The sequence below is a fragment of the Thermomonas fusca DSM 15424 genome (assembly GCF_000423885.1).
Classification (GTDB): Bacteria; Pseudomonadota; Gammaproteobacteria; order Xanthomonadales; family Xanthomonadaceae; genus Thermomonas; species Thermomonas fusca.
This window is the reverse complement of sequence record NZ_KE384101.1, coordinates 55,438-112,829: the sequence shown is the minus strand read 5'-3', so window position 1 is coordinate 112,829 and position 57,392 is coordinate 55,438. Positions and strand designations below refer to the sequence as shown.

Annotated in this window: 44 protein-coding genes, 1 tRNA gene and 1 riboswitch (2 of these 46 only partly in view); of the genes, 19 read left to right on the top strand and 26 right to left on the bottom strand. The window is 69.8% G+C overall.

Translation table 11 applies throughout. The annotated features are described in order from the left end of the window. From G582_RS0113835 to pilG, 3 genes are all read right to left on the bottom strand, one after another. On the bottom strand, positions 1-448 hold the 5' portion of the coding sequence (locus G582_RS0113835) for a chemotaxis protein CheW (protein ID WP_028840319.1). 107 nt of this gene lie to the left of the window's left edge; the window shows 448 of its 555 coding nt (coding positions 1-448); its start codon is at positions 446-448; its stop codon lies off the left edge, out of view. Positions 449-673: 225 nt separating this feature from the next. Next, complete coding sequence (locus G582_RS0113830; RefSeq protein ID WP_028840318.1) at positions 674-1,039, bottom strand: response regulator transcription factor; 366 nt, start codon at positions 1,037-1,039, stop codon at positions 674-676. 19 nt (positions 1,040-1,058) lie between these two features. Continuing rightward, positions 1,059-1,460, bottom strand: a complete 402-nt coding sequence (gene pilG / locus G582_RS0113825; RefSeq protein ID WP_028840317.1) for a twitching motility response regulator PilG — start codon at positions 1,458-1,460, stop codon at positions 1,059-1,061. A 158-nt stretch (positions 1,461-1,618) separates the two neighbouring features. Between pilG and gshB the strand changes: the two genes are divergently transcribed. After that, positions 1,619-2,581, top strand: coding sequence for a glutathione synthase (gshB, locus tag G582_RS0113820; RefSeq protein ID WP_038054369.1), 963 nt, complete (start codon positions 1,619-1,621; stop codon positions 2,579-2,581). Beyond that, complete coding sequence (locus G582_RS0113815; protein WP_028840315.1) at positions 2,581-3,468, top strand: energy transducer TonB; 888 nt, start codon at positions 2,581-2,583, stop codon at positions 3,466-3,468. The genes gshB and G582_RS0113815 overlap by 1 nt, the downstream gene beginning before the upstream one ends. A 7-nt stretch (positions 3,469-3,475) precedes the next feature. Here G582_RS0113815 and G582_RS0113810 read toward each other — a convergent pair whose 3' ends face one another. From G582_RS0113810 to mrcB, 4 genes are all read right to left on the bottom strand, one after another. Next, on the bottom strand, positions 3,476-3,967 hold the full coding sequence (locus G582_RS0113810; protein ID WP_156880571.1) for a hypothetical protein: 492 nt from the start codon (positions 3,965-3,967) through the stop codon (positions 3,476-3,478). Between the two features lie 91 nt (positions 3,968-4,058). Next, positions 4,059-4,754 (bottom strand): tRNA (adenosine(37)-N6)-threonylcarbamoyltransferase complex dimerization subunit type 1 TsaB, encoded by a 696-nt coding sequence (tsaB, locus tag G582_RS0113805; protein WP_028840313.1) that lies wholly within the window; start codon positions 4,752-4,754, stop codon positions 4,059-4,061. Positions 4,755-4,757: 3 nt separating this feature from the next. Then, entirely contained in the window at positions 4,758-6,794 is a 2,037-nt protein-coding gene (gene yoaA / locus G582_RS0113800) for a DNA repair helicase YoaA (protein WP_038054366.1), read from the bottom strand. Between the two features lie 5 nt (positions 6,795-6,799). Next, on the bottom strand, positions 6,800-9,265 hold the full coding sequence (gene mrcB, locus G582_RS0113795; RefSeq protein WP_028840311.1) for a penicillin-binding protein 1B: 2,466 nt from the start codon (positions 9,263-9,265) through the stop codon (positions 6,800-6,802). Positions 9,266-9,376: 111 nt separating this feature from the next. Here mrcB and G582_RS0113790 point away from each other — a divergent pair, with 111 nt between their 5' ends. After that, a complete protein-coding gene (locus tag G582_RS0113790) occupies positions 9,377-11,467 on the top strand; it encodes a glycosyltransferase (RefSeq protein ID WP_028840310.1) in 2,091 nt (696 codons plus the stop codon). 42 nt (positions 11,468-11,509) lie between these two features. Here the strand turns inward: G582_RS0113790 and G582_RS16855 are convergent, their stop codons facing one another. From G582_RS16855 to hrpA, 3 genes are read right to left on the bottom strand one after another with little or no spacing between them, the layout of a single operon-like run. After that, positions 11,510-13,018, bottom strand: a complete 1,509-nt coding sequence (locus tag G582_RS16855) for a hypothetical protein (protein ID WP_083961230.1) — start codon at positions 13,016-13,018, stop codon at positions 11,510-11,512. Next, entirely contained in the window at positions 13,015-15,177 is a 2,163-nt protein-coding gene (locus tag G582_RS0113780; protein ID WP_051247299.1) for a RelA/SpoT family protein, read from the bottom strand. The genes G582_RS16855 and G582_RS0113780 overlap by 4 nt, the downstream gene beginning before the upstream one ends. Before the next feature lie 39 nt (positions 15,178-15,216). After that, complete coding sequence (gene hrpA, locus G582_RS0113775) at positions 15,217-19,197, bottom strand: ATP-dependent RNA helicase HrpA (protein ID WP_051247297.1); 3,981 nt, start codon at positions 19,195-19,197, stop codon at positions 15,217-15,219. 93 nt (positions 19,198-19,290) lie between these two features. Between hrpA and G582_RS0113770 the strand changes: the two genes are divergently transcribed. From G582_RS0113770 to dusB, 3 genes are all read left to right on the top strand, one after another. Then, on the top strand, positions 19,291-19,827 hold the full coding sequence (locus G582_RS0113770; protein WP_028840307.1) for a Dps family protein: 537 nt from the start codon (positions 19,291-19,293) through the stop codon (positions 19,825-19,827). 208 nt (positions 19,828-20,035) lie between these two features. Further along, complete coding sequence (gene recQ, locus G582_RS0113765; protein ID WP_028840306.1) at positions 20,036-21,850, top strand: DNA helicase RecQ; 1,815 nt, start codon at positions 20,036-20,038, stop codon at positions 21,848-21,850. A 25-nt stretch (positions 21,851-21,875) separates the two neighbouring features. Continuing rightward, a complete protein-coding gene (gene dusB, locus G582_RS0113760; protein WP_028840305.1) occupies positions 21,876-22,874 on the top strand; it encodes a tRNA dihydrouridine synthase DusB in 999 nt (332 codons plus the stop codon). Positions 22,875-22,904: 30 nt separating this feature from the next. Here dusB and G582_RS16850 read toward each other — a convergent pair whose 3' ends face one another. Continuing rightward, positions 22,905-23,738: a UDP-2,3-diacylglucosamine diphosphatase gene (locus G582_RS16850; protein ID WP_051247295.1), complete on the bottom strand. Its 834-nt coding sequence runs from the start codon at positions 23,736-23,738 to the stop codon at positions 22,905-22,907. Between the two features lie 48 nt (positions 23,739-23,786). After that, a complete protein-coding gene (olsF, locus tag G582_RS16845; RefSeq protein ID WP_038054363.1) occupies positions 23,787-25,535 on the bottom strand; it encodes a bifunctional ornithine lipid synthase OlsF in 1,749 nt (582 codons plus the stop codon). Positions 25,536-25,735: 200 nt separating this feature from the next. Here olsF and metK point away from each other — a divergent pair, with 200 nt between their 5' ends. Beyond that, a complete protein-coding gene (metK, locus tag G582_RS0113740) occupies positions 25,736-26,947 on the top strand; it encodes a methionine adenosyltransferase (protein ID WP_028840304.1) in 1,212 nt (403 codons plus the stop codon). A gap of 95 nt (positions 26,948-27,042) precedes the next feature. On the opposite strand, the gene G582_RS0113735 is transcribed toward metK, so the two are convergent. After that, positions 27,043-29,004, bottom strand: coding sequence for a GGDEF domain-containing protein (locus G582_RS0113735; protein ID WP_038054360.1), 1,962 nt, complete (start codon positions 29,002-29,004; stop codon positions 27,043-27,045). A 137-nt stretch (positions 29,005-29,141) separates the two neighbouring features. Between G582_RS0113735 and G582_RS0113730 the strand changes: the two genes are divergently transcribed. Continuing rightward, positions 29,142-31,001: an ATP-binding cassette domain-containing protein gene (locus G582_RS0113730; RefSeq protein WP_028840302.1), complete on the top strand. Its 1,860-nt coding sequence runs from the start codon at positions 29,142-29,144 to the stop codon at positions 30,999-31,001. A gap of 4 nt (positions 31,002-31,005) precedes the next feature. Here G582_RS0113730 and G582_RS16840 read toward each other — a convergent pair whose 3' ends face one another. Continuing rightward, positions 31,006-31,530 (bottom strand): redoxin domain-containing protein, encoded by a 525-nt coding sequence (locus tag G582_RS16840; protein ID WP_051247293.1) that lies wholly within the window; start codon positions 31,528-31,530, stop codon positions 31,006-31,008. Positions 31,531-31,632: 102 nt separating this feature from the next. Beyond that, positions 31,633-31,718, top strand: a riboswitch (S-adenosyl-L-homocysteine riboswitch). 27 nt (positions 31,719-31,745) lie between these two features. Between G582_RS16840 and ahcY the strand changes: the two genes are divergently transcribed. After that, on the top strand, positions 31,746-33,191 hold the full coding sequence (ahcY, locus tag G582_RS0113720) for an adenosylhomocysteinase (RefSeq protein ID WP_028840301.1): 1,446 nt from the start codon (positions 31,746-31,748) through the stop codon (positions 33,189-33,191). Between the two features lie 60 nt (positions 33,192-33,251). Here the strand turns inward: ahcY and G582_RS0113715 are convergent, their stop codons facing one another. Continuing rightward, complete coding sequence (locus tag G582_RS0113715) at positions 33,252-33,758, bottom strand: SRPBCC family protein (RefSeq protein ID WP_028840300.1); 507 nt, start codon at positions 33,756-33,758, stop codon at positions 33,252-33,254. Positions 33,759-33,921: 163 nt separating this feature from the next. Between G582_RS0113715 and metF the strand changes: the two genes are divergently transcribed. Beyond that, positions 33,922-34,746 carry a methylenetetrahydrofolate reductase [NAD(P)H] gene (gene metF, locus G582_RS0113710; protein ID WP_028840299.1) on the top strand — a complete coding sequence of 275 codons (825 nt, stop codon included), beginning with the start codon at positions 33,922-33,924 and terminating at the stop codon, positions 34,744-34,746. Between the two features lie 54 nt (positions 34,747-34,800). Then, positions 34,801-35,340, top strand: a complete 540-nt coding sequence (locus G582_RS0113705; RefSeq protein WP_028840298.1) for a hypothetical protein — start codon at positions 34,801-34,803, stop codon at positions 35,338-35,340. 36 nt (positions 35,341-35,376) lie between these two features. On the opposite strand, the gene G582_RS0113700 is transcribed toward G582_RS0113705, so the two are convergent. The 6 genes from G582_RS0113700 to G582_RS0113675 form a co-directional block, all read right to left on the bottom strand. Further along, the gene (locus G582_RS0113700; RefSeq protein ID WP_028840297.1) at positions 35,377-36,483 is read right to left on the bottom strand and encodes a branched-chain amino acid aminotransferase; all 1,107 of its coding nucleotides are present in this window, start codon (positions 36,481-36,483) and stop codon (positions 35,377-35,379) included. A 65-nt stretch (positions 36,484-36,548) separates the two neighbouring features. Further along, complete coding sequence (locus tag G582_RS0113695; RefSeq protein WP_038054356.1) at positions 36,549-37,859, bottom strand: sensor histidine kinase; 1,311 nt, start codon at positions 37,857-37,859, stop codon at positions 36,549-36,551. Beyond that, positions 37,846-38,529: a response regulator transcription factor gene (locus tag G582_RS0113690; protein WP_028840295.1), complete on the bottom strand. Its 684-nt coding sequence runs from the start codon at positions 38,527-38,529 to the stop codon at positions 37,846-37,848. The genes G582_RS0113695 and G582_RS0113690 overlap by 14 nt, the downstream gene beginning before the upstream one ends. A gap of 214 nt (positions 38,530-38,743) precedes the next feature. Further along, positions 38,744-39,658 (bottom strand): 30S ribosomal protein S6--L-glutamate ligase, encoded by a 915-nt coding sequence (rimK, locus tag G582_RS0113685; protein WP_028840294.1) that lies wholly within the window; start codon positions 39,656-39,658, stop codon positions 38,744-38,746. Positions 39,659-39,765: 107 nt separating this feature from the next. Next, positions 39,766-39,839, bottom strand: a tRNA-Gly gene (locus tag G582_RS0113680). Positions 39,840-39,911: 72 nt separating this feature from the next. Beyond that, on the bottom strand, positions 39,912-41,756 hold the full coding sequence (locus tag G582_RS0113675) for an autotransporter domain-containing protein (protein ID WP_028840293.1): 1,845 nt from the start codon (positions 41,754-41,756) through the stop codon (positions 39,912-39,914). 228 nt (positions 41,757-41,984) lie between these two features. Between G582_RS0113675 and trmB the strand changes: the two genes are divergently transcribed. Both trmB and G582_RS0113665 read left to right on the top strand, forming a co-directional pair. Next, complete coding sequence (gene trmB / locus G582_RS0113670) at positions 41,985-42,719, top strand: tRNA (guanosine(46)-N7)-methyltransferase TrmB (protein WP_028840292.1); 735 nt, start codon at positions 41,985-41,987, stop codon at positions 42,717-42,719. Between the two features lie 38 nt (positions 42,720-42,757). Next, the gene (locus tag G582_RS0113665) at positions 42,758-44,596 is read left to right on the top strand and encodes an SLC13 family permease (protein ID WP_028840291.1); all 1,839 of its coding nucleotides are present in this window, start codon (positions 42,758-42,760) and stop codon (positions 44,594-44,596) included. 7 nt (positions 44,597-44,603) lie between these two features. Here the strand turns inward: G582_RS0113665 and G582_RS0113660 are convergent, their stop codons facing one another. Further along, on the bottom strand, positions 44,604-44,963 hold the full coding sequence (locus G582_RS0113660; protein WP_028840290.1) for a Rieske (2Fe-2S) protein: 360 nt from the start codon (positions 44,961-44,963) through the stop codon (positions 44,604-44,606). A 74-nt stretch (positions 44,964-45,037) separates the two neighbouring features. On the opposite strand from G582_RS0113660, the gene G582_RS0113655 reads away from it, so the two are divergent. The 4 genes from G582_RS0113655 (at position 45,038) to G582_RS0113640 (ending at position 47,971) form a co-directional block, all read left to right on the top strand. Continuing rightward, entirely contained in the window at positions 45,038-45,328 is a 291-nt protein-coding gene (locus G582_RS0113655; protein WP_038054351.1) for a hypothetical protein, read from the top strand. After that, a complete protein-coding gene (locus G582_RS0113650; protein WP_083961229.1) occupies positions 45,328-46,053 on the top strand; it encodes a fumarylacetoacetate hydrolase family protein in 726 nt (241 codons plus the stop codon). Before G582_RS0113655 ends, G582_RS0113650 begins: the two co-directional genes overlap by 1 nt. 34 nt (positions 46,054-46,087) lie before the next feature. Continuing rightward, on the top strand, positions 46,088-46,501 hold the full coding sequence (mscL, locus tag G582_RS0113645; protein WP_028840287.1) for a large-conductance mechanosensitive channel protein MscL: 414 nt from the start codon (positions 46,088-46,090) through the stop codon (positions 46,499-46,501). 69 nt (positions 46,502-46,570) lie between these two features. Continuing rightward, entirely contained in the window at positions 46,571-47,971 is a 1,401-nt protein-coding gene (locus G582_RS0113640; protein WP_028840286.1) for a M28 family peptidase, read from the top strand. Positions 47,972-48,039: 68 nt separating this feature from the next. On the opposite strand, the gene aceE is transcribed toward G582_RS0113640, so the two are convergent. Continuing rightward, positions 48,040-50,730 carry a pyruvate dehydrogenase (acetyl-transferring), homodimeric type gene (gene aceE, locus G582_RS0113635; protein ID WP_028840285.1) on the bottom strand — a complete coding sequence of 897 codons (2,691 nt, stop codon included), beginning with the start codon at positions 50,728-50,730 and terminating at the stop codon, positions 48,040-48,042. Positions 50,731-50,985: 255 nt separating this feature from the next. Further along, on the bottom strand, positions 50,986-53,286 hold the full coding sequence (locus G582_RS0113630) for an NADP-dependent malic enzyme (protein WP_028840284.1): 2,301 nt from the start codon (positions 53,284-53,286) through the stop codon (positions 50,986-50,988). Between the two features lie 87 nt (positions 53,287-53,373). Between G582_RS0113630 and gltS the strand changes: the two genes are divergently transcribed. After that, on the top strand, positions 53,374-54,570 hold the full coding sequence (gltS, locus tag G582_RS0113625) for a sodium/glutamate symporter (RefSeq protein ID WP_051247289.1): 1,197 nt from the start codon (positions 53,374-53,376) through the stop codon (positions 54,568-54,570). Then, positions 54,558-55,793, top strand: a complete 1,236-nt coding sequence (locus G582_RS0113620; protein WP_211219386.1) for an FAD-dependent oxidoreductase — start codon at positions 54,558-54,560, stop codon at positions 55,791-55,793. Before gltS ends, G582_RS0113620 begins: the two co-directional genes overlap by 13 nt. On the opposite strand, the gene G582_RS0113615 is transcribed toward G582_RS0113620, so the two are convergent. Further along, positions 55,790-57,046, bottom strand: coding sequence for a flavohemoglobin expression-modulating QEGLA motif protein (locus G582_RS0113615; RefSeq protein ID WP_028840281.1), 1,257 nt, complete (start codon positions 57,044-57,046; stop codon positions 55,790-55,792). The two genes, G582_RS0113620 and G582_RS0113615, sit on opposite strands and share 4 nt — an antisense overlap. Next, positions 57,033-57,392, bottom strand: partial view of a ribosome small subunit-dependent GTPase A gene (gene rsgA / locus G582_RS0113610; protein WP_028840280.1) — the final stretch only. The gene runs 765 nt beyond the window's last position; the window shows 360 of its 1,125 coding nt (coding positions 766-1,125); its start codon lies beyond the right edge, outside the window; it ends in the stop codon at positions 57,033-57,035. Before rsgA ends, G582_RS0113615 begins: the two co-directional genes overlap by 14 nt.

The window sequence follows — 57,392 nt, the reverse complement described above, 5'->3', positions numbered from 1 at the left end:
AGCGTCCGTCCGCCAGCGCCTCGGCATCGATGCCCTGTTCGTCGATGAAGCTGCGCTGGCCGTACAGCTCGTCGATGGTGACGGCGACGTCGCCACCGGGCTGGCGCACCACCAGCACGCGCTGGCGCTCGTGCAGCACGGTGCGCTCGCCGTCGAGGAACTGCTTGAGGTCGACCACCGGCAGCAATGCGCCGCGGATGTTGGCCACGCCCATCATCCACGGCTGCGCGCCGGGGACGTGCGTCAATGCCGGCATCGGCAGGATTTCCACCACTTCGTCGAAACCGGATGCCAGTCGGTGGCCGCCGACGCGATAGGCCACGCCGCGCCACAGACCGGGCGCGTCCAGCTGCTCCGGCAGGCCGGCAACGTGGGCCAGGCTGCGCTGCTCGTAGTCGGCCAGCACCAGGAACGGCGAACGCCGCTCGCCGGTAGCCGGCTGCTGCACCCATTCGGCAGCCGCCTGCTCGGCCTGCCCGGCCGCAGCGACGAATGCCTCCTGATGCCCGTCTGCCTCGGCGGATTCGAGCGCTTCGGCGGGTTGTTCCGCTTCGCCGTCCGCATCCTCGTCCACGTCGACATCTCCGGCGGTGGCCAGAACCGTGGCCGCCGGCATCCCGGCGGACTGCTGCGGACGGAACTTGTGCTTGTGCTTGCCGCGCTTGGCCATGGCTCAGCGCCCGAGCAGCGCGTCGATGCGCGCGACCAGTTCGCTTTCGCGCGGCGGCTTGGCGATGTAGTCCCGCGCGCCCTGACGCATGCCCCAGACGCGGTCGGTTTCCTGACCCTTCGTACTGACGATGATGACTGGAATGTGGCTGGTGTCGGCGTCGCGGGTCAATGCGCGGGTCGCCTGGAAGCCGTTCATGCCGGGCAGGATGATGTCCATCAGGACCAGGTCGGGCTTGTCGCGCTTGCAGCTGGCGATGCCGTCCTCCGCGTTGGCGGAGGTGGTGACCTGGTGGCCGTTGCGTTCCAGCAACTGAACCATGACCGCGGCTTCGGTCGGCGAATCCTCGATCAGCAGAATGCGTGCCATTGGTGCCTTACCCCCCCGGTCAGGCGTTGACGTACGTGCGGATGGCGCCAAGCAATTCTTCCCGCGTGAACGGCTTGGTCAGGTATTGCTCGGAGCCGACAATACGGCCTCGGGCCTTGTCGAACAAACCGTCCTTGGATGAAAGCATGATCACCGGCACGCTTTTGAACGTCTGGTTGTTCTTGATCAGCGCGCAGGTCTGATAGCCGTCCAGCCGCGGCATCATGATATCCACGAAGATGATCTGGGGGGCATGATCGGCGATCTTCGACAGCGCCTCGAAGCCGTCGGTCGCGGTGACGACCTCGCAGCCTTCGCGCACGAGCAACGTCTCCGCCGTGCGGCGGATCGTCCTGGAATCATCGATGACCATCACCCTCAAACCCTTGAGGCCGATGCCGGAATCGTCCTGCAGCGCCATGTAGTCCCCTTGCGCGATTGCCAACCGCCGCGTCTGCGCGCGTTGCGGACTACCTTTATCCAAGCCCGCGCGCGATGTGTCAAGCACCGCAATACCCGTGCGGATGGGTGGGCGTCGGTGCCTGCTACCATCCGCGCATCCCGCCCACGGATGTGCAGATGACGGCAGCCGCACCGCTTGACGTGGTGGTCGTGATGGACCCGATCGGGTCCGTCAAGATCGCCAAGGACTCCACCTTCGCCATGCTGCTGGAAGCCCAGCGGCGCGGCCACCGGTTGCATTACGTCCGTCCCGGTGGACTGTCGGTGCGCGGCGCGCGCGCGGTGGCCGCGGCGGCCTCCCTGCAGGTGCGGGACGTGCCCGGCGACCATTTCTCGCTGACCGACTGGACCGAACTGGCGTTTGGTCCGGGTCAGGCAGTGCTGATGCGCACCGACCCACCGGTGGACGCGAACTACCTGCACGATACCCAGGTGCTGGACCTGGCGCGACTGCAGGGCGCGCTGGTGGTGAACGACCCGCGCGGCCTGCGCGATTTCAACGAGAAGCTGGCCGCGCTGCTGTTCCCGCAGTGCTGCCCGCCGACGCTGGTCAGCCGCGACGCCGCCGCGCTGAAGGCGTTCGTGGCCGAGCATGGGGAAGCCGTGCTGAAGCCGCTGGACGGCATGGGCGGGCGCTCGATCTTCCGCGCCCGCACAGGCGAAGCCAACCTCAACGTGATTCTGGAAACCCTGACCGACGGCGGCCGCCACCTGGCGATGGCGCAGCGCTACCTGCCGGAGATCGCGCAGGGCGACAAGCGCATCCTGCTGATCGACGGCGAACCGGTCGATTACTGCCTTGCCCGCATCCCGCAGGGCGACGAGTTCCGCGGCAACCTAGCCGCCGGTGGCCGCGGCGAAGGCCGCCCGCTGAGCGAGCGCGACCGTTGGATCGCCGCGCAGGTCGGCCCGGAGATGAAGCGGCGCGGGATGCTGTTCGTCGGCCTGGACGTGATCGGCGACTACCTCACCGAGGTCAACGTCACCAGCCCCACCTGCATACGCGAGCTGGACGCGCAGTTCGGGCTGAACATCGCCGCGCAGCTGTTCGAGCGCATCGAGGCGCTGGCCCGGCGCTGATGCCGGCAACCGTGGCCCCCGCCGTCCCCGCCCCGCCCCGCATCGGCGAAACCGAGCGGCTGCGCGCGACCTTCGTGCTGTCCGTGCTGCTGCACGCGATGGCGGTGTTCGGGGTCGGCTTCGCGATCGAGGACGAGGCGCCGCTGCTGCCGACGCTGGACGTGATCCAGACCCGCACGCAGACCCCATTGACCCCCGCGCAGGCGGACTTCCTCGCCCAGGCCAGCAACCAGGGTGGCGGCGAACATGAACGCAGCAGCCGCCCCAGCGCCCCGCAGGCCGGCCCGCTACCGCAGCCGAAGGACGGCCTGGCGCCGCGCCCGCTGCGCGCGCAGACGCCCGCGCCCAGTCCGCCGCCGGAGGCAAGGGTGGTGGCGTCGGCCAATGGCGAAACCGCCCTGCCGACCCCGCAGGCGCGCCCCGAAATCCCGCTGGACGACGCCGCGCGCGGGCGCGAGAAGATCGAGCGCGACATCGAGATGGCGCGGCTGGCAGCCGAGATCCAGCTGCGCTCGGTGGAATACGCCAAGCGCCCGAAGCGCAAGTTCGTCTCCGCCAGCACCCGCGAATACGCCTGGGCGCAGTACCTGCGCGGCTGGGTGGACCGGGTGGAGCGCGTCGGCAACCTGAACTATCCGGATGAGGCCCGCCGCCGCCGCATCGGCGGGTTGGTGGTGATCAGCGTGGGCGTGCGCCGCGACGGCAGCGTGGAAAGCGTGCGCATCATCCGCTCCAGCCGCATCCCGATGCTGGACGAGGCGGCGCTGCGCATCGTCAAGCTGTCGGAACCGTTCGCGCCGCTGCCGCAAAGCAACGAAGACCCGGACGTGCTGCACGTCACCCGCACTTGGCAGTTCATGCCCGGCGGCGAACTGATCGACCGCTGACCGCAGGCTAGCGGTACAGGCAGTCCACCAGCCGGTTTTCGGTCTCCACCAGCGCCTCCAGCCCTTTTTCCCAGACGCTGCCGGACTGCACCAGCGGCCCGTAGACGACACTGCCCTCGTCGCCACCCTGGGCGAGCGAGAAGTCCGATTCGACGATCTGGAAACGGCCATCGCCGGCCTCGAAACGCAGCCGGCTGCGCAGCGTCTGGGCGGAGAAACTGGCGCGGAAGCCGGTCTCCACGCTGGCCAGCAACAGGCCCTGCGCCGGATCGGCGGATTCGACGACCACACCGCCCTGCCTGGCAAGGCAGCTGCCCGCCATCTCCACCAGCTGCTCGCCGCTGCGCTGGATGGCGTACTGGGTGCCGCTCATGCGCAGGATCGGCCGGGCCTCATCGCCCGCGCCGAGTTCCAGCATGCGGCCATTGAACGGGACTTCTTCGGCCAACGCCGGCATCACGGCCAGCGCCGCGGCCAGCCACAGGATCCGCACCTTCACATTCACCCCTGTCTGGATGGAGCCTTCAGCGAGCATAGCCAAAAGCGCGGGCCGGCGGGGATGCCCCGCACCCGCCCGCGACGGCCAGGATTCAGCGGGTGATGCCCTGCGCCGCGCGCTCGGCGATGGTGAGGGCCACGTTGTTGCGCAGGTAGGCGGGCTCGATGCGTTCCGGCGCCAGCGCTTCGCCGCGCGCGAAGGCGAGCGCAGCCAGTGCGGCGACGTCCGCGGCGTGCGGCAGGGCGGCGGCATCCACGGCCACCAGCCGATCGCCGAATCTCGCCCGGAGCGCGCCATCGGCCGCGGCGAAGCCGGTGCCGGCGCCGTGCCAGCCGCTGCCATCCGGCAGCGCGGCGGCAGCCGGCGCCACCACGATTTCGTCGGCCAGCGCTCGCAGGCCGCCATCGGCTTCGCATGCGAACGCGCCCAGATAGACCTCGCCCATGCGCGCGTCGATGGCGGCGATGCGGCGCTCGCCGTCGGCTCGCATCGCCAGCGCCGCCAGCGTGGACACCGGCAGCACCGGCCGGTCCAGCCCGAGCGCGATGCCTTGGGCGATGGCGATGGCCAGGCGCACGCCGGTGAAGGCCCCGGGGCCGCGGCCCACCGCGATGGCATCCAGCTGCGAGCGCGACACGCCGGCCTCTGCCAGCAGCGCCTGCGCCCACGGCAGCGCCAGTTCGGTGTGCCGGCGCGGAGCGATTTCAAAGCGTTCGTGCACCTGGCCATCGACGAACACGGCGACCGAGCAGGCCTCAGTGGAGGTTTCGAAAGCGAGCAGTCTCATCGTTCAATTATCCGCGAAGAACGCCTGCACATCCTTCACCTCACGGGTGATCGGCAGCGGCGGCAGCGACTCCAGGAAGGTCCGGCCATAGGTTTTCCCCAGCAGGCGCGGGTCGCACAGCACCAGCACGCCGCGGTCGGTTTCGGTGCGGATCAGCCGGCCGGCGCCCTGCTTGAGCGCGATCACAGCCTGCGGCAGCTGTTCGTCGCGGAACGGATTGCCGCCGGCACGGCGGATCGCGTCCAGCCGCGCCTCGAACACCGGGTCGTCCGGCGCGGCGAACGGCAATTTGTCGATGACAACCACGCTCAATGCATCGCCGGCCACGTCCACCCCTTCGCGGAAGCTGGCGGTGCCCAGCAGCACGCCGTTGCCGGACTCGCGGAAGCGCTGCAGCAGCACGTGGCGCGGCTCGCTGCCCTGCACGAACAGCGGCCACGGGCCGCCCTGCAGTGCCTCGGCGGCTTCGCGCAGCGCGCGGTGCGAGGCGAACAGCAGGAACGCGCGGCCGCCGGAGGCTTCCAGCACCGGACGCAACGATTCCAGCAGGGCCATTCCAAAGTCGCGTGACGCCGGCTCCGGCAGGCCCTTCGGCAGGTAGCACAGCGCCTGCCGGTCCCAGTCGAACGGGCTGGGCTCGAGCAGTTCGCGGGCGTGCTCGACGCCGAGGCGCTGGGCGACGTGGTCGAAGCGCCCGGCCACCGCCAGCGTCGCCGAAGTGAACACCCAGGCCGCGTTCGAGGCCTCGCGATGGGCGCGCAGCGGCGCCGCCACGTCCAGCGGGGTGCGCTGCAGGCGAAAGCCGCGTGGGGTGAGTTCGTACCAGTGCACCGAAACGGTGTCGGGAACAGCTGGACCGTGAAAAGCGGGGTCGGAGTCGACTTTCAGGGAATCATTCGTCGGTGCCGACGGGGTGGAATCGAAAGTCGACTCCGCCCCCGCTTTCCTTTCCTCGCCCAGCCAGCGCTGCAGCCGGCCCAGCTGGTCCTGCGCGCGCACGTGGCAGGCGTCGAAGCCCGGCGCGGCCTGGCGCAGCGGCGCCACCACGTCGCCCAGCGCCGTCAGCGACTGCACCAGGGCGTGGAAGGCCGGCTCGATGTCTACTTCGCCCAGCGCCCGCCAGGCGGTGCCGCGCAGCGGCAGGTTGTCCATCGCCGCACGCAGCGCGCGGGTGGCGGCTTCAAGCGCCCGTGCCGGCTCCTGCACCGCGGCCAGGGCGCCCGGCACCTCCTTGCACTCGGACACCGCATCGCGCGCCAGTTCCACCAGCGGGCGCGCGCCCAGTCCTTCGCCGAAAAACTGCGCGGCCAACTCCGGCAGCTGGTGTGCCTCATCGACGATGAACGCCTGCGCGCCCGGCAGGATTTCGCCGAACCCTTCCTGCTTCAGCGCCAGGTCGGCCAGCAGCAGGTGGTGGTTGACCACCACCAGATCGGCCGCCTGCGCGCGCTGGCGCGCCTGCACCACGAAGCATTCGCTCCAGAACGGGCATTCGGTGCCCAGGCAGTTGTCGGCGGTGGAGGTGACCAGCGGCAGCAGCGGCGAATCCTCCGCCAGCAATTCCAGCTCCGCCATGTCGCCGCTGCGGGTGCGCCCGCTCCACGCCACCACGCGCTGGAACTGGCTGATCTGCTCGCGCGATGTGAAGCGCGGCTCGCCCCTGGCCTGCTCCATCCGGTAGCGGCACAGGTAGTTGGCGCGACCCTTCAGCAGCGCGGTCTTCAGGCCGATGCCCAGCGCGTCGCGCACCCGCGGCAAGTCGCGCAGGTAGAGCTGGTCCTGCAGCGCGCGGGTGCCGGTGCTGACGATGGTCTTCATCCCCGACAGCAGCGCCGGCACCAGGTAGGCGTAGGTCTTGCCGGTGCCGGTGCCGGCCTCGGCCAACAGCACCTCGCGACGTTCGAATGCATCCGCCACCGCCACCGCCAGCCGCTGCTGCGCCGGGCGCGGACGGAAACCGGGCAGCGCCTGCGCCAGCGCCGAATCTTCGCCCAGCGCGTCGCGCACGGCCCGGCCCAGCCGCGAGTCGGTAGCCGCCATCGGGCTCACTGCACCGGTCGCGGCGCCGGCGCGTCGGGCGGCGGCAGCTGCTTGGCCGGGTCGCCGCCACCGAAGAAATCACGGATCGCCTGGCCGGCGCGCTCGAGCGGATTCTGCGACCCGTCCGCAGGCGGCAGCGGGTTGCCGAATTCGTCCAGCTCCGGCGGCGGCACGTACGGGCAAGGCTGGTAGGGCGGCGCGTAACCGGCCACGAACGGCAGGTGACGCGCGCCGGGGCAGTCGCCGTCGGTGCTCTGACCGTCCAGCACCCAGCGCCAGTCGACGCCCTCGCTGGACAGCCGCAGCGGTGCGCTGGGCAGGCGCGCAAACATGTCCGACCACACCCGCATGCCACCGGTGGCGCCGTACAGGCCGGTGGACTTGTTCTGGTCGTTGCCCACCCAGACCACCGCCAGGTGGTCGCCGGTGTAGCCGGCGAACCAGCTGTCGCGGCCATCGTTGCTGGTACCGGTCTTGCCGGCCGCCGACAGCCGGCCAAGCCCGTCGCGCACCAGCGCGTTGCCGGTGCCGGATGTCACCGCGTACTGCAGCGCGCTGCCGACCAGCCGCGCTGCCACCGCGTCACCCTTCTGCGCCGGCGGGGCCTCGCTGTCGTAGCGCTTGATGGTGCGGCCCTGCGGATCCAGCACGCCGCGTACCGCATGCAGCGGCTGGATTTCGCCGCTGGAGGCAAGGAACTGGTACAGCTGGGCCATCGCGTACGGGCTCTGGTCGACCGCGCCGAGGATCAGCGACGGCTGCGCTTCGGATTCGATCCCGGCCAGGGTGCGGATCAGTGCCGCCAGCCGCTGCGGCTGCACCTCCATGCCCAGCCGCACCGTGGCCTGGTTGTAGCTCTGCGCCAGCGCATCCATCAGCCGCACGTTGCCGTGGCTGCGGCCATCGGAATTGCCGGGCTTCCAGTTGCGGCCGCGGCCGAGACCGACGGTTACCGGCGCATCGCTGATGATGCTGGCCAGCGACCATTTATCCGGCTGCGCCAGCGCCAGCAGATAGACGAAGGGTTTGAGCAGCGAGCCGACCGGGCGCCGCGCATCGACCGCGCGGTTGAAGCCGGGCTCGGTGAATTCGCGGCTGCCGACCACTGCCAGCACGTCGCCGTTGTGGACGTCGGTCACCACCAGCCCGGCCTGCAGCGGCGGCCGGCCCTTGGTCGACAGCGACTTGAGCGTCCGCGCCACCGCGCCTTCGGCATACCCCTGCGCGGCGGGCGCCATGCCGGTCATCACCGACAGCCCGGCGCCGGACAATTTGTCGGCCGGGTAGTCGCGCGCCAGCTGCTTGCGCACCAGGTCCACGTAGGCGGGAAAGCGGTTGGCGGCCAGGTTGCCGGCGCTGGTGGTCACGCCCAGCGGCGCCTTCACCGCGCGGCGGTACTCGGCGTCGTCGATCAGGCCGGTTTCGTGCATCTCGCCCAGCACGAAGTTGCGGCGCTCCAGCGCGCGCTCCGGGTTGCGCCGCGGGTTGTACCAGGACGGCCCCTTGACCATGCCGATCAGCAAAGCGGTCTGCTCGGAGGAGAGGTCCTTGAGCTCGCGCCCGAACCAGAACTCGGAGGCCGCGGCCACTCCGCGTATCGCCTGCGCGCCGCGCTGGCCCAGGTCGACCTGGTTGAAATAGGCCTCGAGGATGGTGCGCTTGTCGTAGCGCGCCTCCAGCAGCAGGGCGAACAGGATTTCCTTGACCTTGCGGGTGTAGGTCTGCTCCTTGCCGATGCCGAGCAGGCCGCTGCGCGCCAGCTGCTGGGTCAGGGTGCTGGCGCCCTGGCGGGTGTCGCCGCCGGAGCGCACGTTGACGAACACCGCGCGCAGCATGCCGCTGACATCGATGCCGATGTGGTGGTTGAAGTCGCGGTCCTCGACCGCCTGCAAGCCGGTGACCAGCAGTTCCGGCACTTCCTCGATCCGCACCAGCCGGCGCTCTTCCTGGTTTTGCCCGTACAGGGTGGCGATACGGGCGGGATCGAGGCGCGCGCTGCGCAGGGCGCGCTTGGCCTGGGCGTCGCGGATCGCCGCCACCCGGCCGCTGGAGAGGGTCACTTCCAGCACTGCCGGCGCCACCCGCCCGTCGACGTCGTTGTAGCCGCGGCTGGAGATGCGCCAGCGCGCGCCGTTGCGGGCGTAGCTGCCTGCGCGGCGGCCGTCGCCGTCGCGATAGGAGGCCGCATCCAGTTCGGTCTTCAGGGTCTGCGCGTCCATCGCCACGCCCTGACGCAGCACCAGCGGACGCGCGTACACGCGGGTCGGCACCTGCCAGCGCAGCTTGCCGAAGCGCTCGCCAACCTGGTGGTTGAGATACAGCAGGTAGGGGATCAGGAAGCCCAGCAGCAGCGCCGCCGCGGCCAGCCCCCAGGTCAGCAGGCGCCGGCGCCAGCCGGACCCGCCGCCGCCCGCATCGCCACCATCGTCCTTTTCGTACAGCTCGTCTTCTTCGTCTTGGATGCGGGGCATTGGCTGGCGGTCGGCCGCTGGATGCGACAATGGCGTTGGCCCCGAGTCTAGCGCAGCCGCCTGCGCGGCCATGTGCGGATTTCCCCGATTCTTGTGCAGGAGTTCAGCCGCATGCCCGTCCCCGTCGAAGCGCGCTTCTGGATCCTGCGCGCGCTCGGCCTGTGGCGACGCGGTTGGGCCAGCCTGCGCAGCCGCGGACCGGCCGCCACTTGGCGCCGGCTGGCGCTGCAGTTCCGGCGCGCGCCCGCCAGCGCCCGCGCGCTGTACCTGCCGCCAGCGGCGCCGTTCGCGCCGTTCACGCTGCCGACCGCGGAAACGCCGCGGGCCAGCATCGTGATCCCGGTTTACGGCGCGTTCGCACACACGCTGGCCTGCCTGCGCGTGATCGCCGCGCATCCGCCGCTTGCGCCGTTCGAAGTGATCGTGGTGGACGATGCCTCGCCCGACGATTCGCTGGAAAGGCTGCGCGCCATCGGCGGCCTGCGCGTGCATGCACGGCCGGCCAACGGCGGTTTCATTGCCGCCTGCAACGACGGCGCGGCGCTGGCTCGCGGCGAGTATCTGGTGTTCCTGAACAACGACACCGTGCCGCAGCCGGGCTGGCTGGACGCACTGCTGGCCACCTTCGGAACCGTCGCGGACGCCGGGTTGGTGGGCGCCAGGTTGGTCTATCCGGATGGCCGCCTGCAGGAGGCCGGCGGGGTGGTATTCGCCGACGGCAGCGGCTGGAACTACGGCCGTTTCGATGACCCGAACGGCTGTCGCTACGGCTACCTGCGCGACGCCGACTATCTCAGCGGCGCCGCGGTCGCGATCCCGCGTGCGCTGTTCCAGCGTCTTGGCGGCTTCGACACCCGCTATGCGCCGGCCTACTACGAAGACACCGACCTCGCCTTCGCGGTGCGCGCCGCCGGCCTGCGCACGCTGTACCAGCCGGCGGCGACGGTGGTCCACGACGAAGGCACGAGCTCCGGCACCGACACCGCCAGCGGCCCGAAGGCAGCGCAGCTGCGCAACCAGAAGGTGTTCGCGGAAAAATGGCGTGATGCGCTGCAACGGCAGCTGCCTGCGGGCACCGAGCCGACGCCGGCGCTGCTGCATCGCAGCCAGCAGCAGGTGCTGCTCATCGACGCCCTGACCCCGCAGCCCGACCGCGACTCCGGCTCGCTGCGGCTGGTGGAATTGATGCGGCTGCTGATCGAAGAAGGCGCGCACGTGGTGTTCCTGCCCGCTGGCGGCAAGCCGGACGGCGGCTACACCCGCGCCTTGCAGGCGCTGGGGGTGGAGTGCTGGCACGCACCGGAGGCGGCGCGGCTGCCGGCATGGCTGCGCGAACACGGGCAGCGCTTCCACGCGGCGATGGTCAGCCGCCACTACATCGCCCGCGAATGTTTCCCGCTGCTGCGCCGGCACGCGCCGCAGGCGCGGCTGCTGTTCGACACCGTCGACCTGCACTACCTGCGCGAGCGCCGCGCCGCCGAACTGACCGGCGACGCCGCCGCCCTGCGCGCCGCCGACCGCACCCGCGCGCTGGAGCTGGCGCTGATCAACGAAGCCGATGCCAGCCTCGTGGTCAGCGCGATGGAGCGCGCGCTGCTGGCGCAGGACGCGCCCGGCGCGCGCGTCGAGATCCTGTCCAACCTGCACCAGCCGGCCCCGCCCGGTCCCGGCTTCGCCAGCCGCCGCGACCTGCTGTTCGTCGGCGGCTTCCGCCATCCGCCGAACGCGGATGGGGTGCAGTGGTTCGTCGAAGCGGTGTTCCCGCGGCTGCGCGCCACGCGTCCGGACATCGCCTTCCACTGCATCGGTGGCGATGTCCCCGAGGCGATCGCGCGGCTGGGCAGCGCTGCCGGCGTGCATGTCCACGGCCATGTACCGGACCTGCAGCCCTGGCTGGACGGCTGCCGCATTTCGGTGGCGCCGCTGCGGTTCGGCGCCGGCGTCAAGGGCAAGGTGAACCAGGCGATGGCGCACGGCCTGCCGGTGGTCGCCACCGGCTGCGCGGTGGAAGGCATGCATCTGCGCGAGGGCGATGACGTGCTGGTGGCCGACGAGGCCGAGGCATTCGCGCGGGAGCTGCTGCGGCTGTACGACGATGAGGCGCTGTGGTTGCGCCTGGCCGCAAACGGCCGCGCCAACGTGGCCCGCCATTTTTCCGCCGACGCCGCGCGCGCGGTGGTGCGGTCGCTGTTCCTGGACTGAAGCGGGCCCGGTTGCCGGCGGCGCAGACCGATCCTCGCGCCGTCAGCGCAGCTTCTCCAACCGCGCCGCGAATTCACCCAGACCAGGCGTCTGCGGATCGAGGGTGCGCGCCTGTTCCAGCGCGCGTCGCGCGTCGGCGGTGCGGCCAGCTTCGAGGCGCTCGCTGCCGACTGCGATCCAGCGCTGCGCCAGCCGTCGGCGCGCTGTCGCCATTCCCTCGTCTGACGGCGCCAGCTGCCGCCATGCGTCCAGGCAGACCACGGCGCGACCGAGGTTGTTGTCGCGCAGGGCCTCGGCATTGCATTCGCGTGCGGCCGCCAGCAGCGCCGTCGATGCCTGCAGCACGCGCGGGTCGCGCGGGGCCAACGCGCGCGCCTCGCGCAGGCGATCCCAGGCACTGTCACCGGGAGGCGTGAGCCAGTCGCCGCGGGCGCGGGCGCGCTCCATCTGTTCCAGCAGGCGGGCAACGCGCGCGCGGGTTTGCGGCGTCGTGGCGGGCAAGACCGGGCGCGGTGGGCTGCGCTGCTCGCCGCGCCGCTGCCGCTGCGCCTGCTGCAGGTGCGCGGCATCCACGCCCGCCGCCTCCGCCAGCGCCAGCAGGCGCGCGACCTTCGCCGCGGGCGCCGTGGCCACCGCGCGCAGCAGCGCATCGCCCAACGGCGCAGCGCAAGCCTGCGGCAACGGCCCGGCCTGCAGCTGGCGCAGCTCGTCGCAGGCCTGCGCCGCGGCTTCCAGCCGGCCGCGCGCCAGCAGCTGGCGGATGCGCTGGCCGCGTGTTTCCAGCGCCCGCGCCAGGCCAGCATGCAGCGGCGGCAGCGCGGCGTGGCCGGGATCGAAACTCTCCGCGCGATGCAACAGTTCCGCCGCCTGCAGCAGCTCGCCGCGCGCCAGCATTCCGCCGGCCGGCTTCAACAGGTCCTCCAGCGCGTCCTCGCGGCCTTCCAGCGCCGGCTGGCTGCGCAGCTGCGCCTGCAACACCTGCTGGTACAGCGGCAGCGCAGCATCGGAACCATCGTCCAGATGGCCGGCCGCCTGCGCGGCGCGCGCGCGCGCCAACAGCTCGTCGATGCCAACGGCCTGCGCCCGCGTGGCCTGCAGTCGCGCGGCCAGCGCATCGACCCGCGCCTTCGGCGCCTGCAGCTCGCGCGCCAGCTGCAGCGCGGCGTGCGCCTGCGCGGTATCGCCCTTGTCGGCACCGGCTTCGGCGCGCGCCAGCGCCGCCAGCGCCACCCGCGCCAGCCCATCGCGGGCTTCCAGCTGATCCGGCTGCAGCGCCAGCGCCGCTTCGAACAGCTCGCGCGCGCCGCCGCCATCGGCGCCGCTGAGCCGGCCGGCCTGCAGCGCGACTTCCGCGCGCTGGCGCAGGGCGTCGTAACGCGGGTCCGGCCACAGCCAGCGGCCCAGCGCGTCGCGCCAGGCGAACATGCCGAGCAGGCCCAGCAGCAGCACGGAAGTGCTTGCGATGGCGGCGATGCGCACCGGCTTCGGCAATGCCAGCCAGCGCGCCCGCATCGCCGCGCGTCGCGCCGGCACGGACGCGAAGCGCTTCATGCGCGGCGCGCGGACTCGATGCCGGGCAGCGATTCCAGCCGTGCCAGCAGCAGGCCCAGCTGCTCGTAATCGGAGACCCGCACCTGCAGCCGCACCCGCACGCGGCCGCTGCCGCCGCGCATCGGCTCGGTGTGCAGGCCGAGCGCATGCACGCCGACCTGCGCCACCAGCGTGGTGATGTCCTTGAGCAGCCATTTGCGCTCCACCCCTTCGATGCGGATCGCCACGTCCTGGCCGCCGCGCCGGTTCCCCCACTCCACCGGCAGCACCCGCGCCGGCTCCTTGCCGGCCAGTCGCAGGAACGCGGCGCAACCGGGGCGGTGCACGCTGACCCCGCGGGCCCGGGTGAGATAGCCGACGATGGCCTCGCCCGGCAGCGGCTGGCAGCAGCGCGCCACCTGCGCCAGCAGGTTGTCCACGCCCTGCACGGTGACTGCGCCGGCGCCGGGCGCCGCCGGCGCCACCGGTTTGGCCGGCAACGCGGGCAGCGTGGGCTCGGGTTCCTGCGCCGCCTTTTCCTGCTCCAGCAGGGCACGCCCGACCTGGTTGGGGCCAACGTCGCCCAGCGCCACCAGCACCAGCAGGTCGTCCTCGGTCTGCGCGTTGAACCTGCCCAGCACCGGGGTGAGGTCGGCGTGCAGCAGGCCCATCCGGCGCAGGTCGCGCTCCAGCAGTTCGCGGCCTTCCTTCAGATTCTGGGCGCGGTCGAGCTTGTTGAACCAGGCCCGCACCTTGTCGCGCGAGCGGCTGCTGGCCAGGAAGCCGCTGCTGGGCTGCAGCCAGTCGCGGCGCGGGGCAGCCTCCTTGCCAGTGAGGATCTCCACCCGTTGGCCGGTCTTCAACACCTGCGTCAGCGGCACGATCCGGCCATCCACCTTGGCGCCGCGGCAGCGGTGGCCGACCATGCTGTGGACGGCGTAGGCGAAGTCGAGCACAGTGCCGCCCTGCGGCAGGTCGATCACTTCGCCCTTCGGCGTCAATGCGTACACGCGGTCTTCGATCAGCTCGCTGTCGATGCCCTGCAGCGGCGCGGCTTCGCCTTCGCCCGCCGCCTCGGCGGCCTGCTCCAGCAGCTTGCGCATCCACGCGATCCGCTTGTCCATCGCCGCGCCGCCGGCGCTGCCGCCCTCCTTGTAGCGCCAGTGCGCGGCCACGCCGAGTTCGGACTGCGCGTGCATCTCGCGGGTGCGGATCTGCACCTCCACGGTCTTGCCTTCCGGGCCGATCACCGCGGTATGCAGCGAGCGGTAGCCGTTCGGCTTGGGCCGGGCGATGTAGTCGTCGAATTCGCTCGGGATCGGCACCCACAGCGCGTGTACCAGCCCCAGCACCGCGTAGCAGGTGGGAATGTCGTCCACCAGCACGCGCAGCGCGCGCAGGTCGTAGAGCTCCTCGATCGGCAGCGCCTTGCGCTGCATCTTCTTCCAGATGCTGTAGATGTGCTTGGGCCGGCCGGCCACGTCGGCGTCGATGCCGTGCGCGGCCACCGCGTCGCGCAGCTGCGCACGCACCGCCTCGATGTAGCGCTGCCGGCCGCTGCGATTGTCGTCCAGCGACTGTGCGATGCGCAGGTAGTCCTCGGCCTGCAGCAGGCGGAACGCCAGATCCTCCAGCTCCCACTTCAGCTGCCAGATGCCGAGGCGGTTGGCCAGCGGCGCGTGGATGTCGCGGGTCATCAGCGCCAGCGCACGCTGCTCGTCGGCCGGCAGCCGCCACGCCGCACGCATGCGCGAAAGCTGGCGGGCCAGCACGATCGGCACCACCCGCAGGTCGCGCACCAGCGCCAGCAGCAGCCGGCGCATGCCTTCCGGGTTGCGGCCGCCGCCGTGGCTGCGGTGCAGCGCCCACACCCGGCTGGCGGCGCGTTGGCCCTCCAGCAGCACGTGCAGGCGCTCCGGCACTTCCACCTGTGTCTGCGCCGCCATCGCTTCGATATCGATCAACGAATCCAGCAGGGTGGCGGCCAACACCTCGGCGTCGGCGTTGAGCGAGGCGAGGATCGACAGGGTGTCGGCCAGCACTTCCGGGCGGTCGCGCATCGGCGCGCCGGCCTCGGCATGGGTGCGCCAGCAGGCGACCAGCGGCGCCGGCAGCGCATCGGCGGGCACGCGCGCCAGCGCGTCGGTCCAGGTGATGGTGGCGATGGCGGGAACGGACATGTTTCTACAGTAGCGGGAGGTACCTGAAGCGGCCAGCAGTCAGCGCCGCGCACCGCTTGCGCCAAGCCGTTCCACCCGCGCGGCCAGCCGCTTCGGCGAGATGCCGCCCTTGGCGCCCAGTTCCTGCGCGAACAGCGACACCCGCAGCTCCTCCAGCTCCCAGCGCAGCGCTTGGGCCTGCGGGTCGGCCGGGTCGGCGGCGGCCAGCGCGGCGGTGAACGGCGCCAGCTCCAGCATGCGCTGCTGGTCGCGCACCGGGTCGCGCTGGGCGCGTTCGGCGCGCAAGGACATCGCCTTCAGCCAGCGCGGGTATTCGGCCAGCGTCGGCGCCGGCACGTCGCGCAGGAAGCCCGGCGCGGCCAGCGCCTCCAGCTGCGCCTGCATGTCGTCGAGGTTGGCGCGCGCCCAGCCGATCAGCTTCGATTCCAGCTTGGCGCGCACTTCGGCCACCAGCGACAGGATGGTTTCCGCCTGCTTGAGTCGCTGCATGGCCTCGCCGAACAGCTCCCGCGCGATGGCATCGCGGCGCTGCGCGAAGGCTTCGGCGTCGCGCACCTCCAGCAGTCCGTCGGCGGTGAGTGCTTCAAAGGCGCCATCCACCAGGTCGGCGCGCAGGCGGTCGGCGTCCTTCAAGCCGTCGCGGCGCGGGGCGGCCGACTCGATGGCGGCGTACAGCAGCGAGGTCTTCGGCTGCGCCGGCAGCTGCCGGCGCGCCTGCTTCAGCTTGTCGGCCAGCGCGATTGCCAGCAGCCGGCGCACGCCCTGCGGGTGCAGCCGCCCGGCCACCTCGCGCTGCGCGTGCAGCGCCAGCGACACCGAATCGCCATCGTCCTGCAGCGCCGGATACGCCGGCACGCCGCCGGCTCCGGGCACCGAGGCGGGAACGGGCGTTTCGGGGAACGCGGTCATGCCCGCCTGCGCCATGCCCTGCGCCGCGTGGCGCGCAAACGCCTGCGCCGCGCGCTCGCCGAAGCGGCTGCGCAGCCCGGCGAGATCGCGCGATTCGGCCAGTACCGCCTTGCCGTCCAGCAGCCGCAGGTTGGCGCGCAGGTGCGGCTCGATGGCGGCGGCATCGAAATCCAGCGCGGAGACGTCCACGCCGGAGAGCTTCTTCAGGAACCTCGCCAGCGCGCCTTCGATCGCGTCCGCGTCCGGCTGGGCGAAGGCTTCGGCAAACGCGCGGGCGAAATCCGGCGCCGGCACGAAGTTGCGTCGCAGCGCCTTCGGCAGGGTGCGGATCAGCGCCGTCGCCTTGTCCTCCACGAAGCCCGGCACCAGCCACGACAGCCTTGCTGCATCCAGCGCGTTGAGCAGGTGCAGCGGCACCGCCACTGTCATGCCGTCATCGACCGCGCCCGGCTCGAAGCGGTACTGCACCGCCAGCCGCGCATCGCCCAGCGCGATGTAGGCCGGGAAGCGCGCGGCGTCGCTCTGGTCGGCTACAAGCAGGTCATCGCGCGACCACTCCAGCGCGGCCTTTTCGTCCTTCGACAGTTTGCCGACCCATGCATCCAGCGCCTGCGCGTTGTGCACGTGCGCGGGCAGCCGGTCCAGATACCAGCGCGCCTGCCAGTCCTCGTCCACCACCAGCCCGACCCGGCGCTGCTTGGCCTCTTCCTGCTGCGCCAGTTCCAGCGTACGCAGGTTGCGCGCGAGGAAGGCGCTGCGAGTGTTGATCTCGCCGGTCAGCAGCGCCTCGCGCACGAAGATCGCGCGGCTCTCCTCGGGAAACAGCGCGCCGTAATGGATCGGCCGCTTCGGCGCCAGCACCAGCCCGAACAGGCTGATCTGCTCGCTGCCCAGCACCCGCCCCTGCGCCCGCGACCAGTGCGGATCGTGCTGGCGTCGCGCCAGCAGGTGTGGCAGTTCGGCGATGACCCAGTCCGGCTCTATGCCGGCGTTGGTCAGCGCCCAGACCTTCTCGGTGTCCAGCAGGTTGGCCGACAGCACCCACGGCGGCGGCTTCGACGCCAGCTTCGAGCCGGGGAACAGCTGGAACTTGCGCCCGCGCGGGCCGTCGTACATGCCCTTGTCGCCGCGATTTCCGATCTGCGTGGGCAGGCCGGCGATCAGGGCGCGGTGGAGTGCCGCGAAAGGAAAAGCGGGGTCGGAGTCGACTTTTCCCGAATTCGACCCGGAGGCATTCCGCGCGGCACTGAAAGTCGACTCTGACCCCGCTTTTTCTCCTGGCCACAGCTCCTCGCACTGCAGCTTCAGTTGCCGGTGCAGCTCCCACCACTCGCGCAGTCGCAGGAAGCCGAGGAAATTGCGATCGGCCCACTTGCGCAGCTGCGACTGGGTCATTGCCTCGTGCGCTTCGCGGTAGGCCTGCCAGAGCTTGAGGATGCCGATGAACTCCGACTTGGCGTCGGCAAACTGCGCGTGCGCGGCGTCGGCTGCGGCGCGGGCATCGGACGGACGCTCGCGCGGGTCCTGGATGCCGAGGAAGCTGGCAATCACCAGCATCTCGCGCACCACCCCCTGCGCCTGCGCGGCCACCAGCATGCGCGCCAGCTTCACGTCCACCGGCAGTTTCGCCATCGCCTTGCCGATGGCCGTCAGCTTGCGCTGGGCATCGACCGCGCCAAGCTCGTTCAGCTGCTGCCAACCGTCGGCGATCGCGCGCGGATCGGGCGGCTCCAGGAACGGGAAGCTTTCAATACTGCCCAGACCCAGCGACAGCATCCGCAGGATCACCCCGGCCAGCGCGGCGCGGCGGATCTCCGGATCGGTGAATTCCGGCCGCGAGGCGAAATCCGCTTCCGAATACAGGCGGATGCACGTGCCCGGGGCGATGCGACCGCAGCGGCCGGCGCGCTGGTTGGCGCTGGCCTGCGAGACGTCCTCGATATGCAGGCGGTCCAGCTTCTGCCGCGGGCTGTAGCGCTTGACGCGGGCCACGCCGGGATCGACCACGTAGTGGATGCGCGGCACTGTCAGCGAGGTCTCGGCCACGTTGGTGGCCAGCACGATGCGCCGCTGCGGGCCCGGATGGAACACCCGGTCCTGGTCCTTGGCCGACAGCCGCGCGTACAGCGGCAGCACTTCGGTATGGCGGTACTTGCGCTTCTCCAGCGCCTGGTGTGCGTCGCGGATCTCGCGCTCGCCGGGCAGGAAGATCAGGGTGTCGCTGATGCCCTTGTCGCGCATGATCTCGTCGCAGGCCGCAACGATGCCATCGATGATGCTGCGTTGCCCGCCCTCCTCGCCTTCGCCCTCCAGCGGGCGATAGCGGGTCTCCACCGGATAGCCGCGCCCCTCCACGCCGACCACCGGCGCACCGCCGAAATGCGCGGCGAAACGGGCGGTGTCAATGGTGGCCGAGGTCACCACCAGCTTCAGGTCGGGCCGTTTCGGCAGCAGCTGCTTCAGGTAGCCCAGCAGGAAATCGATGTTGAGGCTGCGTTCGTGCGCCTCGTCGATGATCAGGGTGTCGTACTTCGACAGCCAGCGGTCGTTCTGGATTTCCGCCAGCAGGATGCCGTCGGTCATGAACTTGATCGCGGTCTGCTCGCTGACCGCATCGTTGAAGCGGACCTGGAAGCCGACCGTGCCGCCCAGTGGCACCTGCAGTTCCTCGGCCACGCGCCGCGCCACCGACCGCGCGGCGATCCGGCGCGGCTGGGTGCAGCCGACCAGGCCCGCCGCGCCGCGCCCGGCCAGCAGGCACAGCTTGGGCAGCTGGGTGGTCTTGCCGCTGCCGGTTTCGCCGGCGATCACCACCACCTGGTGTTTGCGGATCAGCGCCACGATCTCGTCGGCGTGCGCGGCGATCGGCAACGTCGCATCCACCATGGCCGCAGGCAGCGCGGCGACGCGGCGCTCACGTTCGGCGCGCGATGCTTGCAACTTGCCTGCGAACGCCTCGCGCATGCCCGCATCGCCCGGCTTGGCCTGCCAGCGCGCCAGCAGGCCGAGCAGGCGGCCGCGGTCGCGGGTCAGCGCGCCATCGATGTCGCGGCGGGCCCGATGCAGGGCGTCGGCGGGTGCCGGCTTGATGTTCGATTGGTCAGACACCATGGTTCCAACAACGTGCTTGTTCGCCTGCAGACGGGCGCAGAATCCGCGTATTGTCGCCGCAAGTTCCCCCCGAAGCGTGTAAAGGAGTCCGCCATGCCCAAGAGCAAGACCCCCAGCAAGTCCGCGAAAGCCAAGGCCCCGGCCGCCAGCGCCGCCGACATCGACATCGGCATCAGCGCCAAGGACCGCGCCGCCATCGCCGACGGCCTGTCGCACTTCCTCGCCGACAGCTACACGCTGTACCTCAAGACCCACAACTTCCACTGGAACGTGACCGGGCCGATGTTCAACGCCCTGCACGTCATGTTCGAGACCCAGTACACCGAGCAGTGGACCGCGCTGGACGAGATCGCCGAGCGCATCCGCGCGCTGGGCTTCAACGCCCCCGGCAGCTATTCCGAATTCGCCCGCCTGTCCTCGATCCGGGAAGAACCCGGCCTGACTGCCGCGCCGGCCTGGCACGACATGGTGCAGCAGCTGGTGGACGGCAACGAAGCGGTCTGCCGCACCGCCCGCAAGATCCTGAAGGTGGCCGATGCCGGCGACGACGACCCCACCGCCGACCTGCTGACCCAGCGCCTGCAGACCCACGAAAAGTACGCGTGGATGCTGCGGTCGCTGTTGCAGTAGGCGCCCCGCAGCGAGCAGGTCCGGAGGGGAGTCGCCGCACCGGGGCCATTCCAACCAAGCGAGTATCGGGGAGCGACTTGGAATGGCTCCGGTGCGGCGACTCCCTGCGAGGTATTTCCGGCTGCGATTGCGCCCGAACACGCAAAAACCGACCGCAGACCGGGAAGATGTCCGATGACGGCATCGCCCCGCTTGCTACCCTTGTGGCATGTCCGACCCCGCTCTAGACACCCTTCGCCGCATTTTCGGCCACAACGCCTTCCGCGGCCGCCAGCAGGAAATCGTGGCGCGGGTGGTCGACGGCGGCGACGCTCTGGTGCTGATGCCCACCGGCGGCGGCAAGTCGCTGTGCTACCAGTTGCCGGCGCTGCTGCGCGAGGGCTGCGGCGTGGTGGTGTCACCGTTGATTGCACTCATGCAGGACCAGGTGGACGCGCTGCGCCAGCTGGGCGTGCGCGCCGCCTTCCTCAACTCCAGTCTCGACGCGAGCGAGGCCGCGCAGGTGGAGCGCCAGTTCGCCGCCGGCGAACTCGACCTGCTCTACGTCGCGCCGGAACGCCTGCTGACCCCGCGCTTCCTGGGATTGCTGGAGCGCGCCCGGATCGCCCTGTTCGCGATCGACGAAGCCCACTGCGTGTCGCAGTGGGGCCACGACTTCCGCCCCGAGTACCGCCAGCTCACGCTGCTGCACGAACGCTGGCCGGAGGTGCCGCGGATCGCCCTGACCGCCACCGCCGATACGCCGACCCGACGCGAGATCGTCGAGCGGCTGGCGCTGCAGGACGCGCAGCAGTTCGTCAGCTCGTTCGATCGCCCCAACATCCGCTACACCGCGGTGGCCCGTGACGACGGCCGCCGCCAGCTGTTCAACTTCCTCGACGGCCACCGCGGTGAAAGCGGCATCGTCTATTGCCTGTCGCGGCGCAAGGTGGATGCCACCGCGGAGTTGCTGGCCGGCCAGGGCTACCCGGCGCTGGCCTACCACGCTGGCCTGGATGCGGCCACGCGCGCCGAACGGCAACGGCGCTTCCTGCGCGAGGACGGCGTGGTGATGGTGGCCACGATTGCCTTCGGCATGGGCATCGACAAGCCCGACGTGCGCTTCGTCGCCCATCTGGATTTGCCGAAATCACTGGAAGGCTATTACCAGGAAACCGGCCGCGCCGGCCGCGATGGCGATCCTGCAGAGGCGTGGCTGGCCTACGGCATGGGCGATGCCGTGCTGCTGCGGCGGATGATCGAAGAGGGCGACGCCAGCGACGAGCGCAAGCGACTGGAGCACGGCAAGCTGGATGCGCTGATCGGCTATTGCGAATCCACTGCCTGCCGCCGGCAGACGCTGCTGGCGTACTTCGGCGAAACGCACGCCGGCGCCTGCGGCAACTGCGACAACTGCCTGCAACCGCCAAGCACCTGGGACGCCACTGAAGCCGCGCGCAAGGCGCTGTCCTGCGTGTACCGCACCGGCCAGCGTTTCGGCGCCGCGCACGTGGTGGACGTGCTGCGCGGTGCCGACACCGCCAAGGTGCGCCAGTTCGGCCACGACGGCGTCAGCACCTATGGCATCGGCAGCGACCTCGACGCCCGCCAGTGGCGCGGCGTGTTCCGCCAGCTGCTGGCAGCCGGCCTGCTGGAGGCCGATCTGGAAAGCCATGGCGCCCTGCGCCTGACCGCCGAGGCCACCCCGCTGCTGCGCGGCGAGCGCAGCCTGCACCTGCGCATGGAGGCGCCCAAGGCGGAACGGCGGCGGTCGCGCGGCAACGGCGGGACGCGCGCCACGCCCGCACCACTCGATCTGCCGGAGGACGCGGCGACCCGTTTCACCGCCCTGCGTGCCTGGCGCGCGGAAGTGGCGCGGGCACAGAATCTTCCCGCCTACGTGATCTTCCACGACGCCACCCTGCGCGCGATCGCGCTGGCCCAACCGCATGACCTTGATGCGCTGGCCGGTATCGGCGGCGTCGGTGCCGCCAAGCTGGAACGCTACGGGCACGAGGTGATCGCCACGCTGACCGCGGCCTGAGAAGTCGGGCCACTACAATGCGTACATGCGCATCGGCCCCCACCTGATCGACCCGAAGGTGATCCTCGCGCCCATGGCGGGCGTGACCGACAAGCCGTTCCGGCTGCTGTGCAAGCGCCTTGGCGCGGGGCTTGCGGTGTCGGAGATGACCATTTCCGATCCACGCTTCTGGAACACCAGCAAGTCGCGCACGCGGATGGACCATGTCGGCGAACCGGATCCGGTCAGCGTGCAGATCGCCGGCACCGACCCGGCCGCGCTGGCCGAGGCGGCGCGCTTCAACGTCGACCACGGCGCGCAGATCATCGACATCAACATGGGCTGTCCGGCCAAGAAGGTGTGCAACGTGCTGGCGGGCAGCGCGCTGATGCGCGACCCGCACCTGGTGGCGCGGATCGTCGAGGCGGTGGTGGCCGCGGTGGACGTGCCGGTGACGCTGAAGATCCGCACCGGCTGGAGCGCGGACAACCGGAACGCGCCGGACATCGCGCGCATCGCCGAGGACGCCGGCATTGCCGCGCTGGCCGTGCATGGCCGCACCCGCGACCAGCACTACACCGGGCAGGCCGAGTACGACACCATCGCCGCGGTCAAGGCGATGCTGAAGATCCCGGTGGTTGCCAACGGCGACATCGACTCGCCGCAGAGGGCCGCCTTCGTGCTGGACAAGACCGGCTGCGATGCGGTGATGATCGGCCGCGCCGCGCAGGGCCGGCCGTGGCTGCCCGGCCATGTCGCCCATTTCCTGCGCACCGGCGAACAGCTGCCGGAACCGGCGCCAGCGCAGGTGCGCGGCATCCTGCTCGGCCACCTCGAAGCCCTGCATGCGTTCTATGGCGAAGAGATGGGCGTGCGCATCGCCCGCAAGCACCTGGGCTGGTATGCGAAGGACCGGCCGGAGAACGCGGCCTTCCGCAGCGTGGTCAACCGCGCGCAGACCGCCGACGCGCAGCTGCGGCTGACCCGGGACTATTTCGACGCGCTGGCCGCCGGCGTCACGCCCGCGCTGCCGGCCGCGGCCTGAACGTCGGCACCGACAAACGCCGGCATCGATTCATGCGGCTTCCGCCTCGCGGCCATTGTGGGCGGGCAATTGCGCCGACCGCACGCGCGGCGGAATTTCCGCCAACACTTGGCCCAGATGCGAGAGCAGGCGCAGGGTGCCGTCGGCTTCTTCGACCAGCGCGCTCAGGCTTTCCACCCAGTCGCCGTCGTTGGCGTAGACAAGCCCATCGCGCTGCAACAGCGCGGCACGGTGGATATGCCCGCAGACGATGCCATCCAGCCCGCGCCGGCGCGCGTCGTCGAGCCCGGCCTGCACGAAGCGCCCGATGTAGCGTTCGGCCGCCCCGCTCTTCGATTTCAGGAACTCCGACAGCGACCAGTAGCGCAGCCTGAGCCGTCCGCGCAGGGCGTTCAGCCACTGGTTGCCGGTGAGGATGCGGTAGTACAGCCAGTCGCCGAATTTTTCCTGCAGGCTGCCGAAGTGCGTCACCGCGTCGTAGTCGTCGCCATGGGTCACCAGCAGGCGGCGGCCGTCGGCGGTGACGTGGACCGCGCGCCGACGCACCCGCATCGCCGGCAGCGCCAGCCCGCAGAAACGGCGGATCGGGCGGTCGTGGTTGCCGGGGATATAGACCAGCTCGGTGCCGCGCCGGTGCAGCGCATGCAGCGCTTCCACCACGCGGTTGTGCGCGGCGCCCCAACAGGCGCGCCGCTGCGCCATCCACCACAGGTCGACGATATCGCCCACCAGGTACAGCCGCTCGCAGCGCAGTCCGGCGAGGAAATCGGCCAGCTCGGCCGCGTGGCAATGGCGCGCCCCCAGGTGCACGTCCGAAATGAAGACCGCGCGCCGCGACGCCGGCGGCGGCACCGCGCGGACCACCGCCGTTGCGGGGCTTGCGCGCCTGCCGCTGCGGCCGGCGGCGTCCACCTAGCCCGCCGCGCCAGCCGTAGCGGCCACCGATGCGGATGCGGGATTCGCCGCGCCGAGATAGCGCTGGCGCTTCTTCGGCCGCATCCGCTGGATGTCGACCTCGATCAGCCCGTCCACGGAATCGCTAAAGTCCGGGTCGACGCCGAAGGCGAGGAAGCGTGCCCCGCCCGGCTCGCACAGCTCGACGTACTGCTTGTAGAGCATCGGCACCTGCGCGCCCAGCACGTCGAGGTTGGCCTTCAGCACGCGCAAGGCGGTGTCGGCGTCCAGCGCGGCATCGGCGGGGTTGGCGGCCTCGTAGTGGAACGGTCGGCGCGACACCGCATCGCCCTGCGGGCCGCCGTGCCAATGCGCGTAGTGGGCGACGATCTGCGCACGCGCCGCCGCCGGCAGTGCGGCGCTGATCGAGACCGCGCCGAACAGGTAGCGCACCCGCGGATGCGCGCGCAGGTAGGCGCCAATGCCCTGCCACAGGTAGTCGATGCTGCGGCTGCCCCAGTAGTCCTGCGCCACGAAACTGCGCCCCAGCTCCATACCCTGGGCGATCCGCGCCAGCGCGTCCTCGCCGTAGTCGAACAGGCTGGCGGTATAGAGCCCGCGCAGGCCGTGCGCCGCCAGCACCGGCGCGCCGCGGGCGATGCGGTAGGCGCCAGCGATGCGGGCGGCTGCCTCGTCCCACAGCACGATGTGTTCGTACCAGCTGTCCCAGGCGTCGAGGTCCAGCCGGCGGCCGGTGCCCTCGCCCACCGCGCGGAAGGTCAGCTCGCGCAGCCGGCCGATCTCGTGCAGCAGCGGCGAATCCACCGCCAGCGTGCCCACCCGGATCTGCTTGCCGTCGCCGGTCTGGCCGAGCAGGCGCAGCCCGGCCACCGCCGTGCCGACCAGCGCGGGATCGCCCGCTGCGGCCACCGGCTCGGGGCCCCCGTTGCCCGCCTGCTCCATGCGCTGTCGGCGGGTGCCCAGTGCGTACAGCTCGCGGCGGATCTGGCGCAGCAGGACCGCGTCGCCGGCATCGGCCGGGATCGCCCGCGGCGTGCCTACCCGCAGCAGCACCCGGCGGGCGCGGCGGGCGAACATCTCGCGCGCCAGCAGCGCCGTGCCCACCGGCTTGAACAGCGCCGAAGCGCCGTAGAACAGCATCGAATTGCGCGCATCGATGCGCACCGGCAGCACGGGCGCAGCGCAGGCGCGGGCGAAACGCAGGAAGCCGCGCCGCCAGCGGCCGTCGCGGATCCCGCGCGGGCCCAGGCGCGAGACCTCCCCGGCCGGGAACACGATCACGCATTCGCCGCGGGCCAGCGCCGCGCGCACCGCGCGCAGGCTGTCCGGCGCCGGTCGTCCACCGAGGATGCGCACCGGCAGCAGCAGATCGCCCAGCCCGCCCAGCGCCGACAGGAAATCGTTGGCGACGATGCGCACATCGCGCCGCGCCTGCCCCACCAGGTCCAGCAGCGCCAGCGCATCCAGCGCCCCGGACGGATGGTTGGCGACGATCAGCAGCCGCCCATGCGCCGGAATCCGCGCCCGGTCCGCATCGCTGGCCTCGTACCCCGCCCCCAGGTGGCGCATCGCCACGGCGACGAAGTCGAAGCCGCGCACATGCCGGTTGGCGGCGAGGAAGGCATCGATCTCGTCCAGCCGCGACCAGCGCGCGATGCCGCGCAGCAGCGGCCGGGCCAGCGCGGCGCGGCGGCCGCGGAACCAGTGCGGGAAACGCTGCTGCAGGCGCTGTTCGAGCTCGATCATCGCGATGGGTCACCGCCGTATTGGGCAACAGCCTGCGTGGCAACCGGGACAGTCCGGTTTCACGCGGGTTACCCGGCGGTGACGGCAGGCTTAACGCGCGCCCAATACCCCGCTGGCCGGAAACAGGGCAGGATGCACATCCAGCCGTGTCGCTGTATCATTCGCACCCATCTTTTCATCCGAATGCAGGGATATAAGAAATGTCCAGCTATCTGTTCACTTCCGAATCGGTCTCCGAAGGTCATCCGGACAAGATCGCCGACCAGATCTCCGATGCGGTGCTGGACGCCATCCTGGCCCAGGACAAGCAGGCGCGCGTGGCCTGCGAGACGCTGGTGAAGACCGGTGCCGCCATCGTGGCCGGTGAAGTCACCACCAGCGCGTGGGTGGACATCGAGGCGCTGGCGCGCAAGGTCATCAACGACATCGGCTACGACAATTCCAGCGTCGGCTTCGATGGCCACACCTGCGCCATCATCAACATGCTCGGCAAGCAGTCGCCCGACATCAACCAGGGCGTGGACCGCAAGAAGCCGGAAGACCAGGGCGCGGGCGACCAGGGCCTGATGTTCGGCTATGCCTGCAACGAAGCCCCCGAGTTCATGCCGGCGCCGCTGTACTACAGCCACCGGCTGGTGGAGCAGCAGGCCAAGGTGCGCAAGAGCGGCAAGCTGAAGTGGCTGCGCCCGGACGCCAAGTCGCAGGTCACCCTGCGCTACGACGGCAACACCGTGCTGGGCCTCGATGCGGTGGTGCTGTCCACCCAGCATGACCCGGACATCAAGCAGAAGGACCTGATCGAGGCCGTGCGCACGCACATCCTCGCCCCGGTGCTGCCGAAGAAGTGGCTGGAAGCGCTGCCGAAGAACAAGGTGCACATCAACCCGACCGGCAAGTTCGTGATCGGCGGGCCGGTGGGCGACTGCGGCCTGACCGGGCGCAAGATCATCGTCGACACCTACGGCGGCATGGCCCGCCACGGCGGCGGCGCGTTCTCCGGCAAGGATCCGTCGAAGGTCGACCGCAGCGCCGCCTACGCCGCGCGCTACGTGGCCAAGAACATCGTCGCCGCCGGCCTGGCCGACAAGTGCGAGGTGCAGGTGTCCTACGCCATCGGCGTGGCCCAGCCGACCTCGATCTCGGTGACCACCTTCGGCACCGGCAAGGTCGGCGACGACGTGATCGAGAAGCTGATCCGCGCGCACTTCGACCTGCGCCCGTATGCGATCACCCGCATGCTGGACCTGGAGCACCCGATCTACCAGCCCACCGCCAGCTACGGCCACTTCGGCCGCAAGCCGAAGGAAATCAGCTACACCGACGGCGAGGGCAACAAGCACAAGGCCACCGCCTTCTCGTGGGAGAAGACCGACAAGGCCGAGGCCCTGCGCAAGGCGGCAAAGCTGAAGTAAGCCGTACTTCGACCAGGCGATACGCAAACGGGCCGCAGCGATGCGGCCCGTTTCCGTTGGTGCAGCCGGGATCGGAGAGCCCGGTGGCGCGTCGCTCACGCAGCCCCGGCGCGGGCGGAGGTTTGACTGCTGTCGCTCAGCTCGACCAGGCCTTCCCGGAGCGACACCTCCAGGTCCTGCGCCAGGATCCGGTCCAGCGCGCCGATGTCAGGGAGCCTGTCGATGCAGACCCAGCCATCCCGCCCCTTGCGCTTGCCCAGGTACATGGCGGCGTCCGCAAGCTGCACCAGCCGCTGCCAGGGGATATCCGCCGCTTCGCCGCTTTCCATCCGCGGATAGGGCACGATGCCGCTGGTGCAGGTCACGTCCAACGAAGCCCCACCGGCAAGGACGAAGGGCGCGCTGGAGACCGCCGCGCGGATGCGGTCGCCAATCCGGCACGCCTCGCCCGCATGGGCCACGCGTGCCACCAGCAGGAACTCCTCGCCGCCCCAGCGCACCAGCATGTCGGTGTCGCGGATCGCGCCCTGGATCCGGCGCGCGAACTCCACCAGCACCCGGTCACCCGCCTCGTGGCCGTGCTGGTCGTTGATCCGTTTGAAATGATCGATATCGAACAGGCAGAACACGATCGAATGCGCGGCGCCTTCATGGCAAGCGCGCTTGACCAGGCCAATCTCGCGCCCGACGTTGTGCTCGAAATAGCGCCGGTTGCGCAGTCCGGTCAGCCCGTCCTCCAGGCTCATCGACAGGAACTGGCGGGCGAGCTTCCGGTTGTGCCGCAGGCGCAGCACGATGACCAGCAACACCAGCAGCAGGATGGCGACCGCTGCCACCGCCAGCAGGCGCTGGGTGGCCAGCTTGTCCTGTTCGGCGCGCTTCAGCGCCTGTTCCTTCTCCAGCAACTGGCCCACCAGCTTCGACTCAAGCTGCAGACGGCTGAGTTCGGCGCGCGAGGCCCCGCGCATGGCGCTCTGCTTGAGCTGTGGCTCCAGCGTCTGCACGAACAGCCGGTGCAGGCCATCCAGCCCCACCAGCCGCCAGTCCGGATGAGGAAGGATTGCGAGGCGCTTGTAGAGGTCAAGACTGACCTCCAGCGGCGTCTTCGGCGACAGGTCGCGGCACGGCGCCAGCTTTGCCTGCCCGTCCAGCTTGAGCTGCACCAGCTGCTGGTAGCAAGCCAGGTAGGCGGTATCCGTCTCCGCACTGGCGGGGGTTTCGCGGGATTGCCGCAGCCACTCGCGCGCCTGCGCCGTGCGCCCCAGTTCCGCCGCCGACAGCGCCGAGAACACCAGCGCGCCCTGCCGGAACTCGGTCTGCCGCGGGTCCATCTCGCCGAGCCAACGCAATGCCCTGGCGTAGTCCTGCAGGTGCAAGGCATGGGCCACGCCGGCGTTGAACTGGGTCAGGGTGATGACACTGTCGAAGTAGTCGGCATCCCCGGGGTATTGCTTCTTCATCGCGCGGAACCGCGCGATTGCGTCTTCCTGCAGGGCAATACCCTTGTTGACGTATTCGCGGTCGCCATGCACCACGTAAAGGGTGGCGGTATTCAAGGTCACGTCGATCAGCGTTTCCGGCAGCGCTTTCCCGGCCAGCTTCAGGGCCTGTTCGTACGACTGGAACGCGCCGGCGATGTCCCCCAGTTCGGACTGCGCCCACGCCGCCGACGACAGCGCCTTGGTGGCGAGGTCGATGTCGCCCGCCTTGATGGCATCGGCGTGGATCTCCAGCAGCTCATGGGCGTGACCCTTGAGGTCACCGTCGCCGGTGGACGCGCAGGCAAGGCGGTAGCGCAGGTCGAAAGCGGCCGGCGCGACCCGCCGGCAATCGGCCAGGGTCCCTGCGCTGTTCCCCTGGAAGTACTGCTGCATCGCGCGCTCCGACACCAGCTGGTAGCGACGCACGGGATCGGTGGTGCTGGCGAGCTGAAGCTCCAGCCATTCGATCCGCTGCGGATACGTCATCCTGGCGAACTCGGCGGGAATCTTCGGCTGCGCTTCCAGCGCCTTCACGGTGATCGCCCCGTCCGCCGCCCTCACGGGCAGCGCGAGCATCAATGCGATACACGCAGCGGACGTCCAGTGCATGGCCGGGTCATGACCAACAAGTGCCTGCGGTCAGTCTGGCGGGTGGGCCAAGGGCACGCAAGCCACGCGCCCCGCTCATCCTGCCGGCCGCGTAAAATGGCCGGATGCCCCTCCTCCAATTCCAGAACGTCGACTTCAGCGTCGGCGGCCCACTGCTGCTCGAACAGGTCAACCTGACCATCGAACCCGGCGAACGCGTCTGCATCGTCGGCCGCAACGGCGCCGGCAAATCCACCCTGATGCGGCTGATGGCCGGCGACATCAAACCCGACGACGGCGAGCTGCGCGTGCAGGGCGGCGTGGTGGTCGCGCGGATGGCGCAGGAAGTGCCGCAGGACACCCACGGCAGCGTGTTCGACGTGGTGGCCGAGGGGCTGGGCGACCTGGGCGCGCTGCTGGCACGCTTCCACCACGCCGTGCACGACGGCGACATGGATGCGATGGCCGACGCGCAGGCGCAGATCGAAGCGCAGCACGGCTGGGACCTGGATCGCCGCGTGCAGCAGGTGCTGGAGCGGCTGGAACTGCCGGAGGACGCGGATTTCGCCGCGCTGTCCGGCGGCATGAAGCGACGCGTGCTGCTGGCACAGGCACTGGTGCGTGCGCCCGACATCCTGTTGCTGGACGAACCCACCAACCACCTCGACATCGAGGCGATCGACTGGCTGGAAGGTTTCCTCAAATCCTTCAACGGCAGCATCGTCTTCGTCACCCACGACCGCAGCTTCCTGCGCGCGCTGGCCACCCGCATCGTCGAAATCGACCGCGGCCAGGTCACCAGCTGGCCCGGCGACTACGACAACTACCTGCGCCGCCGCGAGGAACGCCTGCACGCGCAGGCGCAGGAGAACGCGCGCTTCGACAAGCTGCTGGCGCAGGAAGAAGTGTGGATCCGCCAGGGCATCAAGGCCCGCCGCACCCGCAACGAAGGCCGGGTGACCGCACTCAAGACGATGCGCCGCGAGCGCGCCGCGCGCCGCGAACTCACCGGCAAGGTGAAGATGGAGGCCGCCAGCGCGCAATCCTCCGGCAAGAAGGTCATCGAGATGACCGGGGTGTCGCAGGCGTTCGGCGACAAGGTGATCCTGCGCGATGCCAGCACCGTGCTGCTGCGCGGCGACAAGGTCGGCATCATCGGCCCCAACGGCTCCGGCAAGTCGACCCTGCTGAAGATCCTGCTGGGCGAACTGACGCCGGATACCGGCACGGTGGCGATGGGCACCAACCTGCAGATCGCCTATTTCGACCAGCACCGCAGCCAGCTGGACGAAACCCGCAGCGCGCTGGAGAACGTGGCCGGCGGGCGCGACTTCGTCGAGATCAACGGCAGCCGCAAGCACATCATCGGCTACCTGCAGGAATTCCTGTTCAGCCCGGAACGCGCGCGCGCACCAATCACCCGCTTGTCCGGCGGCGAGCGCAACCGCCTGCTGCTGGCGCGGCTGTTCGCGCAGCCGTCCAACCTGCTGGTGATGGACGAACCCACCAACGACCTCGACGTGGAGACCCTCGAGCTGCTGGAAGAACTGCTGCTGGACTACCAGGGCACCCTGCTGCTGGTCAGCCACGACCGCGATTTCCTCGACAATGTCGTCACCAGCACGCTGGCGCTGGAAGGCGGTGGCCGGCTGGGCGAATACGTCGGCGGCTACAGCGACTGGCTGCGGCAGCGGCCGCAGGCGCAGATGCAGCTGCAGACAGCAGCGGCAGCGGCCCCGGCAGCACCTTCCGCGCCCACCCCCGCGAAGATAAAGCTCAGCTACAAGGACCAGCGCGAACTGGAGCTGCTGCCAGCGAAGATCGAGCAGCTGGAAACCGACATCGCCACGCGCAGCGCCGCCATGCAGGATGCCGCCTTCTACAAGCAGGACGCCGCTGCCCAGCAGCGCGCGAATGTCGAATTGGCCACGCTGCAGGCCGAACTGGACGCCGCCTACGCGCGCTGGGAAGCGCTGGGCGGCTGATCCGTCAGTCGCAGCTGCCGTCCACGCTGCAGGCCGCACCACCCGTTGCCGGGCCAGGCACGGGTTCCGCCGCCAACATCGCGATCTGCGCACCCAGCATCAGGTCCTCCACCTGACCGAAGTGGTGCTGGCGCAGGCGGCCGACGCGGTCGACCAGCAGCAGCGTCGGCGTGCCGCGCATGCCGTAGGCGGCCATGGTGCGCGGGATCGCGCCCGCCTCGGACGCTGCATCCACGCCCACCGGGAAGCCGATCCGGTATTCGTGCAGGAATGCTTCCAGCGCCACCGGCGTCATCGCCGCATGGTGTTCGAACACGGTGTGCAGGCCGATCACCTCCACATCCTCGCGCGCGAACACCTGCCGCACCCGTTGCGCCTGCGGCAACCCGTGCGAGACGCAGCCGGGGCACAGCATCTGGAATGCCTCGATGACCACCACGCGACCGCGCAGCGCGGCCAGCGACAGCGGCGCGGGCGCGTTGAACCAGCGTGAAACCTGCCATTCCGGAGCTTGCGTATCGATCGCCATGCGTGCCTCGCCGCTGCAACGCGGCCAGTCTGCGCCCGCACGGCGGCAGTGGCCAGCCATCGCTACCCATGGCTCCATCGCGATGCTGCGATACAATGCGCGACCGCCGAGGGGCGCTGCGATGGAGGCCGGGTCCAACCCCGCCGACCACCAGGCTCGGCGATGTCCAACAACGGCGCCCGTGACCGCATCCACCGCACTCACGGAGTTTCACCATGAACGCTGTTGCCAGGACCTTCTCGACCGAGGGCGATTACAAGGTCGCCGACATTTCGCTGGCCGACTGGGGCCGCAAGGAACTCGACATCGCCGAGCACGAGATGCCGGGCCTGATGTCGATCCGCAAGCAGTACGCCGCCACCACCCCGCTCAAGGGCGTGCGGGTGACCGGCTCGCTGCACATGACCATCCAGACCGCGGTGCTGATCGAGACGCTGAAGGACATCGGCGCCGACGTGCGCTGGGCGTCCTGCAACATCTTCAGCACCCAGGACCACGCCGCCGCCGCGATCGCCGCCACCGGCACCCCCGTGTTCGCCTGGAAGGGCGAGACGCTGGAGGAATACTGGGACTGCACGCTCGACGCGCTGACCTTCACCCTGGCCGACGGCACCCTGACCGGCCCGGAACTGGTGGTCGATGACGGCGGCGACGTGACCCTGCTGATCCACAAGGGCTATGAGCTGGAACAGGGCGACGACAGCTGGGTCAATTCGGCCTCCGGCAGCCACGAGGAGCAGGTGATCAAGAACCTGCTCAAGCGCGTCGCCAGCGAGCGTCCCGGCTACTGGACCCGCGTGGTCAAGGACTGGAAGGGCGTTTCCGAGGAAACCACCACCGGCGTGCACCGCCTCTACCAGCTGGCCGAGAAGGGCCAGCTGCTGGTGCCGGCGATCAACGTCAACGACTCGGTCACCAAGTCGAAGTTCGACAACCTGTACGGCTGCCGCGAATCGCTCGCCGATGGCCTGAAGCGCGCGCTGGACGTGATGCTGGCCGGCAAGGTGGCGGTGGTCTGCGGCTACGGCGACGTCGGCAAGGGTTCGGCGGCATCGCTGCGCGCCTACGGCGCCCGCGTCATCGTCACCGAGATCGACCCGATCTGCGCGCTGCAGGCGGCGATGGAAGGCTTTGAAGTCACCACCGTCGAGGACACCCTCGGCCGTGCCGACATCTACGTCACCACCACCGGCAACAAGGACATCATCACCCTGGCCAACATGCAGGCGATGAAGGACCAGGCCATCGTCTGCAACATCGGCCACTTCGACAACGAGATCCAGGTCGATGCGCTGTACGCCAGCGGCGCGGTGAAGACCAACATCAAGCCGCAGGTGGACAAGTTCACCTTCGCCAATGGCAACAGCATCTTCCTGCTGGCCGAAGGCCGGCTGGTGAACCTGGGCTGCGCCACCGGCCACCCCAGCTTCGTGATGTCGAACTCGTTCTCCAACCAGACGCTGGCGCAGATCGACCTGTGGGCCAACAAGGACGCCTACGAGGCCAAGGTCTACATCCTGCCGAAGAAGCTGGACGAGGAGGTGGCGCGCCTGCACCTGGAGAAGATCGGGGTGAAGCTGACCCGGCTGACGACCGAGCAGGCCGACTACCTCGGCGTGTCGACGGACGGCCCGTACAAGCCGGAGCACTACCGCTACTGATCGCCTTCCGGCGGCGGTGACAACGACGGGCGCCGCAAGGCGCCCGTTTCCGTTGCGGGACTAGCCCAACCGCGCCACCTGCTCGGCGTACGACTTGCGGGTCTGCACGAACAGGTCGAACGGGAATCGGGTCGACACGCCTTCCAGCGCCGTCGCCAGCATTTCCAGGTGGCCCTCGAAACCGGCGCAGGCCTTGGCCACGTCCTCGTCCGCCGGGATGCTCACGAACAGCTCCAGCCGGGTGCCGCCGCCGCGCGGATGCAGCTCCCAGCGCAACGGTCGCTGCGGCTGGTCACCGCTGCTCCACGAATACTCCAGCACCCGCCCCGGTTCGAACGCGGTCAGCCTGCTGTCGATGATCGTGCCGCTGTCGGCGAAATCGACCCGCACCGCGCCGCCCGGCTGCTGCTGGATGCTGCCCGGCGCCAGCCACTGCGCCATCGACGCCGAATCGGTGAGCATGGCCCAGACCGCGTCCGCCTCGTGTTCGAGGTCGCGCGAGAGATGGCCCTGGAAGCCGGTGTCGGTGCGCTGGATGCGCCCGACCGGAAACAGCATGGTGCTCATTGGCAGAATTCCTGGATGACGGCCTGCCAGTTGTACCCCCAGCGCCGCCGGCCTGCATTGACGCACGTCACCCGGCCCCGAGCGGCGGCCATGTCCGGACATATATCGCTTCATCCGGAAAAAGCGATATATAATCCCGCCACCCACGGACGATCCCGCCGAAATGCTGCCGATCAGCTTCGAGTTCTACCCGCCCAAGACCGACGAACAGCATGCCCAGTTCGACCGCACCGTGCGCAAGCTCAAGGCGCATGCGCCGCAGTTCATGTCGGTCACCTTCGGCGCCGGCGGCTCCACCCTCAGCCATACCCCGGAGACCGTGCAGCGGCTGCGCGGCGAACACGGCGTGGACGGCGTGCCACACCTGACCTGCGTCGGCGGCAGCCGCGAGGAGATCCGCACCCTGCTCAAGCTCTACCGCGCGCTGGGCTGCACCCGCATCGTCGCGCTGCGCGGCGACCTGCCCTCCGGCATGGCCCGCAGCGGCGACCTGCGCTATGCCAGCGAGCTGGTGCGGCTGATCCGCGACGAACACGGCGAGCATTTCCACGTCGAGGTGGCCGCCTATCCGGAAACCCACCCGCAGTCCGAAGACGCGCGGATCGGCCTGGGTCATTTCAAGACCAAGGTCGAGGCCGGCGCCAGCGGCGCGATCACCCAGTATTTCTACAACGCCGACGCCTATTTCCGCTTCGTCGACGATGCGCGCGCGCAGGGCATCGACCTGCCGATCGTTCCCGGGATCATGCCGATCGCCAACTTCAGCCAGCTGCGCCGGTTCTCCGAGGCCTGCGGGGCGCAGATCCCGCGCTGGATCGACCAGCGCATGCGCGCCTTCGGCGACGATGCCGAGGCGGTGCGCGAGTTCGCCGCCGACGTGGTGGCGGGGCTGTGCCGCCGGCTGGTCGAAGGCGGCGCGCCGGCGCTGCATTTCTACACGCTGAACCTGGCCAAGCCCACCCAGACGGTGCTGCAGCGGCTGGCCTGAACGCTTCGCGCGGGCTTTCTTCCGCATTGACGGGGCCACGCGTACCCTGCGGGAATGCTCCGTTTTTCCTTGCTACTGCTCCTGCTGGCCAGCCTCGCACCGATGCGCGAGGCGTCGGCACAGGTCAGGCATTGCGTCACCGCCGATGGCACCCGGCTGTACACCGACCGCCGCTGCGCGGACATGGGCGCGGTCGAGGAATTGCGCGTGCCCACCCTCGGCGCCCCCGCGGCAAGCTACCGCCGGCCGGTCTGCGCACGCGACGTGCAGGACCTGGCGTATGCACTGGAGGAGGCGGTCCGCTCCGGCGATGCCAACCGCATTGCCGGGTTGTATGACTGGGCAGGCATGGGGACCGCCAACGCCTATCGGGTGATGAAGCGTCTGCAGGCCATTGCCAGGCGCGACGTCGTGGAAGTGCAGACGGTCCACGCCGGCGACCGCTGGGAAAGCGCCGACCCGTGGCTGGCCCCGCCTCCCGCGGGACCACCGATAGGCCTGCGGGTGAAACAGGTGCAGGCGGACGGTTACACGCCGGCGCGCGCCAGTTTCGGGCTGCGCCAGCGCATGGGCTGCTGGTGGGTGCGGATGTAGCCGCCCGCGGCGTGGCCGGGGACGGCTGTGCGCCGGTCAGCGCAGGCGCACCATCCAGCCGTGGCGATCCGGCGCGCGGCCATGCTGGATGTCGGTCAATTCGCGACGCAGCGCCATGGTGACCTCGCCGGCCGGCGCATGGATGTCGCCGACCGCGAAGTCATTGCCCTTCAGTTCGCCGATCGGGGTGACCACCGCGGCGGTGCCGCAGGCGAACACTTCGGCGATCTCGCCGGAGGCAACGCCGGCCTTCCACTCATCGATGGAAACCTTGCGCTCCTCCACCGTCATGCCGCGGTCGCGCGCCAGCTGCAGGATGCTGGAGCGGGTGATGCCCTCGAGGATGCTGCCCGACAGCTCCGGAGTGACCAGGCGACCGTCGCGGTAGACCAGGAACACGTTCATCCCGCCCAGTTCTTCCAGGTACTTGCCTTCGACCGGGTCGAGGAACAGCACCTGCGAGCAGCCCTGCGCCTGCGCTTCCTGCTGCGGCAGCAGCGAAGCGGCATAGTTGCCGCCGCATTTGGCCGCGCCGGTGCCGCCCTTGGCCGCGCGCGCGTAGTCCTCGGACAGCCAGATCGACACCGGGGCGACGCCCTTGGCGAAGTAGGCGCCGGCCGGGCTGGCGATCACGTAATAGGTCGCCGCCTGCGCCGCGCGCACGCCGAGGAAAGCTTCGCTGGCGATCATGAAGGGGCGGAAATACAGGCTGCTTTCCGGCGCCGACGGCACCCAGGCGTGGTCGACCGCGACCAGCTGGCGCAGCGATTCGACGAACTCGTCCACCGGCAGCTGCGGCAGCGCCAGCCGCGCGGCGGAACGCTGCAGGCGCGCGCCATTGGCCTCGGGGCGGAAGGTCCAGATCGAACCGTCGGCATGGCGATAGGCCTTGATGCCTTCGAAGATCTCCTGGCCGTAATGCAGCACCGCCGCCGCCGGGTCCAGCGACAGCGGGCCGTAGGCGTGGACCTGCGCGTCGTACCAGCCCCGGTCCTTGTCCCACTGGATCGCCACCATGTGGTCGGTGAAGCGCTTGCCGAAGCCCAGCTCGCCGGCCAGCAGCGCGTTGCGCTGCGCCTCGCCGAGAGCGTGATCGGACAGGTTGACCTGGTAGGCCAGCGGTGCGGCGGTGGAAGCGTGCATGCGCGAATTCCTGGAAAACGTATCCGCACATTATGACGCCGCGACGCCGCCGGCGCTGCCGCGCCTCAGCCGAAGGTCAGCGTGGCGACCACGCCCCTGCCGTCACCCGGCCGCACCCGCACGTCCCAGGCGTACAGCGCGCACAGCCGGCGCACGATCGACAGGCCGATGCCGCCACCTTGCGAATGCCCGGCGTGGGTGCCGCGGTAGCCGCGGGTGAACAGCTTGGCCGCGTCCTCGGCGCTCAGGCCCGGGCCGGAGTCGCTGACTTCCACCGCGTTGGCCAACACCCGCACCACCACCTCGCCGCTGGGCGTGTATTTCACGGCGTTGCCGATCAGGTTGCCCAGGGCCACCGACAGCACCGATTCCGGCACGTCCAGCGGCAGCGTCGCGGCGCCCTCCAGGCGCAGCACCACCGGCTTGCCGGCAAGCTGGGCGCGATGGCTTTCCAGCAGCTGCTGCGCCACCCGCGCGGCATCGCATTGGCCCACCGCGCGCTCGTTGCGCGACAGCAGCAGCAGCGCGCTGATCAGGTCGGTGCACTGCAGTTCGGCGCGCTGGATGCGCGACAGCCGGGTGCGCGTGCGCTCGTCCAGTTCGGGCCGGGCCAGCAGCAGCTCCACCGCGCCGCGGATCACCGCCAGCGGGGTGCGCAGCTCGTGGCTGACGTCGGCGTTGAATTCGCGGTCGCGCTGCACCACCTCGGTCAGCCGCGCGGCGTAGTCGTCCAGCGCCTTCGCCAGCTCGCCCACTTCGTCCTCGGGAAAGTGGGGCGCCAGCGCCTCCGGGCTGGAACTGGTGCCGGAACGGCGCAGCCGCTGCGCCAGCTCGGTGACCGGGCTCATCACCCGCGCGGCCGACCACCAGCCGATCAGCAGCGAAAACAGGGTGAAGATCCCGACGCTGGCCACCAGCGCGCTGTTGAGCTTCTGCTGGCTCTCGCGCTCTTCGGCGATGTCGTAGGCGAGGAAGAACCAATAATCCGGGTCCTTGCGCACCGCCAGCTTGTAGACCCGCGGCTCGCCGGACGCCTGCGCCGGCATGGCCACGTCGTGCACGCCGTTGGACAGGTCGCGCCATTCCGGCGGCACCTTGTCGAGCTTGCGGGTGCTGAACTGCCGGCCCTGGATCTTCTCGAACGGGATGCCCACGGCGGTCGGGTTGCGATAGAACCCTTCCGCGAACATGTTGTTGTTCTTCGCCAGCGCCGCGCCAAGCACGTTGTTTTCGACGCGGTTGCGCATGTAGACCGTGGTCGCCGCGATCAGCGTAGTCAGGGCGAAGCCGAACAGCACGAACGACAGGATGATGCGGGTGCGCAGCCGCCGCCGGGCCCGCGGCAGGCGCGCCAACGCAGGGTCAGTTGCCTGCATCTGGCACAGCGATCCTGTAGCCGATGCCGTGGCGGGTCTGGATCATCGGCGTGCCGAACGGCTTGTCCACCGCCGCGCGCAGGCCGTGGATATGCACCCGCAGCGAATCCGAATCCGGCAGTTCCTCGCCCCAGACGCGGCCCTCCAGGTCCTGCCGGGTCACCACCGCCGGCGAGGCCTCCATCAGCGCCTGCAGGATCTTCAGCGCGGTGGGATTGAGCTGGATCAGCTTGCCCTCGCGGTGCACTTCCAGGGTGTCGAGGTTGTATTCCAGCTCGCCGACGTGGAGCACCCGCGCCGGCAGCCCGCGTCCGCGCCGCGCCAGCGCGTTCAGGCGCACGTTCACTTCCTGCAGCGCGAACGGCTTGATCAGGTAGTCGTCGGCGCCGGAATCGAAGCCGGCCAACTTGTTGTCCAGCGAGTCGCGCGCGGTCAGCATCAGTACCGGGGTCTGCTTGCGCGCCTCCACGCGCAGCTTGCGGCAGACCTCCAGGCCATCCATGCCCGGCAAGTTGAGGTCCAGCACGATCGCATCGAAGTCGTGCACCACCGCAAGGTGCAGCCCGGTGATGCCGTCGGCGGCGAAATCCACGGTGTGGCCGCAGTCCTCCAGGTAGTCGCCCAGGTTGGCGGCGATGTCGGGGTTGTCCTCGATGACCAGAATGCGCATGGGGGTTCCAGTTTGGCGGGTCCGCCGGGTGAGACCGGCGCGGCTCTCGCCGGTTCCCGATTCTTGCACAGCGGGTTCATTTGCGCGGGCCATTTGGCGCAGGCAACAAAAGGCCCGGGCGAAGCCGCCCGGGCCGAAGTTCACATGCATGCCCTGCATGCCCGACTGCGGGGGAAGTACAGCCGGGCATGTGGGGATGTTGGGCGACGTCCGATTAAGAATCCGTCAAATCGGTGTTGCGAGTGCGTTGCGTCGCTGCGGCGCGTTCGGCCACGTGCTCGATCACCGCACCGGCCACGTCCAGGCCGGTGACCGTCTCGATGCCCTCCAGTCCCGGCGACGAGTTGACCTCCAGCACCAGCGGGCCGCGCTGGCTGCGGATCAGGTCCACCCCGGCCACGCCGAGACCGAGGATGCGCGCCGCGCGCACCGCCGTGTCCACCTCGGCGCGGGTCGGCCGGACCTTCTTGGCGATGCCGCCGCGGTGCAGGTTGGAGCGGAAGTCGCCCTTCGGTGCCTGCCGCCGCATCGCCGCGACCACGCGGTCGCCGACCACGAAGCAGCGCAGGTCGGCGCCCTTGGCCTCGGCGATGAACTCCTGCACCAGGAAATTGGCATACAGGCCGCGCAGGGTTTCGATGGCCGCGCGCGACGCCGACGGCTTCTCGGTCAGCATCACCCCCGCGCCCTGGGTGCCCTCGTTGAGCTTGATGACATGCGGCGCCGGCCCCAGCATCGCCAGCAGGTCGCCGGTATCGTCGGGGTTGTCGCCGAACACCGTCACCGGCAGGCCGATGCCCTCCGCCGCCAGCACCTGGTGGCAGCGCAGCTTGTCGCGCGCGCGCGCGATCGCCGCCGCGCTGTTGGGGCTGTAGCTGCCCATCAGCTCGAACTGGCGTAGCACCGCGCAGCCGTAGCGCGTCACCGACGCGCCCACCCGCGGCACCACCGCTTCATAACCGGCCAGCGGCTTGCCCTTGTAGCGCATGTCGAAGCCGTCGCTGCTGATCCGCAGGTAGCAGCGCAGCGGGTCGAGCACGCGCACGCTGTGTCCGCGCTCGCGCGCGGCCTCCACCAGCCGGCGGGTGGAATACAGCTTGCCGTTGCGGGAAAGGATGGCGAGTTTCATCTCGGTAAGACCCTGCATGCGCCGCTGCCGACGGCGCCCATCATCAACTGCTTCGCCAACGGAAAGGGCGGCATCCACGCGGATGCCGCCCTTGCAACTGATCATCTTGGAGCGGGTGAAGGGAATCGAACCCTCGTCAGTAGCTTGGGAAGCTACAGCTCTGCCATTGAGCTACACCCGCGAGGCCGGCAAGTCTATGCCGGTGGCGGTGCGGGATGCAACGCAGGCGCGCCGCATCCCGCCCGCCCACGGATCAGAACGCGCCGCCGAAGGTGACGAAGAACGTGGTGTTGCTGCCGCCCTGCTGTTCCACCGTGACGTTGGCGCCGCCGGTCACGTCCATCCCGAACAGCTTGCTGCGCACGCCCATGCCCAAGGTGCCGTAGCTGTCGTCGAACGCCACGCCCGGCACCGCGTAGGGGGCCGTGCCCGGCATCGACAGCGACTGCGCCCAGGCCTGCGCCGGTGCGTCCTCGAACTCGCGGTCCCAGGTCATCCGCACGTACGGCTTGATGTGGTCGTTGAGGGCGAAGCTGGCCTGCCAGCCGGCGCTGCCGATCAGCGAATCGACGTCCTGCGGCAGGAAACCCAGCGCGGTCGACTGGGTGCTGTTTTCGGCGTAGCCGTCGACGCTGATCCGCTGCGCCAGCACCGCCACCACCGGGCCGTGCTCCAGCGCGCCGTGCTTGAACGTCCAGCCGGCGCTGGCACCGGCACTCAGGTTGTCACCGTCCGGCGAGCCGCTGTGGATGCGGGTGGCCTGGCCTAGGTTGACCTGGCGGTCGACCTTGTAGCCCAGCTTGGTCCAGCTCAGCTGGCCGTTGACCCATGCGCTGTCGCCGGCCCACCCCAGGAAGCCGCCGACGCTGGCGTCGGTCTGGCGGAAGTCGCCGCGGCGGTAGCCGAAGTCGATGTCCTGCCGGCCGTAGCCGGCGAATGCCCCGTACATCAGGTTGCCGCTGCGCCAGCCGATGCCGAACGAGCCGGTGCCGCCCATGCCGTCGTAGCCGCTGGAGTTGACGAAGCGCTGCTGCTGGCCGCGCAGGTCGGCCCACCAGTGCATGCCGTCGCCCTCGGCTGCGGCCATGCCGGATGCCACGCCATCGACCATCTGCGCGCGCGCGCGGCCGGTGGTGGTGGCCGACTGCGGCAGCAGCGAAATCAGGCGCGGGCCGTCGATGACCGAGATCGCGAAATCCGCCACCGCCTCGTGCGCGGCAGCGGTGGGATGCACGCCGTCGGCGAACAGGTAGCTGTTGGCGCCGCCTGGCGCGGTGGACAGCGGGCTGCAGAACAGCGAGCTGCCGCCCTGCACCGCGGTCGAACAGGCCTTGCCGGTGACGTTGGTCAGGCCAAACGCAGCCGGGCTGGCCACCACTTCCTGCAGGAAGTGGAAGGTATCCAGCGGGATCACGCGCAGGTTGGCCGCGGTGATGCCGGAGAACAGCGCGTTGTTGTAGCTGGTGGTCAGCGCGGTGGCCTGCGCCATGCCCAGCGCCCCACCGGCGCGCGCGTCCGGGGTCAGCCCGAGGTCGGGCAGGTTCGGCACCAGGATGTACTGCGCACCGGCCTGGGTCAGCGCGCCGATCATGCCGATCTGCGCGGTCACCGCGCCACCGATGATGGCGGACGCCTGCGCCGGGTTGGCCTGCACCGCGAACAGGTCGTTGGCGCCGCCCCAGACGGTGTAGAGCGCACCCGGATCGACCGTGTTGCCGGCGGCCAGGTAGGCCTGGTACTGCGCGGTCAGCGACGGCGTGTAACCCAGCCCGCCGACGGCGCTGGTGCCGACGCGCGCACCGCCCACCGCCCAGTTGTCACCGCTGCCGGCTGTCGGGGTGGCGGTGGTGTTGCCGCTCCAGGCCGGGGCGGCGTCGCCACCGTAGTAGCTGGCCAGGTGCTGCGACCAGACATAGCCCGGATTGGTGGTGAACTGGCCGACGACCGCGCCGTTGGGGCCCAGCATCTGGGTCAGCAGCGGGCGGAAGTAGCCGCCGTCGGTGAGGCTGTCACCAAAGAAGATAGTGCGGGTGAACGGCGACGGCGGCACGGTCTGCGCAACGGCAGGCATCGCAACCATGGCAAGGGCGGCGGACAGCAGCGTCCGGCGGAACAGGGTTTTCATCGGCATCCTCGATCTGGACAGGGAATTCGGTTGTGAGGGGCGTGGCAGCCGCGTCATCACGACATACGCCAGCGAATGGCAGGGCATCGTTTCATGAAATCATAACGGCCTCACGCTGCGCTGCGTCACGACACGCCGCAACCGGCGACAATAGCCGTCCGGGCCTGCATGCTTGCGCAGGCCGCGCCAGAGACCGCCGATTTGACCGACCCGTTTTCCAGCAGCGGCGCCAAGGCCCCGCCCAAGCCCTTCACCGCCACCGAAGGCGTGCGCAAGGTGCGCAGCTTCGTGCTGCGCCAGGGCCGCTTCACCGACGCCCAGCAGCGCGCCTTCGACGAACTGTGGCCACGCTTCGGTCTGGACTATGCAGGCGCGGCGCGCGATTTCGACGCCGCATTCGGCCGCAGCACCAGGCGCATCCTCGAAATCGGCTTCGGCAACGGCGAGGCGCTGCGATACTCGGCGCGGCGCGATCCGGCCCGCGACCACATCGGCATCGAAGTACACGCGCCCGGCGTGGGCCGCCTGCTCAATGCGCTGGCCGAAGACGAGGCGAACAACGTGCGCCTGTACCACCATGACGCGGTGGAGGTACTGGAAAACGAGATCGCCGACGGCAGCCTCGACGAGGTGCGCATCTACTTCCCCGATCCCTGGCACAAGAAGCGCCACCACAAGCGCCGGCTGGTGAATCCGGCGTTCGCCGCGCTGTTGGTGCGCAAGCTCGCGCCCGATGGCCGCTTGCACCTCGCCACCGATTGGCAGGAGTATGCGGAGCAGATGTGGGATGTGCTCGATGCCACCGCCGGCTTGGTCAACGCTGCCGGTCCGCGCGGCCATGTGCCGCGGCCCGAGTGGCGGCCGCAAACCCACTTCGAGACGCGCGGGCAGAAGCTTGGGCACGGCGTCTGGGACCTGCTGTACCACCGCTGCTGAGCCGCCGGGCCAACACGTAAGGAAACCGACGACACCTGATGGACACCACCCTCACCCTCACCGGCGACATGCTCTGGGTGCTGGGCCTGGTGGCGTTCACCATGGCGATGTTCCTGTTCGAGCGGATCCGCGCCGACGCCGCCGCGCTGGTGGTGCTGGTGGTGCTGGGGCTGACCGGGCTGGTGGCGCCGGAGGACATCTTCGGCGGCTTTTCCTCGGACGCGGTGATGAACGTCATCGCCACCATGATCCTGGGCGCGGGGCTGGACCGCACCGGCGCGCTCAACCGCCTGGCCAGCTGGCTGCTGCGGCGCGCCCACGGCGTCGAGCAACGGCTGCTGCTGCTGTCCTCGGCGGTGGCCGGGCTCAATTCGGCGTTCATCCAGAACACCTCGGCCACCGCGCTGTACCTGCCGGTGGCCTCGCGGCTGACCGCGCGCACCGGCATCAGTCTGTCGCGGCTGCTGATGCCGATGTCGGCGGCGATCATCATGGGCGGCAGCCTGACCATGGTCGGCAACTCGCCGCTGATCCTGCTCAACGATCTGCTGGTGTCGGCCAACGCCAACATGCCGTCCGGCGCGGCCGCGCTGCAGCCACTGAAGATGTTCGCGCCGCTGCCGATCGGGCTGGCGCTGCTGGCCGGCTCGCTGGCGTATTTCCACTTCTTCGGCAACCGCGTGCTGCGCGAGGATGGCGACGACGCGGTCACCCCCGCGCGCACCCAGAGCTACTTCGCCCGCGCCTACGGCATCGACGGCGACATCCACGAGCTCACCGTCAGCGCCGACAGCCCGCTGGTGGGCATGAGCGTGGGCGACGCCGAAGCGCTGGTCGACATGCCTCTGCTGTTGGCGCTGCAGACCGGCAACGAATCGCGGCTGGCGCCGCCGGCCGACACCCGGATCTGGGTGGGCAGCGTGCTGGGCGTGATGGGCGAGCGCCAGCGCATCGCCGACTTCGCGCAGAAGAACTTCCTGCGCGACTCCGCCCGCCTGCGCGCCTTCGCCGACCTGTTCAACCCCAGTCGCGCCGGCATCTCCGAGGCGGTGGTGCCGCCCACCTCCGGCTTCATCGGCAAGCCGCAGGCGCAGCTGCGCCTGCGCAAGCAGTTCGGCCTGAGCCTGCTGGCGATCAACCGCGACAAGCAGGTGCTGCGCGAGGACGTGCGCAACATCCCGATCCGCGCCGGCGACATGCTGGTGCTGCACAGCATCTGGACCGACCTGGCCGAAGCCGCGCGCAGCCGTGACTTCGTGGTGGTGACCGACTACCCCAAGGGCGAACAGCGCCCGCACAAGTTCAAGATCGCGATGGCGATCTTCGCGGTCACCATGCTGCTGGCCCTGTCCACCCGCATCCCCACCTCCATCGCGCTGATGACCGGCGTGGCCGGGATGCTGGTGACCGGCGTGCTGAAGATGGACGAGGCCTACGCCGCGATCAGCTGGAAGACCGTGTTCCTGATGGCCTGCCTGATCCCGCTGGGCTGGGCGATGGATTCCAGCGGCGCCGCCGCGTGGGTGGCCGGGCACAGCATCGAGCGGCTGCCGGAGGGCATGCCGCCGTGGCTGATCGGGCTGGCGCTGGCGCTGTTCACCACCGCCTTCTCGATGGTGATCAGCCACGTCGGCGCCACCATCGTGCTGGTGCCGCTGGCGATCAACCTGGCGCTGGCGGTGGGCGGCAACCCCACCGCATTCGCGCTGATCGTGGCGCTGTCGGCCTCCAACAACTTCATCACCGCGTCCAATCCGTCGGTGTCGATGATCACCGGCCCGGCCGGCTACACCCCGCGCGACATGTGGCGCGCCGGAGGCCCGCTGACCCTGCTCTACACCTGCATCATCGTGCTGATGGTGAACCTGATCTTCTGAGGCAGGATCAGCCGGCGTCACCCAGCCGCACTTCGCCTTCGGCCACGTGCACCGGCACCGCACGCAGGCAGTCGCCGCGGCAGGGGCCGGCCACGCAGTTGCCCTGTGGCAGTGCGAAGGTCGCGCCGTGCACCGCGCAGACCAGTTCGCCGGCCTTGCTGCGCAGGAACTTGCCGGGCGCGAAGTCCAGCCGGCGCCCGGCGTGCGGGCAGACGTTGCGCCAGGCGCGCACCTCGCCCTGCGGGTCGCGATAGAGGATCAGCGGTTCGTTTTCGCCATCGACCGGCGCATCGCAGGCGTGCAGGCTGTCCGGCGGCAGGGCGTCCAGCGGCGCCAGCGCCACGACCTCATTTAACGAACTGCTCACAACTGCCCCGCCGGTTCTGCCGATACTTCGCCGCATTGTGTCATGACGCTGTCGCGTTCAGGATCTTCACCACGATGTCCAGCTTCCACCGCCGCACCTTCCTGCGTTTCCGCAACCTTGCCTTCAACGCCCCGCGCAGGCCGCGCCATCCGCTGCTGCGCGTCGCCGTGGGCCTGCTCGGCGTCGCCCTGCTGCTGGCTCTGGTGGTGGTGGGCGTGTTCGTCGGGGCGGCGATGCTGGCCGGCGGCCTGCTGTGGCGGCTGTGGGTGCAGCGCGGCGCGCGTGCCGGCGTGCGCCAGCGCGAACGCGCGTTCGAAGGCAGCTACCGGGTGGTCGGCAAGGCGCAGCTGCCGCTGGCCCACTGATGGACTTGGTGACCGCCGCGGCCACGCCGCGCATCGCCGTCACCGCCGCCAACGGTGCGACGCTGGGCACGTTCCCGGTGCGCCGGATCTATTGCGTGGGCCGCAACTTCGCCGACCACGCGCGCGAGATGGGCGCCGCTGTGCCGGCCTCGAAAGCGGAGCGCGGAACGCCGGTGTTCTTCATGAAACCCGCCGATGCCATCGTCACCGATGGCGTGGTGCCCTACCCGCCCGGCACGTCCGACCTGCACCACGAGGTGGAGCTGGTGGTGGCGCTGGGTCTGGATGCGCCCGTCGGGGTGCTGCCGGTGGAGGCCGCCGCCGCGCTGGTGTTCGGCTACGGCGTCGGCCTCGACCTGACCCGCCGCGATCTGCAGGCTGCGGCCAAGGCCAAGGGCCTGCCGTGGGATACCGGCAAAGCCTTCGATCATTCCGCGCCGGTGTCGACGTTGCTGCCAGTGGCCGCGTTCGGGCCGCTGCAGGCGCAGCCGATCTCGCTGGACATCAATGGCGAGCGTCGCCAGCAGTCGCATCTGGACCAGCTGATCTGGGACGTGCCCGAGATCCTGCACGAGCTGTCGAAGCTGTACGCGCTGCGCGCCGGCGACCTGGTGTTCATGGGCACGCCCGCCGGCGTGGCCGCGCTGCAACCGGGCGATCGCTTCGATGCCCGCATCGGCGATGCGCTGCGGCTGCAGGGCCACATCGCGCCTGCGAACGGTTAATCTTCGGCTTCACGCCAGCTGGGAAGGACAACCGATGGGAATGATGACCGAGTTCCGTGAGTTCGCGATGCGTGGCAACGTGATCGACCTTGCCGTGGGCGTGGTGATCGGCGGCGCGTTCGGCAAGATTGTTTCCGCGCTGGTGGACAAGGTGATCATGCCGCCGATCGGGCTGCTGATCGGTGGCGTCGACTTCTCCAAGCTGGTGATCACGCTGAAGGCGGCAACGGTGGATGCCGCCGGCAAGGAAGTGCCGGCGGTGGTGCTGGGCTACGGCGAGTTCATCAACGCGCTGATCCAGTTCGTGATCGTGGCCTTCGCCATCTTCATGGTGGTCAAGGGCATCAACAAGATGCACAAGAAGCCGGAAGCCGCCCCCGACGCGCCGGCCGCACCTGCGGAAGAAGTCCTGCTGCTGCGCGAGATCCGCGATTCGCTGCGGAAGTGACACTTCCGGCACGGTCGCAGTGCAAGCCCCGGGCCTAGACTCGGGGCTTTCCGTTTGTGGAGCCCGTCGATGCGCATCACCCTGCTTGCCGCCACCCTTGCCCTGCTGGTCGCCAACCCGCTGCAGGCGGCGCAACCCACCCGCATCGATGCCAAGGCGCTCACCCAGGCCGCCAACCTGCGCGATGCGGTGCTGAAGGACGCCACCGCCTGGCAGGTCACCGAGTCGCTGACCACCGAGGTGGGTCCGCGCCTGGCCGGCAGCGAAGCCGACGCGCGCGCGGTGGAATGGGCCAAGGCGAAGTTCAAGGCGCTGGGCTACGACAGGGTGTGGACCGAGCCGGTCACCTTCCCGAAATGGGTGCGCCGCGGCGAAGCCGCGCAGGTATTGGGCGCGCACGCGCAACCGCTGCGGGTGGCGGCGCTGGGCGGCAGCGCCGGCGGCACGGTGGAAGCCGAAGTAGTGCGCTTTGCCGATCTGGCCGCGCTGGAAGCCGCACCGGACGGTTCTCTGGCGGGCAAGATCGCCTTCGTCGACTACCAGATGCAGCGGCGACAGGACGGCGGCGATTACCGCACCGGCGGCGGCATCCGCGGGCGCGGGCCGTCCGTGGCGATCCGCAAGGGCGCGGCCGGCTTTTTGATGCGTTCAGCCGGCACCGACACCTCGCGCGCGCCGCATACCGGCAATACCCGCTACGAAAAGGGCCTGCAGCCGATCCCCGCCGCCGCCCTGTCCACCATCGACGCCGCCCAGCTGGCGCGGCTGCTGGCGCTGGGCCAGGTGCGCGTGAAGCTTGCGCTGGACTGCGGCTGGGACGGCGAATACACCTCTCAGAATGTCATCGGCGAGATCACCGGCAGCAAGCGCCCGCGCGAAGTCGTGCTGATCGGCGGCCACCTGGATTCCTGGGACTACGGCACCGGCGCGATCGACGATGCCGCCGGCATCGGCATCACCATGGCGGTGGGCGCACTGCTCAAGCCGATGCGGCCGGCGCGCACGATCCGCGTGGTCGCCTTCGCCAACGAGGAACAGGGGCTGTGGGGCGGGCGCGCCTACGCCGACAGGCACGCCGCCGACGTCGCCAACCACGTGGTCGCGATGGAAAGTGATTTCGGCGCGGGGCGCATCTACGGCTTCGATGCCAGCGCGCGCGACCTGCAGCCGGCGGCGCTGGCGCAGATCCAGCAGGTGCTGGCGCCGCTGGGCATCGAATGGATGCCGGGCAAGGGCGATCCGGAGTCCGACATCGGCCCGATGACCCAGCGCGGCATGGCCTGGGCCTGGCTGGGCCACGACGGCAGCGGCTACTTCGACCTGCACCACAACGCCGAGGACACCCTCGACAAGATCGACCCCAAGGACCTGGCGCAGAACACCGCGGCCTATGCGGTATTCACCTGGCTGGCGGCGCAGGCGGAGGGCGGGTTCGGTAGTGCGCCGCCAGCGGCGGGCAGCGGCGACTGATACCCCGCGCCACCAACGAAAGAAGGCGGCCATTGGCCGCCTTCTTCGTGACGCCTTCCAGAAATCGCTTAGGCCAGCAGCGGGTTCGGCCGCTCGGTGTCCAGCTTGTAGAGCTTGAGCGCGCGCGCCACGTCCTTGGCAGTGAGCTTGCCTTCGGCGGCCAGCGCGGCAACCGCGGCATGGGCGACGTGGAAGCGGTCCACCTCGAAGTGGCGGCGCAGGTTCTCGCGGGTATCGCTGCGGCCGTAGCCATCGGTGCCCAGCACGCTGTAGCGCATCGGCACGTACTCGCGGATCTGGTTGGCGAACGTGCGCACGTAATCGGTGGCGGCAATGGCCGGGCCCTGTCGGCCTTCCAGCAACTGCGTCACCCACGCCTTGCGCGGCGCCTTGGCTTCCGGATGGAAGCGGTTCCAGCGCTCCACGTCGACACCATCGCGGGCCAGCTCGGTGAAGCTGGGGCAGGACCACAGATCGGCCTTGATGCCGAAGTCCTTGTCCAGCAGCTCGGCCGCGGCGATCACTTCGCGCAGGATGGTGCCGCTGCCCAGCAGCTGCACGCGCAGGTCGGTCTTCTTGCCCTTGCCGGCGTCGCGCAGCAGGTACATGCCCTTGATGATCCCTTCCTCGCTGCCCTGCGGCATCTCCGGATGGCTGTAGTTCTCGTTCATCAGGGTGATGTAGAAGTACTCGTCGTGCTGCTCGGCCAGCATCCGCTGCATGCCGTACTGCACCAGCGTCACCACTTCGTAGGCGAAGGTGGGGTCATAGCTGCGCACGTTCGGGATCAGCGAACTCTGCACGTGCGAATGGCCATCCTCGTGCTGCAGGCCCTCGCCGTTGAGGGTGGTGCGGCCGGCGGTGCCGCCCAGCACGAAGCCGCGCGCGCGCATGTCGCCGGCCTGCCAGGCGAAGTCGCCCACGCGCTGGAAGCCGAACATCGAGTAGTAGATGTAGAACGGCAGCATCTGCAGGTCGCTGCTGCTGTAGGCGGTGGCCAGCGCCATCCAGCTGGCGAACGCGCCGGCCTCGGTGATGCCCTCCTCCAGCACCTGCCCGGCCGCGTCCTCGCGGTAGAACATCAGCTGGTCGGCGTCCACCGGCTTGTACTTCTGGCCCTGCGGGGCATAGATGCCGAGCTGGCGGAACAGCCCTTCCATGCCGAAGGTGCGGGCTTCGTCGGCCACGATCGGCACGCAGCGCGGGCCGACCTGCTTGTCGCGCAGGATGATGTTGAACATCTGCACGAACGCCATGGTGGTGCTGATCTCGCGCTCGCCGGTGGACTTGAGCAGGCGCTCGAAGGTCGCCAGCGGCGGCACTTCCAGCGCCTGGCTGGCCTTGCGCCGGCGCTGCGGCAGATGCCCACCGAGGGCGGCGCGGCGATCGCGCATGTACTCCATTTCCGGCGACTTCTCGTCCGGGCGGTAGAACGGCACTTCGCCGTCGCGCAGCGCATCGTCGCTGATCGGCAGCTGGAAGCGGTCGCGGAACGCGCGCACCGCGTCGTTGTCCAGCTTCTTGGTCTGGTGGGTGGGATTGAGCGCCTCGCCCGCGCTGCCCATGCCGTAGCCCTTGACCGTCTTGGCCAGGATCACGGTGGGCTGGCCGGTGGTCTTCACCGCCGCGTCGTAGGCCGCGTACACCTTGTGCGGGTCGTGGCCGCCGCGGTTGAGGCGCCAGATGTCGTCGTCGCTCAGGCTGGACACCATCGCCAGCGTTTCCGGGGATTTGCCGAAGAAATGCTCGCGGGTGTAAGCGCCGCCGAAAGCCTTGCAGTTCTGGTACTCGCCGTCGACGGTCTCCATCATGATCTTGCGCAGGACGCCGTTGGTGTCCTTGGCCAGCAGCGGGTCCCAGTAGCTGCCCCAGATGGTCTTGATGACGTTCCAGCCGGCGCCGCGGAACTGGCCTTCCAGCTCCTGGATGATCTTGCCGTTGCCGCGCACCGGGCCGTCCAGGCGCTGCAGGTTGCAGTTGATGACGAACACCAGGTTGTCCAGCCCTTCGCGGCCGGCAACGCCAATGGCGCCCAGCGATTCCGGCTCGTCGGTTTCGCCGTCGCCGAGGAAGCACCACACCTTGCGGTCGGTCTTCGGCATCAGCCCGCGCGCTTCCAGGTACTTCCAGCTGCGCGCCTGGTAGATCGCGGCCAGCGGGCCCAGGCCCATGCTGACGGTGGGGGTCTGCCAGAAATCCGGCATCAGCCACGGGTGCGGATAGCTGGAAATACCGCGGCCGTCCACTTCCATGCGGAAGCTGTCCAGCTGCGATTCGCTGAACCGGCCTTCCATGAACGCGCGGGCATAGATGCCCGGCGAGCTGTGGCCCTGGATGTAGAGCAGATCGCCCGGGTGCTGGTCGGACGGCGCGCGCCAGAAGTGGTTGAAGCCGACGTCGTACAGCGTGGCCGAGCTGGCGAAGCTGGCGATGTGGCCGCCCAGCGAACCCGGCTTGCGGTTGGCGCGCACCACCATGGCCATCGCGTTCCAGCGGATCATCGAGCGGATCCGCCATTCCAGGTGCGCGTCGCCCGGCATCCGCGGCTCCATGTGCGCGGGGATGGTGTTGATGTAGGCGGTGGTCGGCGCGAACGGCAGGTGGGTGCCGGCGCGGCGGGTCATTTCGACCATGCTCTCCAGCAGCTGGTGCGCGCGCTGCGGGCCGTCATGGTCGATGACCGCCTTCAGCGACTCGATCCACTCGCGGGATTCCTGCGGATCGGGATCGTTCTGCAGCATTTCGTTGAGCCAGTTCATCGCGCGCGCTCCATCGGCCGGACAGTGTCGAAAGGCCGAGTCTAGCAAGCGCCGGGCGCCGGCGGATGCTGCAACGCAACTCAAATTTGTTTTTACCCGGATTTTTCAAATCGAGAAGTGCCGCATCGATCAGGCATCGATGCAACCCGCCACGCAGCTCGCTGGCAGCGGCGCAATGCACGCGCAGACCAACGCCCCGGTGCGGTGCACCGGGGCTCGAATGCAGGCGTGGAACGCGGCTGGACGCCGCGCGGTTCAGCCGTTGCGGGCGCGCAGCTCGGCGCGGATCTGCGCGTCCACCGCCGCGATGGCGGTCATGTTGACCACCCGCCGCGACGACGACGCCGGGGTCAGGATGTGCGCCGGCCGGTCCAGGCCCATCAGGATCGGCCCGATGGCGACGCCGTCGGTGGCCACCCGGATCAGGTTGTAGGCGATGTTGGCGGCGTCCAGATTCGGCATCACCAGCAGGTTGGCCCGGCCCTTCAGCGTGGTGTTGGGGAACATGCGCAGGCGCAGCGCCTCGTCCCAGGCGGTGTCGGCCATCATCTCGCCATCCACCTCCAGCTTCGGCGCGCGCCGGCGGATGATCTCGAACGCCTGCCGCATCTTGCCGGCGCTGCCGTCGAGGTGGCTGCCGTAGTTGGAATGCGACAGCAGCGCCACCTTCGGCTCGATCCCGAACAGCTTGAGGCGGTAGCTGGCCTGCAGCGTGGCCTCGGCGATCTGCTCGGCGGACGGGTCCAGCTGCACGTGGGTGTCGACGAAGAACCACGCGCCCTTGTCGTTGATGACCCCGGTCATCGCCGCGGTGCCGGTGACCCCGGGCTCGAAGTCGAACACGCTGCGCAGGTAGCCCAGCTTCTTGTGGTAGCGGCCGACCAGGCCGCAGATCAGCGCGTCGGCTTCGCCGCGCTCGACCATCAGCGAGGCGATCAGGGTGGGCCGCGAGCGCAGCAGGTTCTTGGCCGCGTCCGGGGTCACGCCACGGCGCTCGGTCAGCGCGTGGTACTGCTTCCAGTAATCGTCGAAGCGCGGATCGTCGTTGATGTTGGTGAGCTCGAAATCCACCCCGGCGCGCATCCGCAGGCCCAGTTTTTCGATCCGGCTTTCGATCACCTCCGGGCGGCCGATCAGCACCGGGAAGGCCAGGCCTTCGTCGATCACCGTCTGCACCGCACGCAGCACCACGAATTCCTCGCCTTCGGCGTAGACCACGCGCTTGCGGTCGGCGCGCGCGCGCTCATACACCGGCTTCATCATCAGGCTGGTGCGGTGGATGAACTGGCTGAGCTTCTCGCGGTAGGCACAGACATCCTCGAGCGGGCGCATCGCCACGCCGGACTCCATCGCCGCCTGCGCCACCGCGGGTGCCAGCATGGTCAGCAGGCGCGGGTCGAACGGGCGCGGGATGAGGTATTCGCGGCCGAAGGTCGGCACTTCGCCACCGTAGGCCGCACCTAGATCGGAGGCTTCCTGGCGCGCCAGCGCGGCGATCGCGCGCACGCAGGCCAGCTTCATCGCCTCGTTGATCTGGGTGGCGCCCACGTCCAGCGCGCCGCGGAAGATGTACGGGAAGCAGACAGCGTTGTTGACCTGGTTCGGGTAGTCCGAGCGGCCGGTGGCGATGATCGCGTCCGGGCGCACCGCCTTGGCGGCTTCCGGCAGGATCTCCGGGTACGGGTTGGCCAGCGCCAGGATCACCGGATTGGGCGCCATCGTCGCCACCATCTCGGCCTTGAGGATGCCGCCGGCGGACAGGCCGAGGAACACGTCTGCGCCTTCGACGATTTCAGCCAGCGTGCGCTTGTCGGTGTCGCGCGCGTAGCGGGCCTTGTCGGGGTCGAGGTGGGGACGGCCGCTGTGGATCACGCCGTCGCGGTCGAAGGCCAGGATGTTCTCCGGCTTCACCCCCAGCGCCACCAGCATGTCCAGGCAGGCGATGCCGGCGGCGCCGGCGCCGGTGGTGGCCAGCTTCACGTCCGCGATGTCCTTGCCCGCCACTTCCAGCGCGTTCAGCACCGCGGCGCCGACGATGATCGCGGTGCCGTGCTGGTCGTCGTGGAATACCGGGATCTTCATCCGCTCGCGCAGCTTGCGCTCGACGATGAAGCACTCCGGCGCCTTGATGTCCTCGAGATTGATGCCGCCGAAGGTCGGCTCCAGGCTGGCGATGATGTCGACCAGCTTGTCCGGATCGCGCTCGTCGATTTCGAGGTCGAACACGTCGATGCCGGCGAACTTCTGGAACAGGATGCCCTTGCCTTCCATGACGGGTTTGCCGGCTAACGGGCCGATGTCGCCCAGGCCCAGCACCGCGGTGCCGTTGGAAATCACCGCCACCAGGTTGCCGCGCGCGGTGTACTCGCTGGCCTTGGCGGGGTCGGCGGCGATCTCCTCGCAGGCATACGCCACGCCCGGCGAATAGGCCAGCGCCAGGTCGCGCTGGGTCACCATCGGCTTGGTCGCGGTGACCCGGATCTTGCCCTTCGGTTCCTGCCGGTGATAGTCGAGAGCAGCCTGTTTCAGATCGTCGCTGGCGGGGGTGTCGGACATCGAAGCGCATTCCATGGTGCGGATAGGGGATGATAACGGCTTCATGCCGGCCGGTTCCGCCACCGGCACCGCCGGAGACTCCGCAACATGCTGCAACTCGATGCCGTGCAGACGCTGGCGCTGGCCGGCCTTGCCCTGTTCCTTGGCTACGGCTTGTGCCGGGTGATCCCGGTGCTGGGCCGCTACAACCTGCCGCCACCGGTGATCGGCGGGCTGGTGTTCGCGCTGGCCGCATGGATCGCGCACGCGCGCGGCGCGAGCCTGTTCGTGCTCGACACCGGCCTGCAAAGCCCGCTCATGATCGCGTTCTTCACCACCATCGGCTTCAACGCCAGCGTCTGGCTGCTGCGGATCAGCGGCCGCCAGGTGATGCTGTTCCTGCTACTGGCGACCGTGTTCGCGGTGCTGCAGAACCTGCTGGGCATGGCAGTGGCGACCGGCTTCGGCCTGCATCCGCTGTTCGGCGTGCTGGCCGGTTCCACCACCCTGACCGGCGGCCCCGCCACCGGGCTGGCATTCGCGCCGCTGTTCGAACGCGCCGGCGTGGCCGGAGCGGAATCGATCGCGGTGGCTTCGGCGATGGCGGGCATCGTCTGCGGCGGGCTGATCGGCGGGCCGGTGGCGACGCTGCTGATCCGCCGCTTCGGGCTGACCTCGATCCGTCCCGACGACCACCGCGCGCCGGCCGATTCGGCCGTGCTGCCGGCCGCCAGCGAGGCAGAGCGCGAATACAGCGCGCTCAAGAGCATCGTGGTGATCCTGGTGGCGATGTGGCTGGGTGCGTGGGTGAGCAAGGCGATTTCCGCCACCGGCATCACCCTGCCGGCCTACGTCGGCGCGATGCTGGTCGGCGCGCTGGTGCGCAACCTCGACGACCGCACCCGCCTGATCGGGCTGTCGGTGCCGACCACCGAGCTGATCGGCAACGTCTGCCTGTCGCTGTTCCTGGCGGTGGCGCTGATGAACCTGAAGCTGTGGGAGCTGGCCGGGCTGGCGCTGCCGCTGCTGGTCAACCTGGGCCTGCAGGCGCTGCTGGTGGTCGCGTTCTGCGCGCTGGTGTTCCGCGCGATGGGCCGCGACTACGACGCCGCGGTGATGGGCGGCGGCTTCATCGGCTTCATGCTGGGCACCACCGCCAACGCGATGGCGGTGATGCGCACGCTGGTGGAGCGCTACGGCGCCGCGCCGCGGGCGTTCCTGGTGGCGCCGCTGGTGGGCGCGTTCTTCATCGACTTCACCAACGCGCTGATCATCACCGGCTTCATCAATCTGTGGCCGCACTGATGCCCGCAGGTGGCGATGCCGACGTCGCCGTGATCGGCGCCGGCGTGGTCGGCCTGGGCACCGCCTGGGCGCTGGCCCGCCGCGGCGTGCGGGTATTGTTGCTGGAGCGCGCCAACGGCCCTGCGCTGGGCGCCTCGTTCGCCAACGGTGCCCAGCTCAGCTACGCCTATACCGACGCCATGGCCGGCCCGGCGCTGTGGAAGCAGCTGCCCGGCATGCTGGCCGGCGGCGACGCCGCCTTCCGCGTGCGCGCCTCGCTGGACCCGCATTTCTGGGCCTGGGGCTTGGCCCTCCTGCGCAACGCCACCGCCGCGCGCCTGCAGCGCAACACGCTGGCGACACTGGCGCTGGCGCTGGAATCGAAGGCGGCAATGGACGCATTGCTGGCACGCCACCCGATCGACTTCCAGCACCGCGTGGCCGGCAAGCTGCACGTGTATTACGACGCCAGCGCGCTGCCGAAGGCGCGGGCGATGATCGACACCAAGCGGTCGTTCGGGGTGCGCCAGCAGCTGCTCTCGCCCGCCGAGGCGATCGCCGCCGAACCGGCGCTGGCGGACGCACGCGGCATGGTCGGCGCGGTGCATTCGCCGGACGAGGAAGCCGGCGATCCGTGGCGGTTCTGCAGCGGCCTGCTGCAGATCCTGCAGGCGCAGTACGGCATGCAGGCACGCTTCGGCTTCGACCTGCAGCGCGCGCAGCGCGAGGGCGCGCACTGGCGCCTGCACGCGGCCAGTGGCGACAGCGTGCGGGTCGGCAAAGTCGCGGTCTGCGCCGGCATCGACAGCCACGCGCTGCTGCGGACGCTGGGCCTGGCCTCGCCGCTGATGGCGATCAAGGGCTATTCGTTCACCGCCCCCTGCGGCACCCACGCACCGACGGCCAGCATCACCGACACCGCGCGCAAGCTGGTGTTCTGCCGGCTGGGCGAGCGCATCCGGGTGGCGGGACTGGCGGATCTCAACCACTGGGATCCGAAGCCCGACCCGGCGCGCATGCAGCAGCTCATCGCGCTGGCCCGCGCCTCGCTGCCGGAGGCCGCCGATTACGACCGCATCGAAAGCCGCTGGGCCGGCCTGCGCCCGGCCACACCTCCATCCAGCCCGGTCATCCGCCAGCCACGCGACGGCCTGGTGCTGAACATCGGCCACGGCATGCTCGGCTGGACCCTGGCGATGGGCAGTGGCGAGCGCGCCGCGGACCTGCTGCTGGACGCAGCCTAGAGATCGGTCACGCTTTCCGCCGACACCACCTGTTCCAGCCGGATCCGGTTGGCGAACAGCGAAAACGCCAGCGTCCCGGCCAGCCCGTTGGCGCGCGCCACCCACGGCGGCAGCCAGCGCGGCTCGCGCAGGTCGCCGCTTTCGAACAGCGGCTCGAAGCGCTGCACGTCGGCCAGTGTCATCTTGCCGGCGAACAGCAGCCGGCACAGCCGCAGCTTGCGGTGCTTGAGGGCCCAGCGGAAGAAGGTGTGCACGCCCAGCAGGCCGCGCAGGTACACGGTGTCCTTGGTGAACGCGGCGCCGCCGCTGGTGGGCACGCCGCGGTACACGCGCTGCGCCGAGGTGAAGCTCTCCACTTCGGTTTGGCCGGACTCGAGGAAGTAGCGGAACACCTGCAGGAAATCCGCGCCCTCCAGCGCCATCGCCACTGCCTCGATGCGCAGGCTGACCCGCTTCATCCGCTCGATGTCGATGCTGCCGGTGATCTGCTCGGCGAACACCGCCAAGCCCTCCTGGGTGGCGGTGACCCGCGGAGAGGACAGCGCCAGGCTCGGCAGGGTCTCCTGCTGGCGGCCGTTGAGCGCGGTCAGCGAATGCACGAACGCCTCGTGCTGCAGCAGCTGCTGCAGGTCGTAGTCGGAGAACGCCGCGCCCGAGCGCAGGCGGATGCGGGTGGCGCCGGCGGCGGCCTTGGCGATCAGGTCGGGGTCGAGCTCGACGCCGATGACGCGGCTGTCGAAAAAATCGTCCAGCGCCGCCTGTAGCCGCAGCGCCAGCGCGGTGGCGGAAATCTGCACCTGTTCTGCGGGCGCGATCAGCTCGCGGTCGAAATCATCCGCCACGCGCAGGAAATGGTTGGCCGCCTCGCGGGTGGTGATGCCGCCCGGCAGCGCCTGATCCGGAGTGCCGAACAGCGCGATCGACAGGTCGGTCACCTGCCTGCTGCCGAGATGCTCCAGCAGCTCGGCGGCCAGCACCCAGCCCTGCGCGGATTCGACCAGATACTGGCCAAGCGGATGCGCGGGATCGGCGGCCGCGGCGACCGCGGCCAGCTCGCGGCGCGCCTCGGAGAAATCGTGCTTCGGATACTGGTAGTCCGGCAGCCGGGGATTGCCGCGCGCCCAGCCGGCAAGGAAGGCCTGCTGTTCGCTGGCCGGCCAGCTAGCCAGGCTGAGCAGCCGGATCGGCTTGGCCGCGCGCGCCATCCGCGCGTCGAGCGCAGCGTGATGGGCGATGGCGTCAGTGCCGGCCATGCCTCTCGTCCGGCCGCCGATATTGCGCCTTGGCCTTGCCCGGCACCTTGGCATCGGCCTTCTGCGCCAGCCGGGTGGCGAGCCGGTTGGCCGCACCCGCCACCTCGTCCGACAGCTTGAGGAAGTTGGCGACGCGATGAACGTCCAGCTCACCGCTTTCCACCGCCGCGCGCACCGCGCAACCCGGCTCCTGCGCATGCTTGCAGTCGCGGAAGCGGCACTGCTCCGCCAGCGCCTCGACGTCGGCGAAGCTTTCCGCAACGTCTTCTTCGCCGGTGGGCTTGAGCTCGCGCATGCCCGGGGTATCAATCAGGCAAGCACCCTCGGGCAGCGCCAGCAGCGCTCG

What these genes read in the sequence shown, in the direction of transcription:
- tsaB (WP_028840313.1), bottom strand. Translation starts at nt 4,754, where the DNA reads ATGAGACTGCTCGCTTTCGAAACCTCCACTGAGGCCTGCTCGGTCGCC.
- metK (WP_028840304.1), top strand. Translation starts at nt 25,736, where the DNA reads ATGTCCAGCTATCTGTTCACTTCCGAATCGGTCTCCGAAGGTCATCCG.
- G582_RS0113705 (WP_028840298.1), top strand. Translation starts at nt 34,801, where the DNA reads ATGCTCCGTTTTTCCTTGCTACTGCTCCTGCTGGCCAGCCTCGCACCG.
- G582_RS0113735 (WP_038054360.1), bottom strand. Translation starts at nt 29,004, where the DNA reads ATGCTCGCGCTGCCCGTGAGGGCGGCGGACGGGGCGATCACCGTGAAG.
- G582_RS0113730 (WP_028840302.1), top strand. Translation starts at nt 29,142, where the DNA reads ATGCCCCTCCTCCAATTCCAGAACGTCGACTTCAGCGTCGGCGGCCCA.
- G582_RS0113780 (WP_051247299.1), bottom strand. Translation starts at nt 15,177, where the DNA reads ATGTCCGTTCCCGCCATCGCCACCATCACCTGGACCGACGCGCTGGCG.
- G582_RS0113790 (WP_028840310.1), top strand. Translation starts at nt 9,377, where the DNA reads ATGCCCGTCCCCGTCGAAGCGCGCTTCTGGATCCTGCGCGCGCTCGGC.
- G582_RS0113690 (WP_028840295.1), bottom strand. Translation starts at nt 38,529, where the DNA reads ATGCGCATTCTGGTCATCGAGGACAACCCCGACATCGCCGCCAACCTG.
- metF (WP_028840299.1), top strand. Translation starts at nt 33,922, where the DNA reads ATGCTGCCGATCAGCTTCGAGTTCTACCCGCCCAAGACCGACGAACAG.
- G582_RS0113630 (WP_028840284.1), bottom strand. Translation starts at nt 53,286, where the DNA reads ATGTCCGACACCCCCGCCAGCGACGATCTGAAACAGGCTGCTCTCGAC.
- yoaA (WP_038054366.1), bottom strand. Translation starts at nt 6,794, where the DNA reads ATGGCGGCTACCGACTCGCGGCTGGGCCGGGCCGTGCGCGACGCGCTG.
- G582_RS0113815 (WP_028840315.1), top strand. Translation starts at nt 2,581, where the DNA reads ATGCCGGCAACCGTGGCCCCCGCCGTCCCCGCCCCGCCCCGCATCGGC.
- G582_RS0113695 (WP_038054356.1), bottom strand. Translation starts at nt 37,859, where the DNA reads ATGCAGGCAACTGACCCTGCGTTGGCGCGCCTGCCGCGGGCCCGGCGG.
- olsF (WP_038054363.1), bottom strand. Translation starts at nt 25,535, where the DNA reads ATGATCGAGCTCGAACAGCGCCTGCAGCAGCGTTTCCCGCACTGGTTC.
- G582_RS0113830 (WP_028840318.1), bottom strand. Translation starts at nt 1,039, where the DNA reads ATGGCACGCATTCTGCTGATCGAGGATTCGCCGACCGAAGCCGCGGTC.
- G582_RS0113715 (WP_028840300.1), bottom strand. Translation starts at nt 33,758, where the DNA reads ATGAGCACCATGCTGTTTCCGGTCGGGCGCATCCAGCGCACCGACACC.
- pilG (WP_028840317.1), bottom strand. Translation starts at nt 1,460, where the DNA reads ATGGCGCTGCAGGACGATTCCGGCATCGGCCTCAAGGGTTTGAGGGTG.
- G582_RS0113655 (WP_038054351.1), top strand. Translation starts at nt 45,038, where the DNA reads ATGTCCAGCTTCCACCGCCGCACCTTCCTGCGTTTCCGCAACCTTGCC.
- aceE (WP_028840285.1), bottom strand. Translation starts at nt 50,730, where the DNA reads ATGAACTGGCTCAACGAAATGCTGCAGAACGATCCCGATCCGCAGGAA.
- rimK (WP_028840294.1), bottom strand. Translation starts at nt 39,658, where the DNA reads ATGAAACTCGCCATCCTTTCCCGCAACGGCAAGCTGTATTCCACCCGC.
- mscL (WP_028840287.1), top strand. Translation starts at nt 46,088, where the DNA reads ATGGGAATGATGACCGAGTTCCGTGAGTTCGCGATGCGTGGCAACGTG.
- G582_RS0113640 (WP_028840286.1), top strand. Translation starts at nt 46,571, where the DNA reads ATGCGCATCACCCTGCTTGCCGCCACCCTTGCCCTGCTGGTCGCCAAC.
- mrcB (WP_028840311.1), bottom strand. Translation starts at nt 9,265, where the DNA reads ATGCCCCGCATCCAAGACGAAGAAGACGAGCTGTACGAAAAGGACGAT.
- G582_RS0113615 (WP_028840281.1), bottom strand. Translation starts at nt 57,046, where the DNA reads ATGGCCGGCACTGACGCCATCGCCCATCACGCTGCGCTCGACGCGCGG.
- ahcY (WP_028840301.1), top strand. Translation starts at nt 31,746, where the DNA reads ATGAACGCTGTTGCCAGGACCTTCTCGACCGAGGGCGATTACAAGGTC.
- dusB (WP_028840305.1), top strand. Translation starts at nt 21,876, where the DNA reads ATGCGCATCGGCCCCCACCTGATCGACCCGAAGGTGATCCTCGCGCCC.
- G582_RS16840 (WP_051247293.1), bottom strand. Translation starts at nt 31,530, where the DNA reads ATGGCGATCGATACGCAAGCTCCGGAATGGCAGGTTTCACGCTGGTTC.
- gltS (WP_051247289.1), top strand. Translation starts at nt 53,374, where the DNA reads ATGCTGCAACTCGATGCCGTGCAGACGCTGGCGCTGGCCGGCCTTGCC.
- G582_RS16855 (WP_083961230.1), bottom strand. Translation starts at nt 13,018, where the DNA reads ATGAAGCGCTTCGCGTCCGTGCCGGCGCGACGCGCGGCGATGCGGGCG.
- recQ (WP_028840306.1), top strand. Translation starts at nt 20,036, where the DNA reads ATGTCCGACCCCGCTCTAGACACCCTTCGCCGCATTTTCGGCCACAAC.
- gshB (WP_038054369.1), top strand. Translation starts at nt 1,619, where the DNA reads ATGACGGCAGCCGCACCGCTTGACGTGGTGGTCGTGATGGACCCGATC.
- G582_RS0113770 (WP_028840307.1), top strand. Translation starts at nt 19,291, where the DNA reads ATGCCCAAGAGCAAGACCCCCAGCAAGTCCGCGAAAGCCAAGGCCCCG.
- G582_RS0113650 (WP_083961229.1), top strand. Translation starts at nt 45,328, where the DNA reads ATGGACTTGGTGACCGCCGCGGCCACGCCGCGCATCGCCGTCACCGCC.
- G582_RS0113700 (WP_028840297.1), bottom strand. Translation starts at nt 36,483, where the DNA reads ATGCACGCTTCCACCGCCGCACCGCTGGCCTACCAGGTCAACCTGTCC.
- hrpA (WP_051247297.1), bottom strand. Translation starts at nt 19,197, where the DNA reads ATGGTGTCTGACCAATCGAACATCAAGCCGGCACCCGCCGACGCCCTG.
- G582_RS0113665 (WP_028840291.1), top strand. Translation starts at nt 42,758, where the DNA reads ATGGACACCACCCTCACCCTCACCGGCGACATGCTCTGGGTGCTGGGC.